At 33.1% G+C, this 57,671-nt stretch carries 52 protein-coding genes (1 of these 52 running past the window's edge); 27 read left to right on the top strand and 25 right to left on the bottom strand.

Going from position 1 to position 57,671, the window contains the following annotated elements:
• Positions 1–1,156 precede the first annotated feature (1,156 nt).
• On the bottom strand, positions 1,157–1,489 hold the full coding sequence (locus ASF10_RS14420; RefSeq protein WP_241774959.1) for a hypothetical protein: 333 nt from the start codon (positions 1,487–1,489) through the stop codon (positions 1,157–1,159).
• Positions 1,490–1,691: 202 nt separating this feature from the next.
• Here ASF10_RS14420 and ASF10_RS14425 point away from each other — a divergent pair, with 202 nt between their 5' ends.
• The 3 genes from ASF10_RS14425 (at position 1,692) to ASF10_RS14435 (ending at position 4,942) form a co-directional block, all read left to right on the top strand.
• Positions 1,692–2,099 (top strand): helix-turn-helix domain-containing protein, encoded by a 408-nt coding sequence (locus tag ASF10_RS14425; protein ID WP_056250427.1) that lies wholly within the window; start codon positions 1,692–1,694, stop codon positions 2,097–2,099.
• Between the two features lie 224 nt (positions 2,100–2,323).
• A complete protein-coding gene (locus tag ASF10_RS14430) occupies positions 2,324–3,154 on the top strand; it encodes a Bro-N domain-containing protein (protein ID WP_056250429.1) in 831 nt (276 codons plus the stop codon).
• 180 nt (positions 3,155–3,334) lie between these two features.
• On the top strand, positions 3,335–4,942 hold the full coding sequence (locus ASF10_RS14435) for a T9SS type A sorting domain-containing protein (protein WP_056250432.1): 1,608 nt from the start codon (positions 3,335–3,337) through the stop codon (positions 4,940–4,942).
• Positions 4,943–5,153: 211 nt separating this feature from the next.
• Here ASF10_RS14435 and ASF10_RS14440 read toward each other — a convergent pair whose 3' ends face one another.
• From ASF10_RS14440 to ASF10_RS14450, 3 genes are all read right to left on the bottom strand, one after another.
• The gene (locus ASF10_RS14440; RefSeq protein WP_056250433.1) at positions 5,154–5,540 is read right to left on the bottom strand and encodes a hypothetical protein; all 387 of its coding nucleotides are present in this window, start codon (positions 5,538–5,540) and stop codon (positions 5,154–5,156) included.
• 374 nt (positions 5,541–5,914) lie between these two features.
• Positions 5,915–6,322, bottom strand: a complete 408-nt coding sequence (locus ASF10_RS14445; protein ID WP_056250435.1) for a secretion protein — start codon at positions 6,320–6,322, stop codon at positions 5,915–5,917.
• 540 nt (positions 6,323–6,862) lie between these two features.
• Positions 6,863–7,276 (bottom strand): T9SS type A sorting domain-containing protein, encoded by a 414-nt coding sequence (locus tag ASF10_RS14450; RefSeq protein ID WP_056250437.1) that lies wholly within the window; start codon positions 7,274–7,276, stop codon positions 6,863–6,865.
• 450 nt (positions 7,277–7,726) lie between these two features.
• Between ASF10_RS14450 and ASF10_RS14455 the strand changes: the two genes are divergently transcribed.
• The 4 genes from ASF10_RS14455 (at position 7,727) to ASF10_RS14470 (ending at position 12,616) form a co-directional block, all read left to right on the top strand.
• Entirely contained in the window at positions 7,727–8,599 is an 873-nt protein-coding gene (locus tag ASF10_RS14455; protein ID WP_056250439.1) for an AraC family transcriptional regulator, read from the top strand.
• A gap of 264 nt (positions 8,600–8,863) precedes the next feature.
• Positions 8,864–10,900: a M13 family metallopeptidase gene (locus tag ASF10_RS14460; RefSeq protein ID WP_056250440.1), complete on the top strand. Its 2,037-nt coding sequence runs from the start codon at positions 8,864–8,866 to the stop codon at positions 10,898–10,900.
• 235 nt (positions 10,901–11,135) lie between these two features.
• Complete coding sequence (locus ASF10_RS14465) at positions 11,136–12,005, top strand: alpha/beta hydrolase (protein ID WP_056252139.1); 870 nt, start codon at positions 11,136–11,138, stop codon at positions 12,003–12,005.
• An 86-nt stretch (positions 12,006–12,091) separates the two neighbouring features.
• Positions 12,092–12,616, top strand: coding sequence for a hypothetical protein (locus tag ASF10_RS14470; protein WP_056250442.1), 525 nt, complete (start codon positions 12,092–12,094; stop codon positions 12,614–12,616).
• A 285-nt stretch (positions 12,617–12,901) separates the two neighbouring features.
• Here the strand turns inward: ASF10_RS14470 and ASF10_RS14475 are convergent, their stop codons facing one another.
• On the bottom strand, positions 12,902–13,870 hold the full coding sequence (locus tag ASF10_RS14475; protein ID WP_056250444.1) for a TerC family protein: 969 nt from the start codon (positions 13,868–13,870) through the stop codon (positions 12,902–12,904).
• A 591-nt stretch (positions 13,871–14,461) separates the two neighbouring features.
• Positions 14,462–15,478, bottom strand: a complete 1,017-nt coding sequence (locus ASF10_RS14480; RefSeq protein WP_056252143.1) for a glutamine synthetase beta-grasp domain-containing protein — start codon at positions 15,476–15,478, stop codon at positions 14,462–14,464.
• Positions 15,479–15,906: 428 nt separating this feature from the next.
• Between ASF10_RS14480 and ASF10_RS14485 the strand changes: the two genes are divergently transcribed.
• From ASF10_RS14485 to ASF10_RS14535, 11 genes are all read left to right on the top strand, one after another.
• Positions 15,907–18,096, top strand: coding sequence for a glutamine synthetase III (locus ASF10_RS14485; protein WP_056250447.1), 2,190 nt, complete (start codon positions 15,907–15,909; stop codon positions 18,094–18,096).
• Between the two features lie 397 nt (positions 18,097–18,493).
• Positions 18,494–19,405, top strand: coding sequence for a hypothetical protein (locus ASF10_RS14490; protein ID WP_056250449.1), 912 nt, complete (start codon positions 18,494–18,496; stop codon positions 19,403–19,405).
• 68 nt (positions 19,406–19,473) lie between these two features.
• Positions 19,474–19,995 carry a hypothetical protein gene (locus ASF10_RS14495; protein WP_056250450.1) on the top strand — a complete coding sequence of 174 codons (522 nt, stop codon included), beginning with the start codon at positions 19,474–19,476 and terminating at the stop codon, positions 19,993–19,995.
• Between the two features lie 9 nt (positions 19,996–20,004).
• Positions 20,005–20,409 (top strand): hypothetical protein, encoded by a 405-nt coding sequence (locus tag ASF10_RS14500; protein WP_056250452.1) that lies wholly within the window; start codon positions 20,005–20,007, stop codon positions 20,407–20,409.
• Positions 20,410–20,432: 23 nt separating this feature from the next.
• Entirely contained in the window at positions 20,433–20,735 is a 303-nt protein-coding gene (locus tag ASF10_RS14505) for a CsgE family curli-type amyloid fiber assembly protein (protein WP_055098609.1), read from the top strand.
• A gap of 16 nt (positions 20,736–20,751) precedes the next feature.
• Complete coding sequence (locus tag ASF10_RS14510) at positions 20,752–21,156, top strand: curli production assembly/transport component CsgF (RefSeq protein WP_056250453.1); 405 nt, start codon at positions 20,752–20,754, stop codon at positions 21,154–21,156.
• Position 21,157: 1 nt separating this feature from the next.
• Positions 21,158–22,519, top strand: a complete 1,362-nt coding sequence (locus tag ASF10_RS14515; RefSeq protein WP_056250454.1) for a CsgG/HfaB family protein — start codon at positions 21,158–21,160, stop codon at positions 22,517–22,519.
• Positions 22,520–22,585: 66 nt separating this feature from the next.
• On the top strand, positions 22,586–24,070 hold the full coding sequence (locus ASF10_RS14520; protein WP_056250455.1) for a carboxypeptidase regulatory-like domain-containing protein: 1,485 nt from the start codon (positions 22,586–22,588) through the stop codon (positions 24,068–24,070).
• A 167-nt stretch (positions 24,071–24,237) separates the two neighbouring features.
• A complete protein-coding gene (locus ASF10_RS14525; RefSeq protein WP_056250456.1) occupies positions 24,238–25,416 on the top strand; it encodes an AIR synthase related protein in 1,179 nt (392 codons plus the stop codon).
• A gap of 192 nt (positions 25,417–25,608) precedes the next feature.
• Positions 25,609–25,965, top strand: coding sequence for a hypothetical protein (locus tag ASF10_RS14530; protein WP_056252146.1), 357 nt, complete (start codon positions 25,609–25,611; stop codon positions 25,963–25,965).
• Between the two features lie 317 nt (positions 25,966–26,282).
• Positions 26,283–26,885: a GNAT family N-acetyltransferase gene (locus ASF10_RS14535; RefSeq protein WP_056250457.1), complete on the top strand. Its 603-nt coding sequence runs from the start codon at positions 26,283–26,285 to the stop codon at positions 26,883–26,885.
• Between the two features lie 227 nt (positions 26,886–27,112).
• Here the strand turns inward: ASF10_RS14535 and ASF10_RS14540 are convergent, their stop codons facing one another.
• Positions 27,113–27,736, bottom strand: coding sequence for a M949_RS01915 family surface polysaccharide biosynthesis protein (locus ASF10_RS14540; protein WP_056250459.1), 624 nt, complete (start codon positions 27,734–27,736; stop codon positions 27,113–27,115).
• Between the two features lie 229 nt (positions 27,737–27,965).
• Here ASF10_RS14540 and ASF10_RS14545 point away from each other — a divergent pair, with 229 nt between their 5' ends.
• A complete protein-coding gene (locus tag ASF10_RS14545) occupies positions 27,966–30,245 on the top strand; it encodes a GH92 family glycosyl hydrolase (RefSeq protein ID WP_117611390.1) in 2,280 nt (759 codons plus the stop codon).
• Positions 30,246–30,489: 244 nt separating this feature from the next.
• Positions 30,490–30,933 (top strand): hypothetical protein, encoded by a 444-nt coding sequence (locus tag ASF10_RS14550; protein ID WP_056250463.1) that lies wholly within the window; start codon positions 30,490–30,492, stop codon positions 30,931–30,933.
• Between the two features lie 162 nt (positions 30,934–31,095).
• Here ASF10_RS14550 and ASF10_RS14555 read toward each other — a convergent pair whose 3' ends face one another.
• From ASF10_RS14555 to ASF10_RS14620, 14 genes are all read right to left on the bottom strand, one after another.
• Positions 31,096–32,955 (bottom strand): peptidase M61, encoded by a 1,860-nt coding sequence (locus ASF10_RS14555; protein WP_056250464.1) that lies wholly within the window; start codon positions 32,953–32,955, stop codon positions 31,096–31,098.
• Positions 32,956–33,054: 99 nt separating this feature from the next.
• A complete protein-coding gene (locus ASF10_RS14560; protein ID WP_055098339.1) occupies positions 33,055–33,333 on the bottom strand; it encodes a DUF2805 domain-containing protein in 279 nt (92 codons plus the stop codon).
• 120 nt (positions 33,334–33,453) lie between these two features.
• Positions 33,454–34,281, bottom strand: coding sequence for a sterol desaturase family protein (locus ASF10_RS14565; RefSeq protein ID WP_056250465.1), 828 nt, complete (start codon positions 34,279–34,281; stop codon positions 33,454–33,456).
• Positions 34,282–34,493: 212 nt separating this feature from the next.
• Complete coding sequence (gene aqpZ, locus ASF10_RS14570) at positions 34,494–35,216, bottom strand: aquaporin Z (RefSeq protein WP_056250467.1); 723 nt, start codon at positions 35,214–35,216, stop codon at positions 34,494–34,496.
• Positions 35,217–35,245: 29 nt separating this feature from the next.
• A complete protein-coding gene (locus tag ASF10_RS14575; RefSeq protein WP_056250468.1) occupies positions 35,246–35,602 on the bottom strand; it encodes a DoxX family membrane protein in 357 nt (118 codons plus the stop codon).
• Between the two features lie 90 nt (positions 35,603–35,692).
• Complete coding sequence (locus ASF10_RS14580; protein WP_056250470.1) at positions 35,693–36,589, bottom strand: EamA family transporter; 897 nt, start codon at positions 36,587–36,589, stop codon at positions 35,693–35,695.
• 213 nt (positions 36,590–36,802) lie between these two features.
• Positions 36,803–37,936, bottom strand: coding sequence for a peptidylprolyl isomerase (locus ASF10_RS14585; protein WP_056250471.1), 1,134 nt, complete (start codon positions 37,934–37,936; stop codon positions 36,803–36,805).
• Positions 37,937–37,976: 40 nt separating this feature from the next.
• The gene (locus ASF10_RS14590) at positions 37,977–39,053 is read right to left on the bottom strand and encodes a peptidylprolyl isomerase (RefSeq protein ID WP_056250473.1); all 1,077 of its coding nucleotides are present in this window, start codon (positions 39,051–39,053) and stop codon (positions 37,977–37,979) included.
• Positions 39,054–39,069: 16 nt separating this feature from the next.
• Entirely contained in the window at positions 39,070–39,726 is a 657-nt protein-coding gene (gene gldI, locus ASF10_RS14595; RefSeq protein WP_056250475.1) for a gliding motility-associated peptidyl-prolyl isomerase GldI, read from the bottom strand.
• A 6-nt stretch (positions 39,727–39,732) separates the two neighbouring features.
• A complete protein-coding gene (locus ASF10_RS14600) occupies positions 39,733–40,737 on the bottom strand; it encodes a DHH family phosphoesterase (protein WP_056250478.1) in 1,005 nt (334 codons plus the stop codon).
• A gap of 131 nt (positions 40,738–40,868) precedes the next feature.
• On the bottom strand, positions 40,869–42,104 hold the full coding sequence (locus ASF10_RS14605) for a chloride channel protein (protein ID WP_056250479.1): 1,236 nt from the start codon (positions 42,102–42,104) through the stop codon (positions 40,869–40,871).
• Positions 42,105–42,292: 188 nt separating this feature from the next.
• Complete coding sequence (locus ASF10_RS14610) at positions 42,293–42,676, bottom strand: RidA family protein (protein ID WP_056250481.1); 384 nt, start codon at positions 42,674–42,676, stop codon at positions 42,293–42,295.
• Between the two features lie 327 nt (positions 42,677–43,003).
• Complete coding sequence (locus ASF10_RS14615) at positions 43,004–43,309, bottom strand: chaperone modulator CbpM (protein WP_056250483.1); 306 nt, start codon at positions 43,307–43,309, stop codon at positions 43,004–43,006.
• Positions 43,302–44,219, bottom strand: a complete 918-nt coding sequence (locus tag ASF10_RS14620; RefSeq protein ID WP_056252149.1) for a DnaJ C-terminal domain-containing protein — start codon at positions 44,217–44,219, stop codon at positions 43,302–43,304. Before ASF10_RS14620 ends, ASF10_RS14615 begins: the two co-directional genes overlap by 8 nt.
• A 234-nt stretch (positions 44,220–44,453) precedes the next feature.
• Between ASF10_RS14620 and ASF10_RS14625 the strand changes: the two genes are divergently transcribed.
• A complete protein-coding gene (locus tag ASF10_RS14625) occupies positions 44,454–44,870 on the top strand; it encodes a hypothetical protein (protein ID WP_056250485.1) in 417 nt (138 codons plus the stop codon).
• A 280-nt stretch (positions 44,871–45,150) separates the two neighbouring features.
• Positions 45,151–45,867, top strand: coding sequence for a hypothetical protein (locus ASF10_RS14630; protein ID WP_056252152.1), 717 nt, complete (start codon positions 45,151–45,153; stop codon positions 45,865–45,867).
• A 157-nt stretch (positions 45,868–46,024) separates the two neighbouring features.
• Here ASF10_RS14630 and ASF10_RS14635 read toward each other — a convergent pair whose 3' ends face one another.
• The 4 genes from ASF10_RS14635 to ASF10_RS14650 all read right to left on the bottom strand — a co-directional run bounded on the left by ASF10_RS14635 (position 46,025) and on the right by ASF10_RS14650 (position 50,469).
• Positions 46,025–47,290 (bottom strand): MFS transporter, encoded by a 1,266-nt coding sequence (locus tag ASF10_RS14635; protein WP_056250487.1) that lies wholly within the window; start codon positions 47,288–47,290, stop codon positions 46,025–46,027.
• 29 nt (positions 47,291–47,319) lie between these two features.
• Positions 47,320–49,056, bottom strand: a complete 1,737-nt coding sequence (locus tag ASF10_RS14640; protein WP_056250488.1) for a thiamine pyrophosphate-dependent enzyme — start codon at positions 49,054–49,056, stop codon at positions 47,320–47,322.
• 287 nt (positions 49,057–49,343) lie between these two features.
• Positions 49,344–49,796 carry a hypothetical protein gene (locus tag ASF10_RS14645; protein ID WP_056250489.1) on the bottom strand — a complete coding sequence of 151 codons (453 nt, stop codon included), beginning with the start codon at positions 49,794–49,796 and terminating at the stop codon, positions 49,344–49,346.
• Between the two features lie 145 nt (positions 49,797–49,941).
• The gene (locus tag ASF10_RS14650) at positions 49,942–50,469 is read right to left on the bottom strand and encodes a hypothetical protein (protein ID WP_056250491.1); all 528 of its coding nucleotides are present in this window, start codon (positions 50,467–50,469) and stop codon (positions 49,942–49,944) included.
• A 209-nt stretch (positions 50,470–50,678) separates the two neighbouring features.
• On the opposite strand from ASF10_RS14650, the gene guaA reads away from it, so the two are divergent.
• From guaA to nagB, 5 genes are all read left to right on the top strand, one after another.
• On the top strand, positions 50,679–52,208 hold the full coding sequence (gene guaA, locus ASF10_RS14655; RefSeq protein ID WP_056250493.1) for a glutamine-hydrolyzing GMP synthase: 1,530 nt from the start codon (positions 50,679–50,681) through the stop codon (positions 52,206–52,208).
• 61 nt (positions 52,209–52,269) lie between these two features.
• Entirely contained in the window at positions 52,270–54,183 is a 1,914-nt protein-coding gene (locus ASF10_RS14660) for a LysM peptidoglycan-binding domain-containing protein (protein ID WP_056250494.1), read from the top strand.
• Between the two features lie 93 nt (positions 54,184–54,276).
• Positions 54,277–56,379, top strand: a complete 2,103-nt coding sequence (locus tag ASF10_RS14665) for a LysM peptidoglycan-binding domain-containing protein (RefSeq protein ID WP_056250496.1) — start codon at positions 54,277–54,279, stop codon at positions 56,377–56,379.
• A complete protein-coding gene (locus ASF10_RS14670; RefSeq protein WP_056250498.1) occupies positions 56,379–56,780 on the top strand; it encodes an OsmC family protein in 402 nt (133 codons plus the stop codon). Before ASF10_RS14665 ends, ASF10_RS14670 begins: the two co-directional genes overlap by 1 nt.
• Before the next feature lie 431 nt (positions 56,781–57,211).
• Positions 57,212–57,671, top strand: partial view of a glucosamine-6-phosphate deaminase gene (gene nagB / locus ASF10_RS14675; protein ID WP_056250500.1) — the 5' end (the start) only. The gene runs 1,469 nt beyond the window's last position; the window shows 460 of its 1,929 coding nt (coding positions 1–460); it begins with the start codon at positions 57,212–57,214; its stop codon lies off the right edge, out of view.

Below are 57,671 nucleotides of genomic sequence, written 5' to 3' on the forward strand. Positions count from 1 at the left end.
AAAACGGAGGTGCTCACTTTGCACCGGAATTAGGTGGTCATTTTGAACTGGAATCAGGTGCTCACTTTAAAACGGAATGGGGTGATCAATATAACCGGAATTTGCACTAGCGCGAGCGTCCCGCTCGTGAACACAAAGATTATATAACAAAAATGAAATTCAGTTGACGTGCACGAGCGAGACGCTCGCGCCTGCAGAAATGTAAAATTCCTTATAGTTTGTCATTTCGACTTAAGGAGAAATCTTCGTAAGTGACTCCGCAACGAAAGTTCAATCTTTGTCGAGCTTCTCGTGGAGATTTCTCCTTACGTCGAAATGACAATATTGTGGTTATATTTATGAAATTCTATAAAAGTTCCGAAGGAACGAATCATATTGTAGGGATAGATTTTAATCCGTGCAAGACAAAGAAATTTCGTAATTAAAATACAATTGTTTGTATAGACAAATCAACAGAAAAATTATTCACCTACAATCCCCCGCTAGCGCTAGCGTCCCGCTCGTGAACACAAAGATTATATAACAAAAATGAAATTCAATTGACGTACACGAGCAGACGCTCGCGCCTGCAGAAATGTAAAATTCTATATAGTTTGTCATTTCGACGTAAGGAGAAATCTTCACAAGTGACTCCACAACGAGAGTTTCAATCTTTGTCGAGCTTCTCGCGAAGATTTCTCCTTACGTCGAAATGACAATATTGTGGTTATATTTATGAAGTTCTATAAAAGTTCCGAAGGAACGAATCATATTGTAGGGATGGATTTTAATCCGTCCATGTCGAAGAAATTCCGTAATCCCCGCTAGCGCAAGCGTCTCGCTCGTGAACAAAAAGATTTTATAACAAAAATGAAATTCGTAGATGTGCACGAGCGAGACGCTCGCGCCAGCAGAAATGTAGAATTCCAAATAGTTTGTCATTTCGACGTAAGGAGAAATCTTCGTAAGTGACTCCGCAACGAGAGTTCAATCTTTGTCGAGCTTTTAGCGAGGATTTCTCCTTGCGTCGAAATGACAATATTGTGGTTATTTTTATGAAGTTCTATAAAAGTTCCGAAGGAACGAATCATATTGTAGGGATGGATTTTAATCCGTCCATGACAAAGAAATTCGCAATCAAAATCCAATTGTTTGTATCGACAAAATCTGCATAAAATTATTCACCAACAATCTCACCAACACAACTCAAAAACTCAAATTCATCCAAAGGAAACATTTGTACAACAGTTTCCAGAATCAAACCTACATTTATAGATTGGTTTTTCTTTTCGGCGACATTATGCATATCGTGATCGAGTGCGAGAATACTTAATTTTAGCATATCGGTGATAATGCAGCCTAATTCAAAATAATTTAAAACCTTAATTTGTGCGATGTACGTTTCTGATTTGTCGTTTGCAGGTTTTAATGTGCGAAAATGTAGTGCCGTTAATTTTTTAAGTCTTGCTAAAGTTTCCATTTCATTTGTTTCCATTTCATTTGTTTCCATAAGGCGTTTATTTTTAGTTGTATTTAATCATTTTACAATTAGACTCTTATTATTTTATAGAAAGAAAAATCGTACTTTTGTTTGACTTGGCGAAGGAAGTTATAGATTGTATCGTACCAAACCTGTTTTGTTGGTATGCGAACAGTCTAAATAAGTTTTTTACCAGTTGAGGTTTATAACACTTAATTATTATCTTTGAATTATGAGTACACTAACAAAACCAAATCATATAGGGCGAAAAATAAGCCGTATTCGTGAACTTCGTGACATGAAACAGGAAGCTTTGGCGCAAGCTTTAGGAATAAGTCAGCAAACAATTTCGGCTATAGAAAATAGTGAAACCATAGAAGAAGAAAGACTTGTAGAAGTGGCAAAAGCACTTGGTGTAACTGTAGAAGCAATTAAGAATTTTCCAGACGAAGCTGCAATTAATTATTTTAATACTTTCAATGAAAGTCCTAATAACTATTTTGGACTTAATAATTGCACTTTCAATCCGTTAGATAAATTAATGGAATCTGTAGAAGAAAATAAAAAACTTTACGAACGTTTGCTTCAGGCTGAAAAAGACAAAATCGAATATTTAGAAAAATTACTAAATCAGAAATAGTATTTTTTAATTAGATCAATAATGCAAATACTTTAATACCACAGAAAAAGTAGCGCTAAATATTATTCATAAAAAAAAGCAGCTCTTGTAGAGTTGCTTTTTAATTTAAGAGAAAGCAATACAAGATTATTGATATTTTACACTAATTTTCTAAATCAAAAGAAAGTTAGTGTTTAAACAAATTACAATAGTCATCTGTTATAAATTAAAACTATTTATTGAAAATGAAGGAGCAAGAAACAATACAAATATTTCAAGAGAAAAAAGTAAGAACCGTTTGGGATCAAGAGGAAGAAAAATGGTATTTTTCTATCGTTGATACTGTTCAGGTTTTAACTGATAGTCCAAATCCAAGAAAATACTGGAGCGTACTAAAAATACGTTTAAAGAAAGAAGGAAGTCAGTTGACTACAAATTGTAGTCAACTGAAAATGCAGTCATCTGATGGTAAATATTATAATACAGATGTGGCTGATACTGAGCAGTTATTTCGATTAATACAATCTATTCCTTCCCCAAAAGCCGAACCATTTAAACTGTGGCTTGCTCAAATTGCAGCTGAACGTTTAGATGAAATGCAAGATCCGGAACTTTCTATAGATAGGGCTTTAGATCAATATTTGCAATTGGGATATTCAGAAAGTTGGATAAATCAGCGATTAAAAAGTATTGAAATCCGTAAAGAATTAACTGATGAATGGAAAAACAGAGGAATAAAAGTAGGCAGTCAGTTTGCGACTTTAACAGATATAATCTCTAGTACATGGTCAGGAAAAACTACTAAAGAGTATAAAATGCTCAAAGGATTAAAGAAAGAAAATCTGCGAGATAATATGACAAATACCGAATTGATTTTGAATATGCTGGCAGAAGCCTCTACAAAAGATATTTCGGTTGCAAATGAACCGAAAACTTTTGATGAAAATAAAGAAGTTGCCCAACAAGGGGGTAATGTCGCAAAAGTCGCTTTAAAAGAGTTAGAATCTAAAACAGGAAAAAAGGTTGTGACATCACTGAATGCTACTGATATTTTGAAAAAACAAATAGATAAATAATTTTCTAATATTTATTCATAAAAAAAAGCATCAGCAGAGGTTGATGCTTTTTTTATGGTTTGTTTTTAGATCAGATTTCTTGTGCATTGTTTGACTTTTTTATTTAATATTTTTTATTTCAAGTATTTAATATTAATATTACAAATTAAGAAAACTATTAATAAAACCTAAAACTATTAAATGAAAACAAAACTACTTTTAATTCTTTTTGCTTTATTTATTTCAAAAGTCAATGCACAACAGTTGATCTATGATTTTTCGCCTGGCAATGCTCAATTTTTTAAAAAATTGGATCAGAAGATTTATTTTCAGGGATATGATACAAATAATGGAAGAGCATTATGGCAAAGTGATGGAACTGCTGATAATACTTTTTTATTCAAAGATACAGATAGTCGAAATGATTATGTTGGTACAATAGGAACCGGATCTGCAATTTTAAATAATACCTTTTATTTTATAGCCTCTGATGAAAATTCTGCAGGAGAAATATGGAAGACAGACGGAACTGATGCTGGGACTGTAAAAGTTACAAATTTTATTAACGAACGTGTTACAACACTAACAACAGCAGGAAACGCAATATATTTTTTAATAAAAAAAGAAGACGATAAGCTGGAGGTCTGGAAAACAAATGGAACAGATTCTGGAACTGTGTTGGTTAAAGAAATTTCATCTATATGGAACACGCCTACTTTTGAAGGGCAATGCAACAATATCTTTATATTTTCGATTCAGCCTGCCAACACAAACGATTCAAGAGTTTGGAGGAGTGACGGAACTTCTGCAGGTACCTTTCCAGTAACCGAACAAATGGATGGTAATGGTTCAGGATTTGTAGGTGGTTCAGGAGGTACTAGTATTTTAACTCAGTTTATTGAATATAATAATAAACTTTATTTTGCGAGCAGGCATTTTTTATTTGAAACTGATGGTACACTAGAAAATACAAAAAAAGTTGCAACTGTAAGAAATCCGTCAGTAGGTGGTTTAGTTAATTATGATGATGTTATAGCTGTAGATGGCAATTTGTATTTAATGTTTATTTCTCTTAAAAATTTTACCAATAGTACAGGGAGTATAGAAATCTTGAAGTTTAACACCATAAACAATTCAATTGTTCAGGTTTATAAGCAACAAATTGATAAATATTTTTCGGCATCAAACCTGACCAAAATAGGTAATTCTTTAGTTTTTACGACTTCGAATGCAACTGAAGGTACAGAGTTGGTTTCTTTAAATTTAGCCAATAATGTAGTTTCTAATATAGGAGAATTGGCAGTACTAAATGATTTAGATGAATTTCAAATACCATTCAATACTGAAGTCTCAACCCTAAAATTTAATGAAAATCAATATTTTATTCATGGTGCGATAGATAAGGATGATAATCGAAAAGGATGGATATATGATTCGAATCTCAAAACGATAGAAAATATCCCTAATCTGGATAACGTTCGACTCCCTTTTGAATTTAATAACTATTTATATTATTCTAAAGAAAATAAATTATGGAAATACAGCAAAAACTTAAGTAATCCATTAATTGCAAGTAAACCTTCATTGTTATTTTATCCAAATCCTTCCACAGACTTTGTAAACATACAGTCTGAAAATAATAATGAAGTTGAAAGTGTGCAGATTTTTGATTTGAATGGAAAATTGGTAAGCAATAAAACTGACTTTAATGCTAATAAAATTGATGTCACCAGATTAAATCAAGGAGCATATATTTTGAAAGCTAAAGTTAATGGAACTGAAATTTCAAAAAAAATAATAAAGAATTAAAGTCTATATCAAAAAAAATAATACATAAAAAAAACTCTCAGAAATGAGAGTTTTTTTTATGTATTAAATTACCAGAGCTAAATTTGAAGTTTTAGAATCTCAAAAAATGCTGAGACAATTTAGAAAAGGAAAAACACATTAAATAGATTCATAAAAAAAAGCACCAGCTGTAGCTGATGCTTTAATCTTTTTTGGGCAAAAAAGGTGAAGCTTAACGACGAAATGAAGGACTTTCGTTTACTGTTTCGTCGAGCTTGACGATTTTTGTTTTCTTAGCAGAAACTGTAATTTCATGTTTCGCTACTTTACCATTTTCTGTTACATGTAGGATGTAAGTTCCGGCAGGAAATGCCTCTAAACTTAATGTTTTCGAAATTTCTAATTTGTCTGTCGCAGATTCTCCTGTGTACACTAAATTATTACTTTCGTCATAAATAGAAAAAACTGATTTCTCAACGGTGTTTAAAGTAAAGCTAACTACTTTTCCGTTTCCGGTTTTTATATTCAAGATATAATCCCCTTTTCCATCAATTGCATAAGTAAAGATTGTTGTTAAAAATACGGCAACAACTAAGCCCATTTTGGTAAAATCTGTCATGTTTTTTTTAAATGTTAATTACTATTTGTGGAACGTCCAAAACTACAAATTGAAATTTAATTTAATGCAATAAAACTACTTTTTTTAATGTCTAAATTGCTGAATTAAAGATGTTTCTGTTGTTTATCTGAACTATGTACGTAAACAAAGGGATGTTGGATGTTTTTTTTTTAATATTTTTTAATAGTGTGTAAATCACCCTATTGTATTTATTAGGAATAGTTTTGGAAAAATAATTTACTAAAATATTTTAGTAAATTTTAGGCATAAAAAAACAGCTCAATAACCACAATGAGCTGTCTTAAAAACGACTTTTCGTTTTAAACTTTACTAACTATCTAACCTCACTTTTATACTGTATGAAGTATAATTTTTTAGCGTACTGCTACGCTTGTATTTTTGGCAGAAAAACCTGCTTTGTAACTTGATGAAACTGCTTTTGTAGATAATACAGTAGCATCATCTGTTACGGTAATTTCATGTCTCACTTTTTTTATATTATCTTCAGCTTCTAAGTAATAAGTTCCTGAAGGAAACTCTTCTAAGCTAAAAGTTCTCAAAATTCCTTCTTTGCCTGACGCACTTTCAGAATAGATTAAACTACCATCTTTATCATAAATAGCCAGGTTTGCTTTTTGCACTTTATTAAGGGCAAATGTTATTAGCTTTCCGTTTGCTTTTAATACATGAAGATTAAAATCTTCATTCCCGTCAATTGCATAAGTACTAATTCCTGAAAAAAGTACGGCACATACTAAACTTAATTTTACAATCTTTTTCATGATGTTTGTTTTTTAGATTAATAGTTCTAATTCTCTGATGCTAAATTACTTACATTATGAATGTTTTTTCACAACTCTATTCTCCAATTTCGATGCTATATTCTCATTTACGAAACCGTTATAGGTTAAAATTTGAATTATATTTATCGTTTTTGTTAATTCGATTATTATTTTTCAACGTTTCTGGTAAATTAAGAGAATGTAAATTTATTTCTGCTTCTTACAAAAAAACAGGCAGAAAAAAGTTTTACCGCAATCCGGATAATCATCGAAGCAAAGTTTTTTTGGGCAAGGTTCTACACTAAAGCAAAAGTTCGCAAAGCTTAGTTTGACTTAGCTTTGCGAACTTTGTGTATTTTTAAGTGTTGTAGATAAAACCCTTAGATCTTTGCAGTTAAATTAAACCCTTTGGGATTACCTTAAAATAAGGCACAAAAAAAACAGCTCAATAACCACAAAGAGCTGTTTCAAAACAATCACGTTTTTAACTTTACTAACTATCTAACCTCATTTTTATACTTTATGAGAGTATAAACTTTTCTAGCGTACTGCTACGCTTGCATTTTTTGCAGTTGTATCTGCTTTATATGATGACGAAACTGCTTTTGTAGATAATACAGATGCATCATCAGTAATTGTAATTTCGTGTCTTACTTTTTTTACACTGTCTTCAACTTCTAAGAAGTAGATTCCAGCTGGAAATTCTTCTAAACTAAATGTTCTTAAAATTCCTTCTTTACCTGAAGCATTTTCAGAATAGATTAAACTTCCGTTTTTATCATAAATGCTTAAGCTTGCTTTTTGTACCTGATTAAGAGCAAACGTAATTAGCTTTCCATTAGCTTTTAATACATGAAGGTTAAAATCCTCATTTCCATTTCCGTCAATTGCATAAGTACTTATTCCTGATAAAAGTACTGCACATACTAAACTTAATTTTACGATCTTTTTCATAGCTCTATGATTTAAAGTTTTTTGTTCTAATTTTCTGATGCTAAATTACTCCGGATATCGCTTTTTTTACACAACTCTATTTTCCAATTTATGTGCTATATTCTCATTTACGAAACCGTTATAGGTTAAAATTTGAATTAAATGAGGTGTTTTTGTTAATTAGGCTATTATTTTTCAAATATTTTAATTTGTTAAGTAATTCTGATTTTGTCTATTATTCTTACAATAATGATATATGTCTATAAAAGAGGTCGAATTAATACGATATCTTAAAAAAATCAGCAATAAAAATATTAGTCGTTTAAAAAATGGGTAAAATATCATTATTTGCTTTTTTTTAATTTGCCAAAAACGATGCAAAATTCTCATTTGCGAAACCGATATAGGTTAATTTTTAAATTATATTAGGTAATTTTGTTAAATTTGCTATTATTTTTTAAAGATTTTATCATGAAGACAATCGCCCCCGCTCTTGAAGTGATATCTAACTCATACGGAAGTTCTTTTACCTACACTAAACATGCCCAAAAGACCAATGTTAAATCTCATTTATGGCATTATCATCCGGAAATTGAATTGGTTTATATAAATGGTGGCGCAGGAAAAAGACAAATAGGAAGCCATGTTTCTTATTATACCAATGGAAGTTTGATATTAATAGGTTCTAATTTGCCACATTGTGGTTTTACAAACGAACAAACCGGTAATATAAATGAAACCGTTATTCATATTAAACCTGAATTTTTGGGAAGCGAGTTTTTTGGAGCTCCTGAAATGAGAAAGGTTCAAAATATTCTAAGTCAGTCAAAAGGTGGAATCGCTTTTGGCGGTGAAACAAAAAAAGTTATTGGTAAGAAAATCGAAATGATGGAAAACCAACTTCCGTTTGAGCGTTTGATGACCCTTTTGAGTGTTCTGGACGAATTAGATTCTTCTAAAGATTACACGGTTCTTAATGCCGATGGATTTTCATTAGAATTGCATACACAGGATAATGATCGTATAAATGTTGTCTTTAATTATGTTAAAGATCATTTTCAGGAATCAATCGCAATCGACGAAGTTTCGAGTTTGGTAAGTATGACAACGCCTTCTTTTTGTCGTTATTTTAAAAAGATTTCGAATAAAACCTTTACAGAATTTGTAAACGAATATCGTTTGGCGCACGCGTCAAAACTATTGGCCGAAAAACCTATAAGTATAAATGAAGTATGTTACGAAAGTGGTTTTAATAATTTTAGTCACTTTAGTAAATCCTTTAAACAATATACCGGTAAAAGTGCTTCGCAATACCGTCAGGAACACAAAATTATTATAAGCTAAAGATTTTATTGTCTTATATTTAAAGTCATTAAAATTTTCGCCACGAGCAAAGCGACAGCGAACTAGCAAAGAAATTCTACAAATTAGCACGAATTAATATTTTTCATTTTACTTGGAAAAATTAGTGCTAATTTGTAGAATTTTTTTGTTTTCTCTACTTAAGCGTATTAGAAGCTTTTTTTGGAATTTGGAATTTAAAATTTCGATTTTTTTTATTACTTGGTTATAAAATTTATATTTACAGGAACAAATTTTATATCTTATATGAATTTATTTAGAAAATCTATAACATTCCTACTTATCGGAATGGCCTTTTTTAGCTGTGACAAAAAAGAAACCGTTTTTTCAGATCCTTTAATTACCAACCGAGATACAACTGTAAATCCTGGGGAAGATTTTTTTAGCTATGCCAATAATGGATGGTTCAAAAAAAATCCCATTTTATCTACTGACAGCAGTAACGGAATAATGAGAACGATCAATGATACGATTAATAGTCAAATTAAAAGTATTTGCGAAAATTCGGCAAAAGAGGAGTCTGCAGCAAAGGGAAGTAACAAACAAAAAATAGGTGATTTTTATGCTTCTGGTATGGATACAATCGCGATCGAAAAAGCAGGTTTGTCTCCGCTAAATACCGAAATAAAGAAAATCAACGAAATCAGGGATATTTCGGGATTAGTAAATACAATGGCACACTTGCAAACAGTAGGAGCAGAGTCAGGATTTACATTTTACGTTTCTCAAGATGATAAAATAAGTACAAAATATGCTTTGTTTTTTGGGCAAGGCGGTTTAGGAATGAAACAACGAGATTATTATCTGGATCAGGATAAACGCAATATCGAGATTCGTTCTGCTTATTTATCACATCTTAAAACCATGATGCGAGCTATGGGCGACGAAGAATCTGTTGCTGTAAAAAATGCTGCAACAATTATGAAACTTGAAACTGAACTGGCAAAATCATCCAGAAAATTAGAAGCTCTTCGTGATCCGTTGGCAAATTACAATAAGATGTCTGTAGAAAAGTTCAATACAATTACACCGGATATCGATTGGAAAAAAGTGCTTCCGGTTTTGGGAATTGCAAAAGCAGATTCGGTTATTGTAGGTCAGCCTGAATTTTTTAAAGCATTAAATAAAACCATTAAAACTTACACAATCGAAGAATGGAAAACATATCTAAGATGGAATCTTGTAAGTACTTATGCTCCATATTTGACAAAAGCTATAGAAAAAGAAAATTTTAAATTCTATGCCACAACATTAAATGGTGTTGCAAGTCAAAAACCACGCTGGAAAAGAGTAGTAGAGCAAGCAGATGTGTCTTTGGGAGAATTAATAGGTCAGGTTTACGTTGCTGATTATATGCCAAAAGGCGTAAAGGAGAAATTACTGGAAATAGGTAACAATATTCGTGACGTATTTGCTTCGCATATCAAAAAGCTAGACTGGATGAGCGAAGCAACTAAGCAAAAAGCATTATACAAGCTGAGTAAAATGGTTATGAAATTGGGTTATCCTGATAAATGGAAAGATATGAGCGGGCTGTCTATAAACAGAAATTCGTATTGCAGTAATGTTATGAGCGCTAATATTTGGGATTATAAATTTATGATCAATAAATATGGTAAACCGGTTGACAGAAACGAATGGGTTATGCAGCCACAAACCTATAATGCGTATTATAACCCAAGTAATAACGAGATTGTGATTCCGGCTTGTAATATTATAGTTCCGGGTTATGAAGGTCGTATGCCGGATGATGCTATATTATATGGTATAATTGGTGGTTCTTTCTTTGGACATGAAATCACGCATGGTTTTGACGATCAGGGAAGTCAATATGACGAAAAAGGAAATCTAAACAATTGGTGGACAGCAGAAGATTTGAAAAAATTCAAGGCAAAAACGCAATTTATAGTAAATCAGTATAATAAATTTTCGGTTTTAGGAAAACATGTTAACGGAGATGCTACTCAAGGTGAAAACATTGCCGATTTAGGCGGTGTAATTATGGGTTATGAAGCTTTTGAGAAAACAGCTCAGTTTAAAAATAAAGAAAAAATCAGCGGATTAACTCCAGATCAGCGTTATTTTCTGGCGTATGCTTATTCCTGGATGATTAACAGAAGAGATGAATCTAAAATCAATCAGATAATGACTGATGTTCATTCGCCGGAACAATTTAGAATAAACGGACCGTTGAGTAATGTTCCGGAATTTCATAAAGCGTTCAATGTCAAAAAAGGAGATAAAATGTATCAGCCGGATAGTTTAAGAGTAGTAATCTGGTAAGAAATAAAATCTAATTCAATTAAAACCATTCGTTGCGGCGAATGGTTTTTTTTTGCCACAGATTGCACAGATTAAAATGATTCTTTTTAAAAAATAATCTCTAAAATCATGTTAATCTGTGGCATAAAAATATATCACAAATCCATAATCCAATTACTAAAAAACTAGTCGGATTTTTCATATGATTTATTTAGAAAAAGGTATATTTACACTCCCTAATCAGAAAAATAATAATATGAAAAACTTTAGAATTCTAGTATTGACGGTTCTTTTATGCGCTTGTTCAGCAAGTTATGCTGCAAAAGTAGATACTTTGCAAGTTGCCAGTGCAGCTATGAGCAAAACCTATAAAGCGGCGGTTGTTTTACCTAATTCATACTCAAAAAGTAAATCGGCATTTCCGGTTCTGTATTTATTGCATGGTGCGTATGGACATTTTGGCGATTGGCTAAAAAATACTCCAAACAAAAAATTAGTTCAAAGCCTTTCTGACCAATACAATATTATTATTGTAATGCCCGAAGGAGAGACATTTAGTTTTTATTTGGATAGTCCGGTAAATAAAGGAAGCCAGTTTGAAACTTTTATTACACAAGAAGTGATTCAGAAAGTTGATAAAACCTATAGAACGATAAGCAATAGAAACGGAAGAGTTATTACAGGGCTTTCTATGGGAGGTCATGGCGCTTTGTATTTATCTGCTAAACATCCGGATTTATTTTGTGCTGCCGGCAGTATGAGCGGTGCAGTAGATATGAGTACAATGCTTAATCGCGAATCATCTGCACAAGTAGTAAAACTAATGCAACCCGTTTTTGGTGATAAAAGCGACAGTTCAGCAATGTATGAGCAATATGCCGTGATGGGAATGCTGGACAAACTAAAAGCAAATAAATTACCATTGATTATAGATTGCGGAGTTGATGATTTTCTAATAGAACCCAACAGAGAATTACACCGAAGATTGGTTTATAATAAAGTAGAACATGATTATACAGAACGTCCAGGAGCGCATACTTGGGATTACTGGGAAAATTCACTACCTTACCATTTGTTATTTTTTAATAAAATACTGCTTAAAAACCAGCAAGTTGCAAAAAAATAATAACATTTTTAATACTAAACCAACCAAAACAGTTTTTTTGGTTTGGTTTTTGGAATACCTTTATAAACCTTAAAAAAATAAATATTATGAAAAAGATACTTACCTTATTCGCAATTGTTGGATTAATCGTGTTCTCAAGTTGTGAAGGACCAGAAGGGCCGCAAGGACCAGAGGGGCCATCAGGAGAAATTAGTTATGTTTTTGAAGTGAACAATGTTACTTTTGACGCAAATGGAAATGGTGTTTTACGAAATTTTGGTTCTACACTTTTTTCTGGTGATGTAGTTCTAATATATAGATTGACAGGTACCTCAAATGGTCGTGATGTTTGGGCTCCAATTCCGGAGTCTCATTATTATGATGACGGGACATTATTTTTTACATATAAATATAATTTTAGTCAACTTGATTTTGAAATATATTTAGAAGGATTTGAATTGAATACTATTCCAGCTAATTTAAGAGCGAATCAAACATTTCGTATTGTAATAGTTCCTGGTGACGATGGAGTTAATACTAAAAAATCAGTTAGTAAACCTGATTACTCAGATTACAATGCAGTTATCAAAAAATATAATATTGATGACAGTAACGTTAAGAAATTAAACTAATATCTAGAAATAGATAGTTATAAGGAGATCGAAAGATCTCCTTTTTTTGTTTATATAATCAGCAGTTTGTCATTTCGATCGAAGAGAGAAATCACACTCGGGATTCGATAAAGAATCATGCTTTTAGCAAATGAATCTCTTTTGTGATGTACTTCTTCTGTTCGCTATTCCCGAGTCTCTCGTCAATCAAAATGACAAAATTGTGTTTACTGTTTTTGTATAATCCAAAAAATAAAAGGCTGTCCTTTTTAGGACAGCCTTTTTATAAATATATGTTTCAAAAGATTATTCTTCTAACTTCGGAGCTTGTTCTGCATCTTTTCCGTATTTTAAAGAAACCAGAATCCCTACTAAAAGCGAAAGTGCAATAAATGCTAATGAAGCCCATTCAGGAACGTGAATAAAATCGTGAAGAATCATTTTTAATCCTACGAAAGCTAATATCGCTACTAAACTATATTCAAGGAAACTGAATTTTGCCAGCATATTTGCCAAGAAAAAGTACATAGAACGTAATCCTAAAATAGCGAAGATATTAGAACTAAATACTAAAAACGGATCTGATGTTATGGCTAAGATTGCAGGAACGCTATCTACGGCAAACAAAACGTCCATAACCTCGATAACAATTAAGGCTACAAATAATGGAGTAGCAGCTTTTTTTGCGCTTTTTGTGGTGATGAAAAATTTCTCACCTTCCATTTCAGAGGTAATCGGAATAATTTTTCCAAGTGTTTTATATACAAAAGAATCTTTTGGCTGAAAGTCTTCATCATCTCCCGAGAACAGCATTTTTAAAGCGGTAAAAATCAAGAAAGCACCAAACAAATAGGTTGTCCACGTAAATTTATTGATCAGCATTACACCAAAGAAAATCATTAATCCACGGAATATTACTGCGCCAAGGATTCCCCAGAATAAAACACGGTGTTGGTATTTTTGTGGTATTTTGAACGAGGCAAAAATAATCGCGATTACAAAAATATTGTCTACACTTAAAGACAACTCAATCAGGTAACCCGTGATAAACTTCATTGAAGCTACAGCAGGTTTCAGATTGTCAGGATTTGCAATATAATCAGTAGTATAAAGCCAGTAGATTACTCCTGAAAACAGGAATGATAAAGTAACCCAGATAAGGGTCCATTTACTTGCTTCTTTAGTACTAATAATATGTGGGTTTTTATTAAAAACTCCTAAGTCTAAAGCAAGAATAAAAACAACGGCTAATAAAAACAAAATCCAGACTATCATGATACTTTTTTTAAATGATTTACAAAGATAGTTTTTGAAGTTTAACTTAAAAATTAATTATCGAAAAGTTGTGTTGAAATTCTGAATAAACCTGAAGATTTGCGAACTCTTAGCTATGCTTGTTTTGTTATCATTAGAAGATTGTGGTAAATGGCACGCGGATGACACGGATTCGCTTTGCGAAAACACAGATTTGCACGGATTTTTTTCTTTTTTGCTATCACTTTTGTCATTTCGACGGAGGAGAAATCACACCAGAAACTCTACAAAGAAACTCACCAATCTTTGTCAATCATCGCGTGTGATTTCTCCTCCGTCGAAATGACAAACTAAACGAAAAGATTCTTATGAAAATGTTTGCCCTAGCCCCGATAGTAGTGGAAATCCTTTTGTGTCCGCTGCGGCGGAAACAAAAGATTGGAACGGATAGCGGGATTAGCTCCCGAAAAAAATTATAGAAACCGAAATGACAAGCTTGGGTTATTTACGTAAAGCTAAACCCGACAGGTTTTTAAAACCTGTCGGGTTTTCTGGTCATAAAAAAAGTGCCATCAATTTGATGGCACTTTTAAGTATATTCTAAACTAAGAATTACAACGCTGATTTTACAGTTTTGATAATTCTTGCAGCAATTTTGTATGGGTCTCCGTTTGAAGCTGGTCTTCTGTCTTCAAGATATCCTTTCCATCCTTTTTGAACAGTATATAAAGGAATTCTGATTGAAGCTCCTCTATCAGATACTCCATAAGAGAAATCGTGGATAGATGCAGTTTCGTGTTTACCAGTTAAACGTTGGTCGTTGTAAGCTCCGTAAACCGCGATATGCTCAGCAGTAACAGGACGGAAAGCCTCACATATTTTTTCGTAAGTTTCTTTAGAACCACATGTTCTTAGTACTTCGTTAGAGAAGTTAGCATGCATTCCAGAACCATTCCAGTCAGTATCACCTAGTGGTTTTGGGTGATATTCGATATAGTAACCATATTTTTCAGTCAAACGATCTAGTAAGTAACGCGCAACCCAAATTTCGTCTCCGGCTTTTTTAGCACCTTTAGCGAATAATTGAAATTCCCATTGTCCGCAAGCAACCTCTTGGTTGATTCCTTCAAAGTTAAGTCCGGCAGCGATACATAAGTCAGCATGTTCTTCTACTAATTTTCTTCCGTGAGTGTTTTTTCCACCTACAGAGCAGTAGTACATACCTTGTGGAGCAGGATATCCTCCAACAGGGAAACCTAATGGCAATAAAGTTTTAGTATCCATGATGAAATACTCTTGTTCGAAACCAAACCAAAAATCATCATTATCATCATCAATTGTAGCTCTACCGTTAGAAGGGTGTGGAGTTCCGTCAGCATACATAACTTCTGACATTACAAGGTATCCGTTTATACGAGTTGGATCAGGGTAGATTGCAACAGGCACTAATAAACAGTCTGAAGATCCACCTTCGGCTTGTTTTGTTGACGAACCATCAAATGACCAGTTTCCAAGTTCTTCTAATGTTCCTTTGAAATTTTCATGCTCTTCAACTTTAGTTTTACTTCTAAGATTTTGAGTTGGTTCATATCCATCTAACCAAATGTACTCTAACTTAATTTTAGCCATAATAATATAAATTAATTTTTTTTGTTTTTTTCGTTGGGTCAAATATAGATTTATTTTTTTAGCCGTAAAAATTAGGGGGCTGTTTTGTTTAGCGGAGTATTATTTTTTAGATAAGCGCAATTTTCAGAGGGGTATATTTTTAAAAAAGCAATTTTTAACACCATTAAAAAATAAATTCGTAAAAATTACTACTGTTTTTTGAATTTTAGGGTTAAGGAATTATCAAAAAATGTTTATTTAATGAATAATACTGTGTTATTTTGTTATATTTCTTAGAATCAAATTCATTATTCTTTGAAAAAAGCGACGAACGTTGAAAAATCATCGAATAAAAATCTGGATTTTATCTTTAAAACAGGCTGTTTAATTGTTTATATTTGTTCTTCTTTTTTTAGTAAAAACGAATACAAATTTTAAACTTAATATACATGTCAACATTACGTTTCCAAGCTTTAAAAGAAGCTTCTACAAGAAAGCCGGTACATTTTGAAGAAATAGACAGAAAGTCTAACCTTTTTGGTGCAAATGTGTTTAATGAAAAAGCAATGAAGCAGTTTTTGACTTCTGATGCTTTAAAGGGAGTTAGAGATGCAATTCAGCACGGAACTAAAATAGACAGAAAACTGGCAGATTATATCGCCATGGGTATGAAGGAGTGGGCATTATCAAAAGGTGTTACTCATTATACACACTGGTTTCAGCCTCTTACCGGTACAACGGCAGAAAAACATGATGCTTTTTTCGAAACATCATATGACGGAAGTGATCCTGTAGAAAAATTTGGCGGAGCACAATTAGTACAGCAAGAACCGGATGCATCCAGTTTCCCAAACGGCGGAATCAGAAATACATTCGAAGCCAGAGGATATACAGCATGGGATCCAACATCTCCTGCATTTATATATGGAACAACTTTATGTATTCCAACCGTTTTTATCGCTTATACAGGAGAAGCTTTAGATAATAAAATTCCGTTATTAAGAGCATTGTCCGCAATGGATGAAGCTGCGACGGAAGTATGTAAATATTTCGATAAAAATGTCAAAAAAGTAACTGCAACTTTAGGTTGGGAGCAAGAGTATTTCTTAATAGATAAAGCATTAGCAAATTCACGTCCGGATTTAATGATGACCGGAAGAACATTATTAGGACATACATCTGCAAAAGGACAACAATTAGACGATCATTATTTTGGGTCAATCCCAACGCGTGCTTTAACGTATATGAGAGACCTGGAGCAAGAATGTATGTTGTTAGGAATTCCGGTAAAAACGCGTCATAACGAGGTGGCACCAAATCAATTTGAATTGGCACCAATTTTTGAAGAAACAAATCTTGCCGTAGATCATAACTCTTTATTGATGGATGTAATGCAAAGAGTTGCTGAGCGTCATGACTTTAAGGTTTTATTTCACGAAAAACCGTTTAAAGGTGTAAACGGTTCTGGAAAACACAATAACTGGTCGTTAGCCACAGATACAGGAGTTAATTTATTAAGTCCAAGTAAAACTCCAATGAGTAATTTACAGTTTCTGACTTTCTTTATCAATACCATAAAAGCAGTAAATGATAATGAAACTTTATTAAGAGCTTCTATTGCAACGGCAAGTAACGATCACAGATTAGGAGCAAATGAAGCACCGCCGGCAATTATCTCTGTTTTTATTGGAGCACAATTAACTAAAGTTTTATCAGAATTAGAAAGTGTTACAACAGGAAAATTATCTCCTGAAGAAAAAACAGATTTAAAACTGAATGTAGTTGGTAAAATTCCGGATGTTCTTTTAGATAATACAGATCGAAACAGAACTTCGCCTTTTGCCTTTACAGGAAATAAATTTGAGTTTAGAGCCGTAGGTTCAAATGCCAACTGCTCGAACGCAATGACTACTTTGAACGCTATTGTAGCAAAACAATTAAAGGATTTTAAAACAGAAGTTGATACTTTGATTGACTCAAAAGACATGAAAAAAGATGATGCGATCTTTAATGTTTTAAGAGAATACATCAAACAATCTAAAAAAATACTTTTTGAAGGTGACGGTTATAGTGAAGCCTGGGAAAAAGAAGCAGCAAAAAGAGGTTTAAGTAATTTTAAAACTACGCCTGAAGCAATTAAAGCCAAAGTATCTAAGCAAGCATTAGATTTATTCTCTGAATTAGGAATTCTAAACCATGTTGAAGCAGAAGCGCGTTACGAAATAGAATTAGAAGAATACACGAAGAAAATTCAGATCGAAGGAAGAGTTTTAGGCGATATTGCGAGAAACCATGTTATTCCAACAGCGATTCGTTATCAGAATACTTTAATAGAAAATGTAAAAGGGTTAAAAGAAATCTTCGGAAAAGAATTTGAAACTATTGCAAAAGAACAAATTGTTCTTATAAAAGAGATTTCCGGTCATATAGAAGGAATCAATTCTAAAGTATTAGCAATGACTAATGAAAGAAGAACAGCAAATCATTTGACAGATGCACAAAAAATGGCAGAAGATTACTGTAATAAAGTAAAACCATATTTTGAGGATATTCGTAATCATTGTGATAAACTCGAACTATTAGTAGATGACGAAAGTTGGACTTTAACTAAATACAGAGAATTATTATTTACAAAGTAATACAGTAATACAAAAGAAATTTTAAGGAAAGCTCACCAATTTGGTGGGCTTTTTTTGCTTTAATGCTAAAATAATGCATATTACACGCCTTTTTTAATAGATCTGATGCCTTAAATGTAAAGAAATTTTAATAATTAGGTAATTTCCTACTTATGTTTTTAATCATTTCAGTAGTTCATCGACATAGTTTTACATTTCATCGAAAAGTCATTAAGCTATTGAAAAATAGCTGTTTATAGTTGATTTGATTTTCGATAAGTTTTCTAATTTTGGTCATGAAGAAAGAAAATAAGCGATCTGATTTTATTTTCGAATGGCAATTTTGACAGCACGATTTCCCCAAATCATCCTTACCTACATAATAAGTTGTATTAATAACCAATTAAATATATCTATTATGAAAAAAGTAATTTTAAGCATCTCAGCGATGCTGTTTATGGGAGTCGCAGCCTTTGCGCAGGTTTTACCGGGAACTTACACCCCTAATAACAGTTATGTTAATCAAACAGGGTCAACTCAGGATGCGTATGTTAACCAGATTGGAACAAGCCAGAAATCAAGCGTGATTCAGAAAAATTTCAAAAATGAAGCAGATGTTTACCAAGGAGTAAATCCGGGACAAATTACATTACCAATAGTAGGGAATATTTCTCATGACAACTTAGCTATGGTATCTCAGGATGGTAAATTGAATAAAGCTTATGTTTCTCAAAACAACTGGAGAAACAAAGCATATCAAACTCAGGTAGGTAATGAAAATGAGGCTACTATCTGGCAAGACGAAACTAATATCGCTTATGGATTAGGTTTTTCTGGTAACTTAATAGGCGAAGATGTAGCAACTCAAACGCAAACCGGTAACCATAATAAAGCAACTGTTGATCAGGGAACTTCAGGAAATCCTGTTGCAAGTGCTTCTGTTTTTACAGGAATGCTGCCATTAACAACTTCGATTCCGGCAAAACCTCACGGAAGCAATGAAGCTACACAAACCCAAACAGGTAATTATAATGAAGCTTACACTAGCCAGGGAGGTTATAACAACAGTTCAAGCCAGGTTCAGAATGCATCAGTACTGGCTTCATCTGCAAACAAAAATGTGTCAAACCATTATCAATATGGAGATAACAATATTGCTAATGTTACCCAAACAGGGATTAAAAATCTTGAAAATGTATTGCAGGAAGGAACTGGAAACAAATCTTATGCAACACAAAACTCTACATTCCCATCTAGTTTTGCAGGCAACGCAAGTGTCGTAATTCAACAAGGTACATTGAACTTATCTACTGTAGCACAAAGCAATTAATACTTGAAAATATAAATGAGATAGTCATAGAACGTGACTATCTCATTTTTTAATCTAAAGAGATCAAGATGAAGGATTTTATTTTAAATATTGTATTTGTTTTTCTCTTTTCATCCGTGTTTTATGCACAGGAAAAAGATGATAATTCAGATTTTAAAAATTATAGTTCCTCACTGTTTAATTCAAAACAAGTGGCTTTGAGTATCGTTTCTTTAATGGATAAAAAAGAACAAAAGGATTTGAATCTTAAAATTCCATCCGGTATTCAGATACAGCAAATAGGAGATTTAAACAAAGTAACAGCAATTTTAAAATCAAATGAAACTAAAATTGCCGTAGATCAAAAAGGAGATTACAATCAATTGTTTTTAGATAAAAATGCTAAAACAATTACACAAAATATTGTTCAGAAAGGCAATAACAACAAAATTTCTGATTTGACATTATATACAAATTATAGTGTAAATATGGAAATGATTCAAAAAGGAGACAATCAAAATATTCAGAGTATTGGGACCAATTCACTGTCAAAAAATATGAGAATTACACAAACCGGTAATGGAGCTTCGATAATTCTTATCAACAATTAAATCTGAACCATGCGTTTTACAAATCGACATATTACTTTGATAGTATTAATTTTTACTGCCACAATATATGGTCAGGTGCCTCAGGATAAAATAAAGGCAAAACTTGAAATTGAAAAAATTGAAGGCAACGTAAAAATTACTGGTACAGCAGAGAATCTTACAGATGTCATTAGGAGTGCGGGCTACAGAATGTCTGTCATAAAAAATAACAATAAAAGTAATAATCAGTCTAATAATGATCAGGTTGGCGTTTTTACCCTACAGCCAAATGAACTACAAAAGTTATCGACTTCTCAAATCAATCTTTCAGAAGATGATGAGGTAATCGTTTTATTATTGTTTTATGATGAAGACAAACAAATAATAGCAAAAGACCGTGTGGTTTTGGGCGAGGAAAAAAAAAAGACAATGTAATAGTGCTTCCTGTTGACGGTTTTATGTTAAGAGGAATTATTACTGATGATACCAAAACCAAAATTGGTAAAGATTTTTATGATCGATATTATTACAAATACAATGATATTGGAATAAATGCTGAAAAAATAGTAACAATAGGTGAAGAATATAGTTTCGCAAGAAATACAGCCATAACAATAACCATAGATAATGAGGTTATCTATGAGTTTTTAGCCAGACCGGATGACGAATTTCTGGATGCAGTTGCAGAGGAATCTGTAAATGCCACCTTTACTTATTTTAAAGAAAAAGAAAAGCAGCGAAAATATTTCACTCAGTATTAATTTTATTATAAGCGACATGAAATTTATTGTAATCCTGGTAGTATTTCTACTTGTGTCTCCGTTTATAAAGGCTCAGGCTTTAGTTTATAAGCCTGTAAATCCAGCTTTTGGAGGAGATACCTTTAATTATCAATGGCTTTTGAGCAGTGCCGAAGCTCAGAATAAGCAGAAGGATAAAACAACCGAAACAAAACAGCAAACAGATCTGGAACGCTTTAAAGCAAATTTAAATGCGCAATTGTTAAGTCAGATTTCAAGCTCACTCTACAAACAACAATTTGGTACTGATGGTATTAAAGAAGGTTCTTACACCTTTGGGAGTTATTCTGTCGATGTTTACCCATCTTCTGACGGACTCACACTAAATATTCTGGATACCAATACCGGAGAACAAACACAAGTAATCATCCCAAATCAATAATATGAGATTACATCACTACTTACTTATTTTATTTGGATTTCTTTTTTCGGGTTGCGGTGCTTATTTCAATCAGCCAACCGGAGTACAAAAAGCAGTTTTGGGAGAAGGTACTCCCGCGACTTCCTTATTAAAAGATTTACCAAAACCAAAGGAACCCGTTGTGGTTGGAGTCTATAAATTCAGAGACCAGACCGGACAATATAAACCACAGGAAAACGGAAGCAGTTTTAGTACAGCCGTAACTCAGGGAGCAACTTCTATCTTGATAAAAGCCCTCGAAGATTCTAAATGGTTTGTACCAATTGAGCGCGAAAATATTGGAAATTTACTGCAGGAGCGAAATCTAATTAGAGCAACACGTCAGGAATATGTAAAAAATGCCAATCCAAACGAACCTCAGTTAACGCCTTTATTATATGCAGGAGTTTTATTAGAAGGCGGAATAGTTTCATACGATTCTAATATAATTACGGGAGGTTTTGGCGCAAGGTATTTTGGTGCCGGAGCGTCTGTAAAATACCGTCAGGATCGGGTTACGATTTATCTGAGAATGATTTCAACATCAAACGGAAAAATTCTAAAATCAGTTTATATTTCTAAAACTATTTTATCACAGGCAATTGATGAAAGTTTATTCAGGTATGTAAATTTTAAAAGACTGTTAGAAGTTGAAACCGGATATACCACAAATGAACCGGTGCATATGGCCGTAACCGAAGCAATAGAAAAAGCCGTTGAATCATTAGTCTTAGAAGGAATAAAAGATAATATCTGGGAAGCAGATGCGCCAAAATCTGAAGTTGATACTTTATTAAAAAAATACGACGAAGAAACAAAAACCGCAGATGTAACAGCACTTTACGGAAGAGAATTAGAAAACAGAAGAAGCAAGTTTGCCATCGAAATTTCAGGAGGAGCAACGTTAATGGACGGAGATTATCAAGATCCGCTTTTAAGACCTTTTGGACGTGGTGCGTTGAAATTTTTTATAACGCCCGGTTTTAATATCAGTGCCTCTACAAATGTTGTAAACCTTGCTAATAAAAATTTACTCGATGTAGGGTATGTCACTTACGATCTTAATCTCGAATGGGTTCTGTTACCCAAAGATCGGTTTACGCCTTATTTATATGGAGGAGGAGGATATGCCACAAACAAAAAATTCGAAAATACATACAGTAAAGTTCAATACGGTTTAGGTCTTGAATATCTTGCTTCTGACAGAATTGGAATAAAATTATTTGCAGAACAAAATATTAATTTCAGCGACAATGTCGATTATATAAAAGCTGGAACGCGGGATGATTATTATTACAAATTTGGATTAGGGCTTACTTATTATTTCGCAAAAAAGAAAAAATAGTACAATCGTAAAAAACGCAATACCGAAGATATAACGATGAAGTTTAAATTTAAAAACAAATTAATAATGAAGTATTTATACAAAATAGCAAGCGTACTTTTTTTATTGTTTTTGGTTTCCTGCAGCGAAGAAAAAATAGGCGAATACGAATTTGGTACCGTTACCGGAAGAGTCGTCAATGCAGATACTTTTGAACCTATGGAGAACGTTAAAATACTTTCCAGCCCAACTACAAGTACCGTTTTTACAGATGCCGAAGGTAAATTTACCGTTTCGAACGTCAAATCAGGTGAATATTCTTTTCAGGCTCAGAAAGATGGTTTCGTAGCAAAATTTGAAGCCGTTACACTAACCGGAAATAACACCTCTGAAGTTGTTTTTGAGCTCAAAAAAGCCACAGCCAATAATAAACCCCCAACAGTTCCGGTATTAGTAAGTCCGATAGATAATAGTACAGCTCAGGCAATATCTCTGGACTTAACCTGGACAGATACAGATCCGGATAAAGATGAATTGATTTTTAAAATCACGCTCAGAAATAGTAATAATAGCGAAGTAAAAGTTTATGAACCCATAAAAGAAAATAAACTAACATTGACAGACTTAATATATGGTACAAAATATTATTGGCAGGTTGAAGTAACAGATGGTGTAAATACACCTGTTTTAAGCACAGTAAGTACATTTACAACACTTGCTTTTCCTGCCACAAGATATTTATTTGTAAAAAACATAAATGATAACAATGTGATTTTTACTGCCGATGATACCGGAAAACAATATCAATTGACCAGTTCAGATAAAAATTACTGGCGTCCGCGAAGAAATAATCAGGCTAAGAAAATTGCTTTTATAGGAACAAATGGTTCTCAAAATGATCTTTATACCATGAATTTTGACGGAACAGGTATTAAAAAAGTCACAAGTTCAGTACCAATTGCCGGTTTTAATTCAGATTATATTGGGTATTCCTGGAATGCTTCAGGGAGTGAGCTTATTTATCCTAATTTTGATAAATTGTACAAAATCAACAGCGACGGAAGTGGTTTAACCAAAATATTTCAAACCCCAAACGGCAAATTCATATCAGAATGTGATTGGAGTGCCGATGGATCTAAAATTGCTTTAAAAGTAAACGATTCAAATGGTTATAATGTCGAGATGTATGTTATTGATCCTTCCGGAGTAGTAACAGCTACTATTCTTTCTGGTTTAAACGGAGCAGTTGGCGGATTAAACTTTTCTATCACAGGGCAAAAAATAGTGTATACCAGAGATGTTACAGGATATGAAAGTTCAAATTACCGGCAGTTAGATTCCAGAATTTTCGAGTATAATTTTGCAACCGGAACTTCTTTACAAATAATAACCGATAAAATTTCAGGAACAAACGATTTGGATGTCCGGTATTCACCAAACGAATCAGAACTGATTTTTATCAATACTTCAAATGATGGTATTTCGATAAAAAATACAGTAAAAGCAACTACAGGCGTTGTGAACTCAAGAAGCGTATTATTTTCAGGAACCTTAATGCCAGATTGGGAATAATTTTCAAAAACCAAAATTTTTTAAAACCAATTAATTCGAAAAATTCGGCAGAGACATAAAACCTGCCGAATTTTTTTGTGAATCAAATATTCTAATTTTAAATCGTATATCCCCAAGAATTAAAAAAAGGGATTATCTTTGCACCACATCAACACAAACTAAGTTTCATGAGTTCAGATTCAAGCAAAAGGTACGCACAAAGAGGTGTTTCGGCATCAAAAGAAGACGTACACAACGCCATAAAAAATATTGATAAAGGTTTATTTCCTCAGGCATTTTGTAAAATCGTTCCTGATTATTTAACACAGGACGAAGAATATTGCCTAATAATGCACGCTGACGGCGCAGGTACAAAATCGTCATTGGCGTATATGTATTGGAAAGAAACCGGAGATATTTCGGTTTGGAAAGGAATCGCTCAGGATGCTTTAATTATGAATATTGATGATTTATTATGTGTTGGAGCAACAGATAATATTTTACTTTCATCAACAATTGGAAGAAACAAAAACTTAATTCCTGCTGAGGTAATTTCGGCAATCATAAACGGAACCGAAGAATTAATCAACGAATTAAAAACTTTTGGCGTAACCATTCATTCAACAGGCGGAGAAACTGCAGATGTTGGCGATGTAGTGCGTACTATAATTGTAGATTCTACCGTAACAGCTCGTATGAAACGTAGCGATGTTGTCGATAATGCCAATATAAAAGCAGGCGACGTAATCGTTGGTCTGACCTCTTTTGGACAGGCAACTTACGAAAAAAGTTATAACGGCGGAATGGGTAGCAACGGATTAACATCTGCCCGTCACGACGTTTTCGAGAAATATTTGGCTAAAAAATATCCAGAAAGTTACGACGCGCTTGTTCCGGAAGAATTGATTTATTCAGGACAAGTAAATCTTACCGATGAAGTAGAGAATAGCCCAATAAATGCAGGTCAGTTAGTACTTTCTCCAACAAGAACTTACGCCCCAATTATCAAGAAAATTTTAGACACTTACACACCAAACGAAATTCACGGAATGGTACATTGTAGTGGAGGAGCACAAACTAAAATTTTACATTTCGTTCAAAACTTACACATTATAAAAGACAATTTATTTCCGGTTCCGCCATTGTTCAAGTTAATTCAGGAACAATCAAAAACCGATTGGAAAGAAATGTATCAGGTTTTCAATTGCGGTCACCGTATGGAAATCTATGTTCCGGAGAATATTGCTCAGGATATTATCGCAATTTCAAAATCGTTTAATGTCGATGCACAAATTGTAGGGAGAGTAGAAGCCGCTGATGCTAAGAAATTAACCATCACAAGCGAATACGGAACATTCGAATATTAATTTTTTTTGAGTTACAAAGTTACAAAGGTTCTGAGTTGCAAAGGTTTTATATACTGGAGTTTACAACAGAACCTTTTTTATTAATAATCAGCTTTTTTAGGAGCTAATCCCGCTATCCGTTACAATCTTTTGTTTTTTAAAGAAAAAAACAAAAGGATTTTTACTACTATCGGGGCTAAAAAACACCAGGCTATGTACGAATTACTTTTTTGGAAATATTTAGAAGAAGTTTACCTAAACCATCACGAAGTTTATGAAGCTCTTGTCGAAAAAGAAACAGTCGAAGGTCTTGAAATACTTCCGGTTCAGGTAATTATGAACAGAATCGCTTCGGTATTTTCACAATGGGAAAAAGTAGATGAAAACAGCTGGCAAAACAATTCTGGAAAAGGCGCTTTTCAGGTAATTTCGACCCCACAAAGCATCAAAATTGACTGCTACGGAACCGAAGGTAAAACGATGAATAAGCTGGTTGAAATAATGGAAGAATTCAAACTTCCGTTGTATGATCCGCAAGTTCCGGAGCGTTATGATGAAATGAGTGAGTAATAATCATTTTGAATTTTCTTGATATCTATAATAATCGCATAAAGCCCCAATGTTTAAACACAGGTTTGTTATTTCGACGAAGGAGAAATCTCCGCAAGTAACTCCGCAACGAGATTTCAATCTTTGTCGAGCTTCTCGCGAAGATTTCTCCTTCGTCGAAATGACAATAGTGCAGGAATTTTGAGGTTTTTGCTTAGTATATATTCACCAAAATAATATCTCGTAGAGATTCCATATCGCTAGAAATACATTCATAAACCCAAACATTTTATCCCGTAGGGATTACACATTCGATAAGGTTAAAAAATCAAAAAGCTATGAATACAAACTTCAGTTTCTCAGAAAATATTATTTTAGAAGACGATTTGGTTTTATTGCGTTCTTTACAAGAATCAGACGTCGATAATTTATTAGAAATCTCGATCAACGAACCTGAAACATGGAAATATTCTCTTGTAGGTGCTGACGGAAAAGAAAATTTAATTAAATACATTCAATCGGCAATAAAGGCACGAGAAGATCAAAGAGAATTTCCATTTATAGTTTTTGATAAAAAAGCTCAAAAATATGCAGGTTCAACCCGTTTCTACGACATGAATCTTGAATTCAAAACACTTCAGTTAGGATATACGTGGTATGGTTCTGCTTTTCGAGGAACCGGACTCAACAAACATTGTAAATTTTTATTACTTCAATTTGCCTTCGAAACCCTTGAAATGGAACGTGTAGAATTTCGTGCAGATAATAGTAACGAGCGAAGCATTGCTGCCATGAAAAGCATTGGCTGCAAAGTCGAAGGTGTTTTGCGCAGTCATATGCCAACAGCAAATAGCGAAGTTCGTCGTGATTCAATTGTTTTGAGTATTCTTAAAAATGAATGGTTCGATGAAGTAAAAGAAAATTTAAAGCGTAAACTTTAAAAAGAACCAAAGGTCCGAGCAAGTTAAGAGCCAAAGGCTCAACTAATATTGTAGGGCTGGATTTTAATCCAGTTTAGACAAAGCAAGAAAAAAAGCCAAATGCTCCAACCATATTGTAGAGCTGTCCCAAAGCTTGGGGATTAATCCAGTCTTGGCAAGTAATTAGTTTTACCCCACATTTAATCAAGTTCTGAATTTGGAATTTAAAAAAAATGAAATTTTATCTTCTATCCATTTTTCAAAAGAAGATCTTGTTCCTTTCTTATTTTTACCACTAAATTATCTACGTACGTTTTTACTTTTTGAGGTAAAGAATTCCAATCTTTATCTTTTTTAAAACTTCTGCAATCATCAAGATCACATTCTATGGCACGAATTGCATATTTTTTATTTTTATAAACCGTAATAATTTTTACACGTCTTATTTCATCATTTTCATTTCTCGTTCCATAAACAATTACAGGATCAATATAACCATCGCCGTCGAGATCTTTTGTGCTGCAGTATTTTGTCCAGAACCAAATATTAGTTTCCTTAGGTTCTGTGCTTTCAAGTAAATCATTTATTCGCCATTTTTCAAGAAATCCACCATGATCATTCATAGTACAAATAGCCTGGATTTTAGTATTTAAAGTGTCTTTTTTAGAGATGTTTTTTTGATTTTCGCATAGAAGCAATTCATATACACCACCTTTATCTGAACATTCGAATGCTTTATAAATAGGAAAATCTGAAACCTGATCAAGTTCTCTTTCTGTTATTTCTTGTTTTGTTAATTTATAACTTTCTACTTTTTGGGAAAAACCGAATGTTGAGAAAGCAAGCAATAACAATAAAATAAAATTCTTCATGACTAAAAGTTACATTTTTATACAATCAAAGATATTTAAAAGCTTTTTAGTTAAATAAATTTTATATTTTTTAAAAATCATTTTTTATCGTATTTTTCTAACCTAAAAACATTGGTAAATCGTTTTAGTAAATGCGAAATCCTGTTTTAGAGAAAAAATAATACTTTAAAAAAATTACCTGATGAATAGAATAAAGGGAAAAAATCTTGTTTTTGGATTATCATTTTTAATGCTTGCTTATACAATCAATGCACAGAAAAAAGCAATCGAAAAACGTAATCTAATTCAGTATGTCGATCCTATGATTGGTACAGCTAAAATGGGACATACTTATCCTGGCGCAACAGTTCCGTTTGGGAGCGTACAATTAAGTCCGGAAACAGATACGATTGCCTACGGTTTAAACGGAAAATACAATGGTGAAGTTTATAAATATTGTGCAGGATATCAATATCAAGATAAAACGATTGTAGGTTTTAGCCATACTCATTTTAGCGGGACAGGACATTCTGATTTAGGCGATTTTTTAATCATGCCTACAACGGGGAAATTACAATTGAATCCGGGAATAGCATCGAAGCCATTATCAGGTTACAGATCTGCGTTTTCTCATTCGACCGAAAAAGCAGAACCTGCTTATTATAGCGTATTTCTTGAAGATCATAAAATCAAGGCAGAGCTTACCGCAACAACCCGCGTTGGAATGCATCAATATACATTTCCAAAATCTGACGAATCGCATATAATTCTTGATCTGACATCAGGAATTTACAACTACGATAAAAAGAATGTATGGACATTTGTTCGTGTTGAAAACGATACATTAATTACAGGATATCGCCAGACAAATGGCTGGGCAAGAACCAGAACCGTTTATTTTGCGATGTCTTTTAGTAAACCTATTAAAAGTTACGGACAAGCTGCACTCGAAAAAAGTGTTTACAGAGGATTTTGGGGAAGATTTGATCAAACGAAAAACTTTCCGGAAATGGCTGGTCAGAACTTAAAATTGTTTTTTGATTTTAATACTGAAGAAGGAGAGAAGATCAAAATAAAAATGGCGTTATCACCGGTAAGTTCTGCCGGAGCACTTGAAAATATGAAAAAAGAAGTTCCGGGTTGGGATTTCGAAAAAGTAAAAAAACAAAGTCAGGAAATCTGGAATAATGAATTGAATAAAATTCAGGTAGAAACAATTCAAAAAGAAGATCTCGTAAACTTTTACACTTCAATGTATCATGCCTTTTTAGGGCCAACAGAATACATGGATTTAGACGGTAACTATAAGGGTTTGGACATGAACGTTCATAAAGCCGAAAACTTTAAAAACTACACCAGTTATTCGTTATGGGATACTTATAGAGCTTTACATCCTTTATTCAATTTGGTTCAGCCAGAGCGAAATTCTGACATGATTAGTTCTATGCTGGCACATTCAGATCAAAGCGTGCATAAAATGTTGCCAATCTGGTCGCATTATGCAAATGAAAACTGGTGCATGATTGGGTATCATTCTGTTTCTGTAATTGCAGATGCAATTGTAAAAGGCAATGGTAATTTTGATGCTGAAAAAGCACTTCAGGCTTGTGTAAATACAGCAAAAGTACCATATTATGACGGATTGGAATATTATATGACTAAAGATTATGTTCCTGAGGATAAAAACGGATCTTCGGTATCTAAAACTTTAGAATATGCCTACGATGACTGGGCAATTGCTCAGGCGGCAAAGAAATTAGGCAAAACAGATATTTATAATGAATTTATCGAAAGATCTAAAAATTATAAAAACGTGTATGATGCAAAAACAGGTTTCATGCGTCCGAAATTAAATGATGGAACTTTCAAAAAAGAATTTGATCCGTTAGATACACATGGACAAGGTTTTATTGAAGGCAATTCTTGGAATTATAGTTTATATGTTCCGCAAGATCCTGCCGAAATGATTAAAATGATGGGCGGAAACGATAAGTTTAATGTGAGATTAGATTCATTATTCAGCATGCATTTACCGGACAAATATTTTGAAAATACAGAAGATATAACCAGAGACGGAATCATAGGGAATTATGTCCATGGTAACGAACCTTCACATCATGTGGTTTATTTATACAACTGGACCAATTCGCCTTGGAAAGCTCAGGACAAAATTAGAATGATCCTGAAAAAAATGTATCGAAATGGAGCTGACGGTTTAGGCGGAAATGACGATTTTGGGCAAATGAGCGCCTGGTATATTTTTAGCAGTTTAGGATTTTATCCCGTAGCTCCGGGTTCTGATGAATATGCATTAGGAAGTCCGTTAGTTAAAAAAGCAACTTTTAATTTAGAAAACGGAAAGAATTTCGAAGTTGAAACCGTAAATCAATCTGATAAAAATGTTTTTGTGAATAAAGTAATTTTAAACGGGAAACAGTTAGATAAACCTTTTCTAAAACATGCAGATATCATCAATGGCGGAAAAATCACTTTTTATATGAGTGCAAAACCAAATAAGAAGAATTATTAGGTTTCAAAAGTCCAAACCTAACAAGTTTTAAAACTTGTTAGGTTTCTTTATTTTGATGTCACCCTGAGCGAAGTCGAAGGCTTTTATAACGAAAAGGGCTTCGACTTCGCTCTGCCTGACAAATCACTAATGTCAATTCGTGAAAATTAGTGAAATTCGTGGCGAAAAAATTAATAATACTCAAACATGAATAGATTTTATAAAAACTTCACGAAATTTGCATTTCAAATAAAGACAATTAAATATGAAAATAAATCTAAAATCAGGAATTGATAAATTGCTTTTCGGAATGAAGCAAAACGATGTAACGGCTGCTTTAGGAAAACCTGATAAAAATTATGTAGACGAAGATGATAATGTGATTTTTGTATACAATGCACAAAAAATCAGATTGACATTTTATCAGGAAGAAGAAATGAAATTGGGTTATGCAGTGGCTTCAAGTAATGATTTAGAAGTTTTTGGGTTCAAATTAATCGGAAGAAAAATTGCTGACGTAAAGAAAGATTTAGCAACAAAAGGAATCACAAAATATACTCAGGAAACTTTTGACACTTTCGAGAACTATTTTAACGAAGACAATTGGTTTATTCTACAAACAGAATTTGATGAAGTTGTGAAGTTTGAAGTTGGTGCAATTATCAATGATAAAGACGAATTTGACTGGAAATTTCCAGCTAAGAAATAAAGATACACACGCAAAGTCATTGCGAGGAACGAAGCAACCACACTAACAACAGTTAAAATTGATATGTAAAATGAGATTGCTTCGTTCCTCGCAATGACATAACACAAAAAAAAACCGACAAGTGATTGTCGGTTTTTTTTATGATGATTAATTAAAAGAAAATTATCCTTTTAACCATGCGTTTTTAAGTTTCTCTTTTGAAGCATCTGTAGCTTTAAAAGTTTCTTTTTCTTCAAATGGTACTTTTACAGTTCCTTTTATAGTTTGCTCTGCACCGGCACGTTTGATTTTAATTGTAATAGGATCGTTTTCTTTCCAGTTTTCACTTTCTGTAATTAAATCATAGATATTGTCTAAGTTGTATGTTTTATTGTTTACAGAAATGATTTGATCACCAGCCTTAAGATTTAAATTGTCAAAAAACACATTTAATGCTATTTCAGGACGAACACTTATTATTTTAGTTGCTTTATCGATACCAATATAAGGAGCTTGCCCTTTAATGAAAATTGATCCTGGAGTTTTTTCAGATGCTTTTGTAACACCAACTTTAGCCAGATAAAAATCGTAAGGAATTGGCGTAGTTCCCGCTACATATTTGTTCAAAAATTCACCAACTTCAGGATAAGTCAATTGTGTGATTTTAGCAAAAAGCTCGTCATCATTAAATGGTTTTTCAACTCCATATTCACTAGCTAATTTATGCATCAGATCCAGAATTCCTCTTTCGCCATTGCTTTTTTCTCTAATGATAATATCGATACACATACCAATTAAGGCTCCTTTTTGATAGACATTTAAGTATTGGTCTTTATAAGGCTGCTCTAATACATTTTTACTCATCAAAGTAAAAGACATCGTATCGTTTAAATCTTTTGCCTGTTCGATTTTATCAGCAATACGCGTATAAAATTCAGCTTCACCAATTAATCCCTGATTGATTTGAAACAGGTTGGCAAAATACTCCGTTACACCTTCGTACATCCATAAATGCTCAGACATTTTTGGGGCATTATAATCAAAATATTGAATTTCTTTTGAGTGAATTGTTAATGGTGTTACGATATGAAAAAATTCATGCGAAACTACATCTTTCATAGATTCTACCAGTTTTTCTTTTGGCATAGATTCCGGTAAAACAACTGTAGTTGCCGTAGGATGTTCTAAAGCCCCAAAACCGTGAGCATCATCTTTAGCCATGCTTGATAAATACAATAAAACAGTATATTTTTTAGTCGCATTTACTTTTCCCAGGAAGTTTTTTTGCGCTGTCATCATGGTTTTCATTTCCGGAGTAATACTTTCTGCCGTAAATTTTCCGGTAGGAGAGTAAACAGCGATCAGGATATCCATTCCGTTTACGTTAAAAGTCGTATAATCAGGTTTAGAATACATGATAGGATTTTCGACTAAAACTGCGTAACGAGGCGTTGTAAATACATCGCTTGTTTTGCTTGCATCTTCATCTGTCATTGAAGTTGCTCCCCAAAGCGTTTCAGGATGCGTGATAGTAACTTTGTAAGGAACATTTAGTTTATCCTGAAAATAACCTACAAAACCATGGGTATTAACCATGAAGTTGATTCCTGCATTGATATTAGTTCCTGCCGGTGAAAAAACATCGTCATTACCAAATCCTGTTCCTTTTTCAGTATCAAAAGTGTCACCTACAAGATAAGTCACTTTTTTTAATGTTTTGGCGTTAGAAATTGACCATGAATTATCGTCAATTCTTTTTACGGTTAATTCATTACCCTTAGCGTCAAAGGCTTTAAATCCATCAGAATATTTACCATAATTATCTGTAGAATAAGTTCCCGGAACTGTTTTTGGAATGCTGTAAATAATTTCGTCAGTTTTGATTTGTGGTGGCGTAACGGTTACTAAAACTTTATCGTCTTTTACGTCAATTAAATTTATAGTTACATCTACTACATTGCTTTTTGCGGCACCTGATGAGCTTCCTGTTTTACAGCTCCAAAGAGTTACTGCAAGAGCCAAGGTGTAAAGTATTTTTTTCATTTCTTATTGTTTAGTTATTTGTATTTGACTTATAAAAAGCAAAAAAGTTACAATTACATTAAAAATATAAAAAAACTCCTGAATTTCAGGAGTTTTGTTTTAGTCTAGCTTGTTTTTTATATAATATTTACCATCCAGATCTTCATCAAAATCATCTATTTTAACGGGTTTTGGTTTTGGTTTATTTGCAATTGCCTTCTTTTTCCACATCTCGAATTTTTCAAGTGGCATCTTCTTTTTCATGATTTCCAGAACTTCTTTTTCTGCCAATCCAAATTCTTTTTTTATGATCTCAAATGGATTTTTTTCTTCTAAGGCTAGCGAAACAAGTTTTTCGGTTTGTTCCCAATTCAATTCTTTGCGGTTACTCTTTTTCATCACGTGAAAATTAATTCAAAATAGGGGTTAATGATTAATAGATTGATTTTCAATTTAAGTATCAATATTAATAAAAAAAATAATTAGTTGGTTCGTTCTGTGAAATTTTTTTTAATGATTTTAACTGTTTTTTGCAGATCTTGATTTTTGAAACGGAATTTGCAATAAATTTTTTAATCTGTTGTTTTCTTCCTTACTCATATGTGTGTCTACTCCATAAATTAATTCTTCTTTTGGAAGACTTGTAAAAGTGCCAAAAATGCGGTCCCAAACAGAGAAAATGTTGCCATAATTACTATCTGTATAAGGTAAAACATAATGATGATGCACTTTATGCATATTAGGAGAAATGATAAAATAACTCAGTATGACATCTAGTTTATTGGGTAAAGAAATATTTGCATGATTAAACTGTGAAAAAATAACAGAGAGACTCTGATATAAGAAAACCATCCACATGGGAGCTCCTATAATTAAAACCCCAAGAGTTGTAAATATAAACCTAATGATACTTTCTCCGGGATGATGTCTGTTGGCAGTTGTGGTATCGATCCAGGTATCTGTATGATGAACGATATGAAAACGCCATAAGAATTTTATTTTATGCTGAATATAATGAGCGAGATAAGCCCCGATCAAGTCTAATAAAAGTAACCCGATGATGGTATAAAGCCAAATTGGTATTGCAGGCATCCATTGCAGAATTCCAAAATGATTTTCTATTGTCCAGTTTGCTGTTCTAATTAAAATAAAAGCTAAAACAAAATTGACAATGATTGTAGTAAACGTCAAAAAGAAATTGATTCCTGCATGTTGCCATTTTCGGTATTGCATCCTGAATAATGGAAATGTGTTTTCGATGAGCCAAAAAAGTGTAATACCACCCACGAGTATCAAGCTTCTGTGTGAGGACGGAATCGTACTGAAATATGCTATAATATCATTCATAAAAGTAAAATTAGATTGATACAAGTTATAATCTGTTTGCTATAAAGAGATTATCTAAAGTATTGGCATATAAAAAAAAGAGAAAACCGAATATAAATATATCTGATTTTCTCTTTAAAAGTAAGTTATAAGGTAAATATTTTTATGATTTTTTAGTCTGATATTGCTCAATAAGTAAGCAATATAAAAATCTATAGCTTATATGTTAATGATTATTGAGCTGAATGCTCCGTTTCGTCATTCTTTTGTAATAATGTTTTGTATATAAATCCGGCAAGAATAGCGCCTAAAATTGGTGCGACCCAAAATAACCAAACCTGAGATAATGGTTCTCCACCTGTAAAAATAGCTTGTGATAATGATCTTGCAGGGTTTACAGAAGTATTGGTAATTGGAATACTTATTAAGTGAATTAAAGTAAGTGCTAATCCAATTGCTATACCGCAAAAATTAGTATTGGCACATTTATCCGTCGCTCCCAGAATTATTATCAGGAAAAAGAATGTTAGTATAAATTCTGCTATAAAGGCAGATTGCAAAGAATAACCATCAGGCGAGAATGCTCCGTAACCATTTGATGCAAAAGCTCCGGCTTGCAAATTGTTTATTGCATTTCCTGCTTTACCAGTCCAAATGATGAATAATGTTCCTGCAGCAGCAATTGCTCCAACACATTGGGAAATAATATAAGGTAAAAGATCTTTTGCAGGAAATCTTCCGCCTGCCCATAAACCAAGAGAAACCGCAGGATTAAAATGTCCTCCTGAAATGTGACCTACAGCATATGCCATTGTTAATACTGTTAAACCAAACGCAAGTGCAACACCCGCAAATCCAATTCCCAAAGTAGGAAATCCAGCTGCAAAAAGTGCGCTTCCACAACCTCCAAAAACTAGCCAATAAGTTCCGAAGAACTCTGCAAATAATTTTTTCATAATAAAATAATTTAATTAATAGTTGATTGTTAAAGGGTATATTGGTATGCCCAAAAAATCAAAACAAATTGTAAGGGTAAACGTACAAATAAAATCCAGTTTGGTAAGCCAAAACTTGCTTTTTTATTTTGATACATGAAAAGATTTGCCGGGAATACAGCAATTAGTAATGCTATGATTCCCCACGCAGCAAAATTTGTTGTGTAATTAACCATTAGGAGGATGCCTAAAACAATTTCGGCACCTCCGCTTAAAAAATTTATTAATTTGGGGTTTGTGAAAAAAGGTGGAATGATTCTAACATACATTCCGGGATTTCTAAAATGATTTAATCCGGCAATAATATAGAGAGCAGCCATTAAATATAAATGCCAAGGTAAATTCATGATGATATGTAATTGTTTGTCACGAATTTATAAAAAAATTAACAATTATTACATTACAAACGGCTTTTTTTTAATGGTTTGCAAAATAAGTTAATTTTTACGCTTAAAATTTACATTCATGATAATTATGGCAAAAATGATTAAAACGATTCCTATCCATTGTGATAAGATCACTTTTTCATCTAATAATATGTAAGCCATCATTACAGAAACAGGAAGTTCAAGTGCAGATACGATACTTCCCAGTCCAATTCCGGTTAGCGGGAAACCTGCAGTCATTAACATTGGAGGGATAATTGTGCCAAAAAGCGCCAGAATAATTCCCCATTTCATGAAAATTTCAAAGTTAAAAGGAGTTACCTGAGTCGCAATTGCAAATGAAAATACAATTACAGATCCTCCTAAAAGCATGTATAAACTACGTTGTGCAGATGAAATTTCGGTTGCAACGCTGTTTGCGGTAAACATTGTTGTAGTAAACGACGCTGCTGCCAGGATTCCCCACGCGAGACCACGCCAATCCAGTGCTACATCATTATGAATAATATTTGTTGCTAAAACAGTCCCTGCAAGAACTATAAATACGGCAATCACTTTTTGTTTTGAAGGCAGTTTTTTTTCTAAAATCATTTCAAGTAAAACACCCATCCAAACGGTTTGCATTAATAAAACGATGCCAATAGAAACCGGTATGTATTTTACCGCCAGATAATAGAATAAACTTGTCATACCTAATGAAGTACCGGCAAGCATTAAACTGAAAATATTTTTTTTGGTTGCTTTTACAACATTGTCCCTATGTTTTGCTTTTTGAAATGCATTTATCAATAAAATTCCAATAATTCCTAACACAAATTGAGATGTGGTTACTTCAGCAGTTGTATATCCTTCTGAATAGGCCATTTTTACAAAAGTAGCTAACATTCCGTAAGTTGTGGCGCCTATTGCAACTAAAAATACTCCCTTTAATACATTGTTTTGTGACATCGTAATTTGTTTAAATTAAAAAAATAAAGCCGGCAAAGGTAAGCTATTTTGTTTAGGATTTAATAGAAATCGGACTTAAATGCTAGAATGAGTTTATTTTGAGAGTCAATTTTGGTCTTAAAATTATGAATTTGATAGTATTACATAAAATAAATAACCCATCAAAAAACAATATTTTGATGGGTTACATTATATCTGATAAAAATAAATATTTTATTTTACAGGTTGATTTTGATACGTTTCAATTTCAAAAATCAAAGTTGAGTTTGGCGGAATCACTCCTCCGGCACCTTTTTCTCCATACGCTAAATTTGAAGGAAGAAAGAAAATTGCTTTTTCACCGTCAGTCATTAAATCTAGTGCTTCGATAAAACCCGGAATCATTCCGTCTTTTTTACCTACAGTAAAAGGAAAAGCCTGATATCCTTTTTGTGCATCGCGGTTTGCATCATATTTGCCATACGCTTTTGCAACGCTTGCCATACTGCTGTCGAATAGATTTCCGTCTTCAAAATATCCTGCATAGTGAAAATAGATTGCAGAACCTTCAGCTCCTTTAACTCCAGTTCCTTTTTTCGTAATAACGTATTTTAAACCTGACGCCGTTGTAGTTGCTTTTGCTTTATTAGCTGCAAAATAAGCCGCTTTTTCTTTTACTACTTTTTGAGATTCTGCCTTCTTAGCTTCTTGTTTTTTAACATCGTCTGCTAAAACTTTTACAGCGTTAAACTTCTTTGCAGCATCACCTTTACGGGTAATTGTAATTTTTGTCATAATATCATCCTGAACAATTTTATTTACATTGTCCATTCCTGAAACTACATGACCAAAAATAGTATGTTTTCCGTTTAACCAAGGCGTTTCTTTATGTGTGATAAAAAATTGGCTTCCGTTTGTAGCAGGACCTGAATTTGCCATTGCAAGAACACCGCCTTTTTCAAACTTCAGTTCTTCTACAAATTCGTCTTTAAAAGCATATCCGGGACCTCCTGATCCGTTTCCGTCAGGATCTCCTCCCTGAATCATGAAATCGTTGATAACCCTGTGAAATTTCAATCCGTCATAGAAAGGTTTTCCTTTTAGTCTTTCCACTTTTACATTCGGATTATTTCCTTCTGCCAATGAAATAAAGTTTGCTACAGTTACCGGTGTTTTTACGTATTCTAATGATAATACGATATCACCTTTTGTAGTTGATATAGTAGCAAAAATACCATCATTAGGATTTGTAGCTGTTTTTGCAATAACTTTTGTAGCCGGAGCTTTTGGTTTTGCTGCCGGTTTTTTTGTCTGAGCCTGCATGTTTACAACTGCAAGGCAAAATAAAACTAGAAATTTAAATTTCATGATTTTCTCAATTTAAGTCTAAGTTAATCTTTATGTATAATTATTGTGGCTTTTCTAATAATTGAATTTCGAAAATGATATTCGCATTTGGCGGAATCACTCCTCCGGCACCAGTTGCTCCGTAAGCTAAATGAGACGGAATAAAAAGAATAGCTTTGTCTCCAAATGAAAGTTGTTCGATTCCTTCTATAAATCCTGGGATCATACCATCTTTACGACCTGCCTGAAACGGAATTGGCTGATATCCGTGTTGTTCAGCTCTTGAAACATCAAATTTTCCAAAAGCTTTATTAACTTCTTCTACGCTGGAGTCAAATAAAGTTCCGTCTTCTAAAAATCCTGAATAGTGAATGTATAATTGTGTTCCCGAAGTTGGCTTTTTACCCGTTCCTTTTTCAGTAATTAAATATTCTAAACCTGAATTTGTTTTAGTAGTTTTAGATTTTACAGAAGCAAAATATTCTACTTTTTCTTTTTGAACGTCTGCATATTTACCTTTTTCTTTGGCAATTTCAGAGAAATAGTCTGTAAATACTTTTACAGCATCAAACTTTTTAGCTGCTTCTCCATTTCTAATAATGGTTACGGCTACAATAGTATCACCTTGTTTTACCTGATTTACAACTTCCTGACCTTTTTCTACAACATGACCAAAAATTGTATGTTTCCCGTCTAACCATGGAGTTTCAACATGTGTAATAAAAAATTGACTGCTGTTTGTTCCCGGACCGTTATTCGCCATTGCTAAAACACCTGCTTTATCGAACTTTAGATCAGTGATTTCGTCTTTAAATTTATATCCTGTATCTCCAGAACCAGTTCCTTCAGGATCTCCGGTCTGAATCATGAAATCTTCTATAACTCTGTGGAATTTCAAGCCATCAAAAAAAGGTTTCTTTTTTAAGTAATCTTTTGTTACAAACTCGTTTTTACCTTCGGCTAAGGTTACAAAATTAGCAACAGTAACAGGAGCTTTTTTATAATCTAATTCAACAATAATATGTCCTTTATTGGTTTCAATATCAGCATACAAACCATCAGGCAAGTTACTGTGCTCGTCCTTGCAAGAATATAATGAGCTAACGGCTATTAGTAATAGTAAAATACTCTTTTTCATTTTTAAAATGTTGTTTTTATGGGTTTATTGTATCTTTTTTAATTGCAGCTGCAGGTTTTGGCGTCACAGGTTTTGGAGCAGTTACAGTTGGGGTCTGACCTGCTACAGGTGCTGGTTTAGCCGCTGGATCCGGTACAAAATTGCGAAGCGTAACGGTACAAATTAAAGACTGGTTTGTGCCTATTTTTTTGTTGTCTCCGTGATATCCATATGCCATATGAGAAGGAAATAAGAAAGTCACAGTTTCATTTTTATGCATCATTTTGATACCATCACGTAATCCCATCATGATATCTTGTTTGTCTACATAATAAGTTTGCGGGCCAAGATCAGCTTCAGAGTAAATAATTGTACCTTTTATATCTTTTACTTCTAAATTAAAATAAGCAATATCTCCTTTTTTGGGAGTTGCAGGATCTGCCGAGTTTTGCTCGTCATAATACAGCCAATATCCTTTTCTGGTAGCGTAATATTTTATTTTTGGATTACTTTTAATTATTTTTTTTATGGTTTCTTCTTCGTTTGCTATCAGTTTTTTATTTCTGTCAACAGATTTTTTCATAAAGGTACCTGAAGCCTGAGAGATAGGTCTTCTCGCTTCTTCGTGCTGTTTGCAGCTCACCAATAAAACAGCAAAAAGTAGGGTGTAAATGCTTAGTTTTAAGTAGTTCATGTGGGGTTATATTTTTAGTTTGTTTACTAAATCTTCAAATTTATTCAAGGTTTCTTCCATCGAAACATCTGATCTTCCACCGGCTGCATTACTATGTCCGCCACCATTAAAATGATCTCTTGCAAACTGGTTTACATCAAAACCTCCTTGCGATCGGAAAGAAATCTTAATGATTTTCTCGTCTTTATTTTCGATAAAAATAGCAGTAAAAATAATACCTTTTATACTTAACCCGTAATTAACAATTCCTTCAGTATCGCCTTTTACGTAATCAAACGAATCAAGTTCATTCTGAGTAAGTGAAGTATAAGATGTTTTATGTTCTGCAAAAACTTTCATGTTCTGCAAAGCGCGACCTAGTAGTTGTAGTCGACCGTAAGAGCTGTTGTCAAATAATAAAATAGGTATCTGAGTATTCTCTACTCCTAAATCTATTAAATCTGCAATGATACGATGTGTGTTCCCGGTAGTTCTAGGAAAACGAAACGAACCTGAATCAGTCAGGATTCCAGTATAAATACAAGTCGCAATGGTTTTATCAATATCTTCTTTTTTTCCTAAGAAAGAAATGAAGTTATAAAGCATTTCGCAAGTTGATCCTAATGAAGTATCAGAGTAGGTGTAAGCTGCATAATCATCCGGTTTTTGATGATGATCAATCATAATAAACGGAGCTGTTAACTTTGCTAAAGTATGTTCCATTTCGCCGGTACGATGAAAAGCGTTAAAATCCAGTGTGAATATTAACTCAGCTTCTTCTAATATTTTGGTACAGTTTATAGTATCTTTTTCAAAGATTTTTACCGTTTCAGAACTTGGTAACCAGGCTAAAAAATCAGGAAAATCGTTTGGAGCAATCACGGTCGGATGGTGATTGTTCTTTAATAAAAAATGGTATAAACCTAAGGTTGAACCCATAGCATCACCGTCAGGACCTCTATGCGGAATTATGGCGATTTTCTTTGGGGTTGCGAGTAACAATTGTATCGCTTGAATATCTTGTATTTTCATAGTGTGCGAATTTACATTTTTTTAATGTAATGTTGAAATCATTTTACAGATTAACACACTTTTATTAGTTGACAGTTTTCGGTTGCAGTTTTTAGTGCAGACTGTGCCTGAAAACTTTGACTGTGACTAAATTAAAGCCACTTTTGATACAACTTATACTTAGCGCCTTTTACAATTTGCGATTTATAAATTCCTACAGGACCGGACGAAAAGTAAGCAGTTATACAGGCAATAGCGATAAAAATTCCAGGCTGAATCCCAAAAAGTTCCATTCCCATAACCGTGCACGCAATAGGAGTGTGGGTTGCGCCGGAAAATACAGCTACAAATCCTAAACCTGCCAGAAAAGCTATTGGCAACGGAATTATTAAGGATAATGCACTTCCTAAAGTGGCACCTACAAAAAATAATGGAGTAACTTCACCACCTTTAAAACCTGCTCCTAAAGTAAATCCTGTAAATAGAATTTTAAGTAAAAAGTCGTACCACGGGATTGCATTCGAAAATGAATCTAGAATCACGGGAACACCTAATCCGGAAAACTTTGTAAATCCAAAACCTGCAATGGCAATTGCCAGAATGATTCCGCCAATAAAAGGTCGTAGCGGCGGATATTTTATATTTTTTGAAAAAAGAGAACGCCAAAAATGAGTACTTCTGGAAAATAATAATGCAGCAAAACCGGATAAAATACCGATGATGATAACGTAAAATAAAGTCGAAATGCTAATTTCAGGAACAATAGGAATACTATAATGGGTATGTTTAACCTGCCAGAATTCTACAATAAAATAAGCAGTATATGCGACTAAAAAAGATAGAAGGATACTTTTAAAATTAATTTTGCTGAAGTACACAACCTCTAATGCAAAAATAGCACCCGCCAAAGGAGTTCCAAAAACGGAAGCAAATCCGGCGCTTATTCCCAGAATGATTAAAATTTTACGTTCCGAATTATCTAAATTAAAAAGCTTAGTAAATTGATCTGCAATTGCACCTCCCATTTGTACAGCCGTTCCTTCACGACCTGCAGAACCTCCAAATAAATGGGTAATTAAAGTTCCTAAAAGTACCAAAGGAGCCATTTTAAGCGGAATAATTTTTCTGGGATTTTCGTATTCTTCCAACAATAAATTATTGCCTTTTGCGATAGATTCTCCCCAGTAATAATAACTATAACCTATGAGTAATCCGCCAAGAGGTAAAAGCCAGATAATCCAGTCATGATGAATTCTATATTGTGTCACCCATTCGAGTGCAACTAAGAAAAATGCAGATGCAGATCCGGACAAAATACCTATTAAAACACAAATGAAAATCCATTTGAAAATTGCCAGAAGTATTTGTTTTGGGGTTTGAGAAGTCATTAATTATTTAAGAGAAGTTTTTTCTGCCACGAATTTCACTAATTTTCGCGAATTTCTTCGTGTTTTTGCGGAATTTTTTGCCAAAGATTGAAAGGATTAAAAAGGATTTTTTTAGTAAATACTTAAAGCCATTTTTTGAAGACAAAAATAATTCGAGCTAATTCGTGAAATTCGTGGCAAAAAAATATTTACTGTACAACAGCTGTAAATTCAATTTCAACTAAATATTCAGGTGCAACAAGTTTACTTATTTCATAAAAACCGGTAGTTGGTTTTACATCTTTAAAAAAAGCTGAGTGCGCTCTTGCTACATCTTCAAAAGTAGTAATGTTGGTTGTAAAAATACGGGTTCTGATTACGTCTTTCATTCCAACATTCAGATCTTCCAAAACTTTTTCGACACGTTCCAGAATGTTGTAGGTTTGAGCATAAGCATCATCAGCTTTTACTTTTTCTCCATCAACAATAGCCACGGTGCCAGAAACTTCAATGATATTGCCAATTCTTACGGCACGGCAATATCCCATTTTGTCTTCCCAAGGTGATCCTGTTAAGATGTTTTCTCTTTTCATTTTTAGTATTTTATTGAATTTGGTTTCTTTGCTTTAAACCAAATTTAGGTTCGTTAATATCGTTGCAATTTATAAAATATACAACTGAAAAAGAGTCAAATTAAGTTGAAATCATTTTAGAAATTATTCTTTTTTGTGATATTTTAAGGGATAGTTTTTTTGCCACAGATTAATACCATTTTAAAGATTATCTATTTTGGGCAAAATTTGCACCATGAATTTCACGAATTTACACCAATTTTAATTCGCTTAATTCGTGTAATTCGTGGCAAAAAAGCTCACATTATAAATCATTTAATCTGTGGAATCTGTGACAAAAAAAAATCTTTATTCAATTTGATGTTGTTCGTAAACACGGAGTTTATTTTGTGTAGCAATAAGGTTTTGTTGCAGCGATTCGATTTTATCCAATAGATTTGCGATAACATCAATACCTTCTAAATTAATTTTAAGATCATAATGCAGGCGTATCATTTTTTCTACAGTTGGTAATTGTTCCGGTTCTAAATATTCATCTTCTTCCAGGAAAATAATTTTCACCAAACCATAATTATGAAGCTCAGTTATAAACGTATTTTCAATTTCGTGATAGACGCAAAATTGCTTTATTTGAATTAAGTTTTTGTTATTCATGATTTTTTAATTTAGCTAATTCCTGAAATAATTCTTTTTCTTTTTCGGATAATTTGGTAGGAAGTTTTAAAGTATATGTAATGTATAAATCACCAAATTGATTCTCTTTTTTGTACACAGGAAAACCTTTTCCTTTCAGTTTTACCTTCGTTCCCGGTTGAGTTTCCGGAGCAACTTTTATTTTTACTTTTCCGTCAAAAGTGTTTACATTAGTTTCTCCACCTAATATTGCGGTGTATAAATCGAGATCAACATCTGCATATAGATTATTGCCTTCTCGTTTAAAATCTGAATTATTATCTATGAGAAAAGTAAGATATAAATCCCCATTTGGCCCACCATTAGCTCCGGGTGCACCATGATTTGGGATTTTAATAATTTGTCCGTTTTCGACTCCCGCGGGAATTGTAATTCGGATATTTTTACCATTTACCGTAAGGTTTTGTTTGTGAGTTGTATAGGCTGATGCTAAATCTAATTGCAATTCTGCATTAAGATCCTGTCCTCTGTATTTTGCCTGACTTCTGGAACTTCTTCCGGCAGAACCGTACATAGAATTGAAGAAATCAGAAAAATCACTTCCTGAAAAATCTCCTCCAAAATCAGAGTAACTTTGATTTCCGCCTTGCTGTTGTCTGGATTGTTGTTGATTAGGATTATAACCTGCTTTTTCAAATTCATCAGCATGTTTCCAGTCTTTTCCGTATTTGTCATATTTTTTACGATTTTCAGGATTGCTTAAAACTTCATTTGCTTCATTTATTTCCTTGAATTTTTTCTCTGCTTCTTTATCATTCGGATTCAAATCCGGATGATATTTTCGGGCTAATTTTCGATATGCTTTTTTAATTTCAGCTTCAGTGGCAGCTTTGGTAATTTCTAATGCTTTATAATAGTCAATGTAGTCCATTTGCTTGTATTTTAATAAGTAAATTAAAATATTGAAGTTAATCATAAGTTATTAAATGTCAAAGTAAAAACATCATTTTCAACTTAATATTGATGTTTTAAGAAATACAGGAGAAGAAAACTATTTTTTAAGTTAAATCTTACTTTTTTGTAGTTTTTCAGGATTATTACTTATAATATTGCAGAAATAAACCTACAAAATAATTATGTAATCTAACCTTTTATATATTTAATTATGAAAAATTTATCTTCCTTAAAATCAGTTATTAGTTTTATTTTAATAACTACAATGTCAATCTTGCTGGCAAGCTGTAGCTCCAGCCACGATGATGATAATTCACCTTCAGCCGGCAATACTTTTAATCAGGCAGATTTTAATTTAACTGTTACATCAACAAAGTTTGTTGCTGATTGGCTTGAAATTAACTATTCTGTAAAAAACACTTCTAAAATATCATATTCCAAATATGATCAAGGAAATTTCACCGTGAAGTTTACGGCTAGAACTACTGATGGTGAAATTTTTCAAAGAACTACATATGTAGAGTATGTCGAAGCGGGAGTGACGTACACAGATGATGTGCATCTTAATTATACTGCGGGAAAAACATTAGACCTTTCTACCTTAACAGCTGTTATTGTAACGGATTAATTCTATCATAATTTCTACTTTTAGTTAAAAATAATTTTACTTTATTAGCAATAAATCCGATTTGTTTAGTCAAGTCGGATTTTTGTTTTTTGTATATATTATGAGCAATAAATACAAATAAAGATTTTGTTTGGCAGGTTTTTTGCTTTCCAAAAATTAGCCTAATATATTGTTATAATAGTCTTAAAGTTGTAGCGCCTAATTAAATTATGCTATTTTTGTGATGCTACACTCTGATTTTATAAAAATTATAAAAGCCGATTCGATAAATACTTTTTCAATGAAGCACATTTTATTTTTCATATTATTTTTTACAGCTGTAACTGTTTCAGCTCAGACTGAATTTGGTACAAAATTCAGACCTATTGCAGCACCAAAATTTGGCGCAAAACCTAAAAAAACTCCATTACCGGAAGTAAAAGATCCTCAGGCTGATAATATGGATATGCCAAGTATAAAAACGCCAAACGTTTTTGATAATACCAGTATTACGCCAAAATCGCAATTGCAGGTAGGAGCAGAGAAAAGCAAATTTACCATGTCTACAGAAACTGATTTTGCGAATCCCGGCGATCGTTATGTTCCTAAAATGGAAAAAGAATTAGACAAAGCATTGAAAGATGCAGGACTAAAAGAAGGACGCGGAACATTGGTAAAGCATAATATTTCGTTAGGAGATTTTAGAACAAAATCTAAATATTTTATTGTAAAATTTAGAGATTTTGGTGCAATAGACGGCGATTTAATAAAAGTTTCGTCTAATGATAAAGTTATAAGAGATCAATTACTTTTAGATTCCAATTTTAAAGATGTCAAAATTGACCTTGCAAACGGCTTTAATAAACTGGATTTTGAAGCCTTAAACATAGGAACACTGGGAGGAAATACTGCCGAAATTCAGGTCTTTGATGACAAAGGACAATTAGTAACCAATGATTATTGGGATAATCTTGCTGCTGGATTTAAAGCTTCGATTATTGTAACAAAAGAAGAATAAGTTACCCTTGGAATCTTTGCTTTTTGACGGATATATTTTACCGCTTTTATAATCTTCAAAAAAAATAAGCACATAGAAACATAGCGCTTTTAGAAAATTATTTCTGAAAGAATAGCTATGTTTTTATGTGCTAAATAAATTATACACAACAGTTTATTTACTCTTTGATGAGTTCATTATTATTAGTTGTTTTTCCTTCTCCGGTTTCCTTCAATAGAAAACTTACTACGATTGCTATAGAGATTCCGATAATCCAAAATAAACCTGCTTGCTGAAAATGCACTGTTTTATCAGTAGCATCCTGAATAGTTTTGCCAAATAAATGACTAAATAAAGGACTTAAAAGTGTTGTTACGCCAAAAGTTATAAAATTAATGGCTCCTGTTGCACTTCCTTTTACATGATCTGGATTGGCTTCTTTAATTATCGAATACGGAATCATTGCGGCTCCGGAACCCAGACCCAGTAAGAACATACTGAATTTTGTAGAAAGCAAATCCGGGAAGTACAATAACTGAACTAAACTAAGAATCATAAATAAAGCACCAAATATTAAAACTGGTTTTCGTTTGTTTATTTTATCGGTAATATATCCCAATAGCGGACATCCAAATACCCAGCCAAACGCAACCATAGCACTTGAGATTGTTGCTGTATGAAAATCGAAACCACGATCTTTCTGGAAAAAATCAACAGCCCATGTCATTGCAAATATGGTTGTTGGCGCAAATAATAATCCTGAAACAATGCCACATAACCACGATTGTGGATTACTGAAAACTATTTTATAAGGACTTAATAATCCTTGTTTCTTTTGAGGGATTACTGGTTCTTCTTCGGTTTTATTTGCCGGAGTTATATACCAAAGCCCGAAAGCAACAATAATGATAAAAATCCCAACCGACAGCCAGAAGGTATTGATATTCATTCCTTTTTCGATTAAAGGTCCTACAACAAATTGCCCTGCTGAACCTCCCAGCATTCCCAAACATTGAGTAAAACCTATTGCGGTGGCAAGTGATTTTGCCGAGAATCCTTTACTGGCAAGATACACACAACCCGGAAAAGCAAAGGCACATCCGGCACCTTGAAATAAACGTCCGGTGACGCCGCTAAACTGGTTTGAAATCAGGAATAATAGACAGCCAATTCCTAAAATAAGTGCTCCGGCAAAAAGAGAATATTTAGCCCCAAAGCGATCTAAAGCAATTCCTGCAATCAAACTGCAAGTAGAATAAGTGTAATAATAGGTTCCAACAATTTCTACTAATCTAATATCATTTACAGAAAAACTTTGCGAAAGTTCCGGAAACATTACTGCGGGAGCAGAACGTATAACATAATCTAAAAAATAGAAAACCAAACCAAATACCCATGCAATGACATAGTATTTGGTATAGGATTTATTGGTGTCTACATTCATAAAATAATTGTTTTAAAGTTACGTACCATTTATAAGCCTTCTTTTAAGTGTTTGTAATTCGACTTAATGGTATCCAGAACTTCTTCCATTTTACCGCCAAGCATCAGCCTGGTCATAGATTTTGCCATACCTACAACTTGTTCCCATTCTACTTTTGGTGGCATCGCCAATGCATTTGGATTAGTAAAAATATTTAATAAAACAGGACCATTATGACGGAATGCATTTTCTATAGCGCCCTGAACTTCTTCGGGTTTGTGAACATTTACGCCCTGAAATCCCATTGCCTGAGCAATCAGACCAAAGTCCGGATTCACCATATCGGTTTCATTGTCCGGTAAACCGCCAACTTCCATTTCGAGTTTTACCATTCCCAAAGCACGATTATTAAAAACTATAATTTTTATGGGAATATTATATTGATGAATAGTTGCCAAATCTCCCAATAACATTGATAAACCACCATCGCCACACATAGCAATAACTTGCCTTTCCGGATGTGCAAGAGCAGCTCCAATCGCCATAGGCATTGCATTTGCCATCGATCCGTGATTAAAAGAACCCAGCATTTTTCGTTCTCCGGTTCCTTTAATAAAACGCGCTCCCCAAACACAAGTCATTCCGGTATCTACCGTAAAAATGGCATCATTACTGGCTAATTTATCAATGATATGCGCTACATATTCAGGCTGAATTGTGTCTTCTCCGCCATTATCATTAATATAAGTGTTCATATTTTCTTTTACACTGGCATACAATTTAAGTTGCGCGTCTAAAAAACTATCATCTGTTTTAGTTTCCAGCAATGGTAATAAAGCTTCTATAGTATCAGCAACATCACCGCATAAACCCATATAAAGATTGGCTCTTCGGCCTAAACGTTCTGTGCTTGTGTCGATTTGAATGATTTTATTATCTGAAGGCATAAATTTATCATAAGGAAAATCAGTTCCTAATAATAAAACCAAATGAGATTCATGCATACTATGATAAGCAGAAGGCTGCCCGAGTAATCCTGTCATTCCTATTTCGTTAGGATTATTAGGCTGAATACTCATTTTTCCTCGAAACGAATATCCAACGGGAGCTTTGATATGTTGGGATAATTGTACCACCTGATCGTGTGCTTTTTCAGCTCCAATTCCGCAAAACAAAGTTATTTTAGAACTTTCATTGATCGCTTTTGCTAATTGCTGTAATTCAAAATCAGAAGGTCTGATAACAGGATTACAATGAAAATATTGGGTAGATATATTGCTTTCAACCGCTTTTAACTCAGAAACATCTCCGGGTAAACCAATAACTGCGACACCTTTTTTGCCTAATGCATGTTGAATTGCGGTTTGTATAATTCTTGGTGCTTGTTCAGCAGTCATAATCATCTGATTGTAGCAGCTGCAATCATCAAAGAGCTTAATGGTATTGGTTTCCTGAAAATAATCCATTCCCATTTCGCTCGTATTTATTGTAGATGCAATGGCTAATAAAGGTACATGCGAGCGATGCGCATCATACAAACCATTGATTAAATGTACATGTCCTGGACCGCAACTTCCGGCACAAACAGCAAAACCGTCTAATTCTGCTTCGGCAGCTGCTGCATAAGCGCCAACTTCTTCATGTCGCACATGAATCCATTTTATTTTTCCGTTTCTGCGAATTGCATCATTAAAATGATTTAAACTATCACCGGTAACCGCATATACACGTTTTACTCCGGCCTCTACCAACATGTCGACTAATTGTTCTGCAACTATTTTACTCATGGATTATATTTTTAAAATTAATATTTAGACAGTATCAACATTGGTTATGGTTTACTTTCTTAAATGATTAGATTTTAAGATACATCTGGTTATGATGTAAAAATAATTTGGTATGGTTTTATAAATTTAAGGAAAAGATTTGGTTTGAGGAAGGTTCCTTTCTTAAAGGTTCTGAGTTTTTGAACAAGCAAGAAATTAAGATTTTCTTTAAAATTCAAAACCACAAAGATTTAGGGAAATATTTATGATACTGTTAAAGGACAAAATTCTATCAATAAAAAAATATTTTAATAGTGATTAGATGGCATTCCGCTTAAGCCCATAGCAAGAAACCAAAGAAAAGAAAAAAGAATCGACAGGATTAGGGTAATTACAAAACGAATTAAATACGAGTTTCCTACTGTCTGATTTATATATCGGGGATTTTTAATTAATAAAAAAGCCTGAAAAATTAAGTTGATTATTATTGCAATGATAACTATGAATTCATTAATTGTGCTAAATGTTAATCCAATACACAATGCTAATAAGGATTGTAATATTCCTAAAAGAATGCTTTTTAACCGTTGTTTTTTAATTTTAAAAACAAGATAAAAAGCATAAATGAAATAAGATATTCCGCCAATGAATGCAAAATCATTATAACCATGATTTGACATGAATTCATATACAATAACAGGAAAGAGGATAACAATAAAAATAATTAAAAGATGTAATATTATTTTTTGAATTATTTTCATGTTGATTTCTTTAAAGTATAATTTTTTTTGAAGGTACTAAGTTTTTTTATTTTTTGAACAAAACAAAAAAGGTTCAAAAGAAACAAAGTTTGTTACGCTTCGTTTACTTCTGAACCTTTCTCACTTTACAATTTTAAACCTTTGGCTAAAATGGATCTGCAGTTACTCTAAATTTCATATCTGCTTTTACCGTTACATCTTTCGTAAGGGTTTCTTTTAAGGTAATCTTAGTTCTGATTTTATATTTATCAGCTTTTATGTATTGATCTAATCTGGCATCGGTACAAATTAAATCAATGGTATTATTTGTTGAGTTAATATTATCCTGATAGGCCAATTCTATTTCGTCAGAATCTGTTGTTGAAATGTACAAATGAATCGATTTCAAAAATGTAAATGTTTTATCAGCAGGATCTGCAATCGATAATTTAAGCGATCTTATTTTTACATCCTTTACCAGACTTGCTTTGGTTTTGTTGTTTTCAAATTCAGCCGAAGAATTTGTTGTTACATCAGGCGTGATAATTTCTGAAGGTAAATTAATAGGTGAAGTACTTTTTATTTTAATCGAAGTTTCATTCGAAATAGTAAAAGACAGTAAATCATCAACTGCATCACATGAAGTTAAAAATACAGCTAGGAAAAGAGAAAGGGCAACTAGTTTTGATTTCATAAATATGGTTTTTTTCTAAATACGATATTTTTTGAAAGTTGGATTTTTTTTGAGAAGGTACTAAGTTGCTAAGTTTCTGAGTAACTAAGATTTTTTGTTTTAGCTGCTTAAAAAACTCAGAACCTTAGTGACTTAGAGTCTTAGAACCTTTTTTAGAAAAAAAATAAAATTCCATTTTTAAGATTGAAATATAAAAAGTATTTTTGCGCATGCAACACAACGTACTTATTTTAGATTTCGGATCGCAATATACACAGCTTATTGCGCGTAGAGTTCGCGAATTAAATATATTCTGCGAAATTTTTCCTTACAATCACTTTCCTAGTGATTTATCACCTTATAAAGCCGTAATTTTAGGAGGAAGCCCATTTTCTGTTCGTGCAGAAGATGCTCCACATCCTGATTTATCTCAAATTCGAGGCAAGCTTCCTATGTTGGCAGTTTGTTACGGAGCACAATACTTAGCTCACTTTAGCGGAGGCGAAGTTGCTGCTTCGAACACCAGAGAATACGGTAGAGCAAACTTATCTTATATTAAAGAAGGAGAAACTTTCTTTAACGGAGTTTCAGAAAACAGCCAGGTTTGGATGAGTCACAGCGATAGTATCAAAGCGCTTCCAACAAATGCAGTAAAATTAGCAAGCACGCATGATGTAGAATATGCTGCTTACAAAATTGAAGGCGAAACAACGTATGCTATTCAGTATCACCCGGAAGTTTTCCATTCTACAGATGGATCAAAAATGCTGAAAAACTTTTTAGTAGACATTGCCGAAGTTCCTCAAAACTTTACACCAAATGCTTTCGTAGAAGAAATGGTGGGAGAATTAAAAGAGAAATTAGGAAACGATAAAGTAGTTTTAGGATTGTCAGGCGGAGTAGATTCTACTGTAGCGGCAGTTTTATTACACCAGGCAATTGGTAAAAACTTATATTGTATTTTCGTAAATAACGGTTTACTTCGTAAAAACGAATTCCAAAATGTATTAGATCAATACAAAGGAATGGGATTAAACGTAAAAGGAGTAGATGCAGGAGATCGTTTCTTAGGCGAATTAGCCGGAATAAGTGATCCTGAAACCAAGCGTAAAACTATTGGTCGTGTATTTATCGAAGTTTTTGATGATGAATCACACTTAATCGAAGACGTAAAATGGTTGGCGCAAGGAACTATTTATCCTGACGTAATCGAATCTGTATCTGTAAAAGGACCATCAGCAACCATAAAATCTCACCATAATGTGGGTGGATTGCCGGATTATATGAAATTAAAAATTGTAGAACCACTTAGAATGTTGTTTAAAGACGAGGTTCGCAGAGTTGGAGCTACTTTAGGAATAGATCCTGAATTATTAGGAAGACACCCTTTCCCGGGACCAGGATTATCAATCAGAATTTTAGGAGATATTACTCCGGAGAAAGTTCAGATTTTACAAGATGTTGATGCTGTTTTTATCGACGGATTAAAATCTTGGGGATTATATGACAAAGTTTGGCAGGCTGGAGCAATTTTGCTTCCGGTAAACAGTGTTGGTGTGATGGGCGATGAGCGTACATACGAAAAAGTTGTAGCACTTAGAGCTGTAGAATCAACAGACGGTATGACTGCTGACTGGGTTCATTTACCATATGAATTCCTGATGAAAGTATCTAATGACATTATAAACAAGGTAAAGGGCGTGAATCGTGTTGTTTACGATATCAGTTCAAAACCACCTGCAACAATTGAGTGGGAATAGTACCATTTTTAAAATTAAGGCGTTACATTTGTAATGCCTTAATTTTTTAAACCTACTATTTATGAGAGAACTTTTAACGATTTCTCTTGTCATTATTTTGTCTTTTAACAAAATAACTGCGCAAGATTTAATTATTGAACACAAAATTCAAAAAGGAGAAACTGCTTATTATATTGCCCAAAAATATAAGGTTTCTGTTGAAGAAATTTACAAACTCAACCCTGAATCGCAGAACGGAATAAAAGACAATCAAATTATTAAAATTCCAGTTCACTCTACAGAAAAGCAAATTTTAAATCAGCAAATTATACATGTTGTTGGTGCAAAAGAAACCCTTTTTGGTTTATCAAAACAATATAATGTTTCTGTTGAAGCTCTTCAGAATGCAAACCCAATTCTTGCTAACGGACTTCAGATTGGTCAGGAATTAACGATTCCTCAAAATTCAAACCTTTCAAAAACTGAAATTGCAAGTTCATCAAAAGCAACCCATCAGGTTATTGCAAAAGAATCTTTGTTTAGTATTGCGAGACAATATAATGTTTCGGTTAATGATTTAGAAAATTTAAATAAAGATTTGCTTTTAAACGGATTGCAAATTGGACAGACAATTTTAATTCCAAACAAAAGAAAAACGCTCGACGGAAAAGTTCGTGTAATCAATCAGGAAACTATTTTTCATGTCGTTGAACCAAAAGAAACGAAATTCTCTATTGCTAAAAAATATGGTATTTCAATCGATCAGTTAGAATCTCAAAATCCTGAAATTGTAAACGGATTAATTGTTGGTAATAAATTGGCCATTAATACTAAGGAAGTTAAACCAACCAATGAAAGCGAAGAATTGATGCTGGCTCTTGCCGAAAAACAAGTTGTAGTTGAAAAAGGAAAAGCAAAAACAGTTGAATTAGAAGATTTAAAGGACAGATTGGTTGTTCAGAAAGAAATGAATCAGAAAATTATAAAGATCAATGATTTAAAAGTCAATCTGAATAATATGAACGGTTCTAAAGAAAATTCAGTCGAGAAATTACGTCTGGTTCTCGAAGCAAATAAAAATGTACAGGATATTTTAATGGCAAAATTAGATTCATTAGTAAATACGATGAACAATGATTTGATCGATTTAAAAAGAATGGATATCCTGAATGTTGACGAATCAAAAAGACTGGAAAAACTATCGTATGAAAGCATTGGTAAAACCAGTGAAATATCATCTCAGTTAAAGAAAGAATTGGCAGAAAACCGAAAAGCATATGCCGGTTTAATGAATAAAGTAGAGAAAATTGCGGTTGAAGAAAATCAGGAATACAAGAAGAAAATCCGCGAAAGCGAAAAAAACAATAACGTAACTTCCTTACAACAACGCCTTTCATTAGAAGAAATAAAAAGATATAAAATAGAGCAGGAGCAAGGAGATGCGCAAAATCAACTTTTAATTGCTAAAATTGATTCACTTGATAATCAGAAAAAAATCGAGGTAAAACGCCATATCAGCAAAGCCATCTATTATAGTATGGAGGCGCGAAAGTTTGATGATAAACTGGCTTTGATAAAATTGAAGAAATATCAGGACGAAGCAATTAAAAATCAAAGCAAAAGTAACCCGGCAGAAACATCAAAAACAATTTCGCTGGAAGAAATGAAGCGTGAACTAAAAGAAAATCCGCTTAGGACAGATAAAACGGTAAAGGTCGAAGTTTATGATAATCTTAAAGAAGTTTCAAACGGCTATTACTTAGTTTTAGGTATATTTACAGACGCAACATTAAGAGATAAGCTCATAATGAAACTCATTGATTCTGGTGATTTTAACGCTAGTTTCTTTTTTAATATAAATAGTCTTTCGTATTACGTTTACTCAGATAAGTACCAAAATATGGAAGAATTGCTTTATAAATGCAAGAAAAAAGAAGAAGATGAGTTATATAAAGAGATTGTTATTGCTAAGGTGGAAATTGATCTTAGAGAATAATTTGCGCTAAAGTAACAAGTGGCAAGAATCTTGCTTTGAAGAAAAATTAGTAGCTTGTTTTAAATTAAAAATTAAATAGTTTTAAGCCTTATTATGAAATATTATTCAACATTATTGTTTCTTGTTTTTTTTGTAACGTTTTCTGCTTTTTCACAAGAAAAAGTAATTAAATATACAGTTGCAAACGGAGAAACTGTTAACCAGATTGCTGTAAAATTTAAGGTTACACCTTATGATATTTATGCGTTAAACCCGGATGCCAGAAGTGGTGTTAAAGCGAATACAGTTTTATTGATCCCAACCAATAATGCAAAATCTACGGTTAAATCTGAAGCTGTTGCTGCAAAATCAAATGGTAACACAAAAGAAGTGATTCATGAAGTACAGCCTAAAGAGACTTTTTATAGTATTGAAAAAAAATACGGTATCTCTGATGAAGATTTGAAAGCAGCGAATCCTGTTTTGGAAAAAACCGGAGTTCAAATTGGACAAAAATTGGTGATTCCTGCAAAAGGATCAACAAAAAAAGCTGCATCAAATACAGAAAAACCAGCTAAAGAAAAAGCACAGGATAAATATGTTTATCATGATGTTGTAGCAAAAGAAACAAAGTTTTCGATTGCGAAACAATACGGAATTACAATAGAAGAATTAGAAAAACGCAATCCTGAAATTGTTTCGAGTTTGCCTATTGGTTACCGATTAACAATAAAAGGAAAAGCTCCTAAGACAGAAGCTTCGACTGCGGTTGCTGCAACTAATGCAAAACCTGCTGAAACTAAAAAACCTGCTGAAACATCTAAAAAAGTAACGACTTATATGGATTATCAGGTAAAACCAAAAGAGACATTCTATAGTTTGTCAAGAACTTTTCATTTGACTCAGGAAGAATTAACAGAGTTGAATCCGTCTCTTTCTGAAGGTGTAAAAGAAGGTATGGTTTTAAAAGTTCCGACAGGATATTTAGCACCGGCTCCAATTATTGCGCAACAACAACCTGTAGAAAAAGCAGTAGAGAAATCTGTTGACAATTCGACTGAGAATACTGCCGGAATTAAAATTGTAGATAAAGTAAAATCTGAAACCGTTTCTGTTAATCCTGAAGTAGTTGAACTGACTAAAAAGAGAGGACAAAACGAACGCAAAAAAATAGTTTTGTTATTGCCTTTTAATTTGAATAAAATGCAAAATGATACTATGAGTGCTGCAAATCGTATTAAAAATGATAAATTTCTTAATATGACTCTTGATTTTTATTCAGGAGCAATGATGGCAATCGATTCAGCTAAAACTTTGAAATTACCAATTGATGTTGCCATTTATGATTCGCAGGAAACCAAAACGAATTCGAATGTTTCTACTTTAATTTCTCAGAATAAATTACAGGATGCAAATGCTGTTATTGGGCCATTTTATCAAAATAATGCCGAAGCTACTGCAAATACATTACGCATGTATAATGTTCCTGTAATTTCGCCATTGTCTAAAGATTCTGCGAATCCTATTGATAATTTATACCAGACAATTCCATCAAATGATGTTGTGAGAAATGCGGTTTTTGATTACATGCGTTCTAAAAATGGAAATATCGTTGCTGTGGTAGATAAAAAGAAAGAATCAGTAATTAGTTATATCAAACAAAATCAAAAAGGAGTTGTTTTTGCATCTTTGACAGAAACAGGAGGATTGGATGTAGCAAACTTAAAAAGCTTGTTATTGCCAAACAGAATGAATTATGTGGTGATGGAAACCGGAAATACTGCGATGGTTAAAAACACAATTAAAGCTTTGCTGGATTCACAAAAAACATGTCAGGTTCAATTGGTTATTTTAGAACCAAACAGTACATTGGATACTGACGAAATTAGTTTTGATAATCTGGTAAGACTAAAATTAATGTATCCGTCTGTGACTCGTGAAAGTGACGAACCGGGAGTTTTAATTTTTGATAAGGAATACAGACTTAAAAATAAAATAAACCCAAATACCTATGCAACACGTGGATTTGATGTAACTTTTGATACGATGATGCGTTTGGTACAAGGAAAAACATATCAGGAAACTGCAGATTTAATGACAACAGAACAAGTTGATAATAAATTTCAGTTTTATAAAAAAGAAGATGGAGGACATGCTAATAAAGGTGTTTACATCTTATATTACGATTCAGACTTAACTTTAAAAGTAGCAAATTAATGACATCAAAAGTAACCTATTTAGGAGATCTAAGAACAAAATCTATTCACGTGCAATCAGGAAGCGAAATCATATCTGATGCACCTCTGGACAATAACGGAAAAGGAGAAGCGTTTTCTCCAACTGATACAGTTGCAAATGCCCTGGCAAGTTGTATGATGACAATTATGGGAATTAAAGCACGTGACTTAAATGTAGATTTCGTAGGTTCGACTGCAGAAGTGACTAAAATAATGAATGCTGAACCAAGAAGAATAGGAGCAATTGAAATTGCTTTTGTAATGCAAAGTGATGCAGACGAAAAAAATAAAATTATACTGGAACGTGCTGCAATGACTTGTCCGGTATTTTTGAGTTTAAGCAGTGAAATCGAAAAGAAAATTACTTTTAGCTGGAAATAATAAATAAGTTCTAAATAAAAAAAAGGATATGAAAATTTCATATCCTTTTTTTTATGTCTGAATTTTAAAACAAGAATGTCTAAAAATTAACAAAATATTCATATCTAATTTTGGTCATTGAAAATATAATGCTGTATCTTTGTTTTGCAAAAAAAATGCAGTTTAATGCAAAAATAATGCAAATATTGAAACTGAAATGAGATTCATTTTTCAATGTTATTTTGGATTCTTTTTTAGAAGAGATAAAAAGAGTTATTCCAGATTCTGCTTCAAATCAATAATTTAAATTTTGTTTGATTACATTTATATAAAGATTTTGTCTTTATAGAATGTTGATTGCTATTGTTTTGGCAATTTATAAATTGGTATTATATCATACAATTAAATTTTTAGTTGAAAATTATAATTAGAAAAGTAAAAAAAACTATATCATGTTAAAAAGTAAAATCGACAAAGCAACTGGATTCGAAAAACGATTCGAAAACATCAATACCGTTGTTTTTGAAAATTCCGGCGATGCATCAAAAGCAGTAGCGCGGGAAATTGCAGCTTTAATTCAGGAAAAACAAAAAGAAAACAAACCATGCATTTTAGGTCTTGCGACAGGTTCTTCGCCAAAAGGATTATATGCTGAATTGGTTCGTTTACACAAAGAAGAAGGTTTGAGTTTTAAAAACGTAATCAGTTTTAACCTGGATGAATATTATCCAATGGAACCAAATTCGATTAACAGTTATGTTCGTTTTATGAAAGAATTGTTATTTGATCACGTTGATATTTTACCTGAGAATGCGCATGTTCCAGACGGACTTTTGACAAAAGAGCAAATTGCAGATTATTGCCATGATTATGAAGCTAAAATTGAAGCTTTGGGCGGGATCGATCTTCAGA

Origin of the sequence: Flavobacterium sp. Leaf82 (genome assembly GCF_001422725.1) — a bacterium.
Taxonomy (GTDB): Bacteria; Bacteroidota; Bacteroidia; order Flavobacteriales; family Flavobacteriaceae; genus Flavobacterium.

Excerpts from the sequence above, each read along its gene's own strand:
- ASF10_RS14445 (WP_056250435.1), bottom strand. The coding sequence starts at position 6,322 with ATGAAAAAGATTGTAAAATTAAGTTTAGTATGTGCCGTACTTTTTTCA.
- ASF10_RS14480 (WP_056252143.1), bottom strand. The coding sequence starts at position 15,478 with ATGGCTAAAATTAAGTTAGAGTACATTTGGTTAGATGGATATGAACCA.
- ASF10_RS14485 (WP_056250447.1), top strand. The coding sequence starts at position 15,907 with ATGTCAACATTACGTTTCCAAGCTTTAAAAGAAGCTTCTACAAGAAAG.
- ASF10_RS14510 (WP_056250453.1), top strand. The coding sequence starts at position 20,752 with ATGAAATTTATTGTAATCCTGGTAGTATTTCTACTTGTGTCTCCGTTT.
- ASF10_RS14550 (WP_056250463.1), top strand. The coding sequence starts at position 30,490 with ATGAAAATAAATCTAAAATCAGGAATTGATAAATTGCTTTTCGGAATG.
- ASF10_RS14505 (WP_055098609.1), top strand. The coding sequence starts at position 20,433 with ATGTTAAGAGGAATTATTACTGATGATACCAAAACCAAAATTGGTAAA.
- ASF10_RS14565 (WP_056250465.1), bottom strand. The coding sequence starts at position 34,281 with ATGAATGATATTATAGCATATTTCAGTACGATTCCGTCCTCACACAGA.
- ASF10_RS14425 (WP_056250427.1), top strand. The coding sequence starts at position 1,692 with ATGAGTACACTAACAAAACCAAATCATATAGGGCGAAAAATAAGCCGT.
- ASF10_RS14615 (WP_056250483.1), bottom strand. The coding sequence starts at position 43,309 with ATGAATAACAAAAACTTAATTCAAATAAAGCAATTTTGCGTCTATCAC.
- ASF10_RS14605 (WP_056250479.1), bottom strand. The coding sequence starts at position 42,104 with ATGACTTCTCAAACCCCAAAACAAATACTTCTGGCAATTTTCAAATGG.
- ASF10_RS14645 (WP_056250489.1), bottom strand. The coding sequence starts at position 49,796 with ATGAAAATAATTCAAAAAATAATATTACATCTTTTAATTATTTTTATT.
- ASF10_RS14620 (WP_056252149.1), bottom strand. The coding sequence starts at position 44,219 with ATGGACTACATTGACTATTATAAAGCATTAGAAATTACCAAAGCTGCC.
- ASF10_RS14520 (WP_056250455.1), top strand. The coding sequence starts at position 22,586 with ATGAAGTATTTATACAAAATAGCAAGCGTACTTTTTTTATTGTTTTTG.
- ASF10_RS14470 (WP_056250442.1), top strand. The coding sequence starts at position 12,092 with ATGAAAAAGATACTTACCTTATTCGCAATTGTTGGATTAATCGTGTTC.
- ASF10_RS14435 (WP_056250432.1), top strand. The coding sequence starts at position 3,335 with ATGAAAACAAAACTACTTTTAATTCTTTTTGCTTTATTTATTTCAAAA.
- ASF10_RS14660 (WP_056250494.1), top strand. The coding sequence starts at position 52,270 with ATGAGAGAACTTTTAACGATTTCTCTTGTCATTATTTTGTCTTTTAAC.
- ASF10_RS14670 (WP_056250498.1), top strand. The coding sequence starts at position 56,379 with ATGACATCAAAAGTAACCTATTTAGGAGATCTAAGAACAAAATCTATT.
- ASF10_RS14610 (WP_056250481.1), bottom strand. The coding sequence starts at position 42,676 with ATGAAAAGAGAAAACATCTTAACAGGATCACCTTGGGAAGACAAAATG.
- ASF10_RS14555 (WP_056250464.1), bottom strand. The coding sequence starts at position 32,955 with ATGAAAAAAATACTTTACACCTTGGCTCTTGCAGTAACTCTTTGGAGC.
- ASF10_RS14585 (WP_056250471.1), bottom strand. The coding sequence starts at position 37,936 with ATGAAATTTAAATTTCTAGTTTTATTTTGCCTTGCAGTTGTAAACATG.
- ASF10_RS14575 (WP_056250468.1), bottom strand. The coding sequence starts at position 35,602 with ATGAATTTACCTTGGCATTTATATTTAATGGCTGCTCTCTATATTATT.
- ASF10_RS14625 (WP_056250485.1), top strand. The coding sequence starts at position 44,454 with ATGAAAAATTTATCTTCCTTAAAATCAGTTATTAGTTTTATTTTAATA.
- ASF10_RS14635 (WP_056250487.1), bottom strand. The coding sequence starts at position 47,290 with ATGAATGTAGACACCAATAAATCCTATACCAAATACTATGTCATTGCA.
- ASF10_RS14465 (WP_056252139.1), top strand. The coding sequence starts at position 11,136 with ATGAAAAACTTTAGAATTCTAGTATTGACGGTTCTTTTATGCGCTTGT.
- ASF10_RS14475 (WP_056250444.1), bottom strand. The coding sequence starts at position 13,870 with ATGATAGTCTGGATTTTGTTTTTATTAGCCGTTGTTTTTATTCTTGCT.
- ASF10_RS14535 (WP_056250457.1), top strand. The coding sequence starts at position 26,283 with ATGAATACAAACTTCAGTTTCTCAGAAAATATTATTTTAGAAGACGAT.
- ASF10_RS14530 (WP_056252146.1), top strand. The coding sequence starts at position 25,609 with ATGTACGAATTACTTTTTTGGAAATATTTAGAAGAAGTTTACCTAAAC.
- ASF10_RS14590 (WP_056250473.1), bottom strand. The coding sequence starts at position 39,053 with ATGAAAAAGAGTATTTTACTATTACTAATAGCCGTTAGCTCATTATAT.
- ASF10_RS14650 (WP_056250491.1), bottom strand. The coding sequence starts at position 50,469 with ATGAAATCAAAACTAGTTGCCCTTTCTCTTTTCCTAGCTGTATTTTTA.
- ASF10_RS14460 (WP_056250440.1), top strand. The coding sequence starts at position 8,864 with ATGAATTTATTTAGAAAATCTATAACATTCCTACTTATCGGAATGGCC.
- ASF10_RS14450 (WP_056250437.1), bottom strand. The coding sequence starts at position 7,276 with ATGAAAAAGATCGTAAAATTAAGTTTAGTATGTGCAGTACTTTTATCA.
- ASF10_RS14640 (WP_056250488.1), bottom strand. The coding sequence starts at position 49,056 with ATGAGTAAAATAGTTGCAGAACAATTAGTCGACATGTTGGTAGAGGCC.
- ASF10_RS14440 (WP_056250433.1), bottom strand. The coding sequence starts at position 5,540 with ATGACAGATTTTACCAAAATGGGCTTAGTTGTTGCCGTATTTTTAACA.
- ASF10_RS14455 (WP_056250439.1), top strand. The coding sequence starts at position 7,727 with ATGAAGACAATCGCCCCCGCTCTTGAAGTGATATCTAACTCATACGGA.
- ASF10_RS14560 (WP_055098339.1), bottom strand. The coding sequence starts at position 33,333 with ATGAAAAAGAGTAACCGCAAAGAATTGAATTGGGAACAAACCGAAAAA.
- gldI (WP_056250475.1), bottom strand. The coding sequence starts at position 39,726 with ATGAACTACTTAAAACTAAGCATTTACACCCTACTTTTTGCTGTTTTA.
- ASF10_RS14420 (WP_241774959.1), bottom strand. The coding sequence starts at position 1,489 with ATGGAAACAAATGAAATGGAAACAAATGAAATGGAAACTTTAGCAAGA.
- ASF10_RS14600 (WP_056250478.1), bottom strand. The coding sequence starts at position 40,737 with ATGAAAATACAAGATATTCAAGCGATACAATTGTTACTCGCAACCCCA.
- ASF10_RS14525 (WP_056250456.1), top strand. The coding sequence starts at position 24,238 with ATGAGTTCAGATTCAAGCAAAAGGTACGCACAAAGAGGTGTTTCGGCA.
- ASF10_RS14500 (WP_056250452.1), top strand. The coding sequence starts at position 20,005 with ATGCGTTTTACAAATCGACATATTACTTTGATAGTATTAATTTTTACT.
- guaA (WP_056250493.1), top strand. The coding sequence starts at position 50,679 with ATGCAACACAACGTACTTATTTTAGATTTCGGATCGCAATATACACAG.
- aqpZ (WP_056250467.1), bottom strand. The coding sequence starts at position 35,216 with ATGAAAAAATTATTTGCAGAGTTCTTCGGAACTTATTGGCTAGTTTTT.
- ASF10_RS14490 (WP_056250449.1), top strand. The coding sequence starts at position 18,494 with ATGAAAAAAGTAATTTTAAGCATCTCAGCGATGCTGTTTATGGGAGTC.
- ASF10_RS14430 (WP_056250429.1), top strand. The coding sequence starts at position 2,324 with ATGAAGGAGCAAGAAACAATACAAATATTTCAAGAGAAAAAAGTAAGA.
- ASF10_RS14540 (WP_056250459.1), bottom strand. The coding sequence starts at position 27,736 with ATGAAGAATTTTATTTTATTGTTATTGCTTGCTTTCTCAACATTCGGT.
- ASF10_RS14630 (WP_056252152.1), top strand. The coding sequence starts at position 45,151 with ATGAAGCACATTTTATTTTTCATATTATTTTTTACAGCTGTAACTGTT.
- ASF10_RS14545 (WP_117611390.1), top strand. The coding sequence starts at position 27,966 with ATGCTTGCTTATACAATCAATGCACAGAAAAAAGCAATCGAAAAACGT.
- ASF10_RS14665 (WP_056250496.1), top strand. The coding sequence starts at position 54,277 with ATGAAATATTATTCAACATTATTGTTTCTTGTTTTTTTTGTAACGTTT.
- ASF10_RS14580 (WP_056250470.1), bottom strand. The coding sequence starts at position 36,589 with ATGTCACAAAACAATGTATTAAAGGGAGTATTTTTAGTTGCAATAGGC.
- ASF10_RS14495 (WP_056250450.1), top strand. The coding sequence starts at position 19,474 with ATGAAGGATTTTATTTTAAATATTGTATTTGTTTTTCTCTTTTCATCC.
- ASF10_RS14515 (WP_056250454.1), top strand. The coding sequence starts at position 21,158 with ATGAGATTACATCACTACTTACTTATTTTATTTGGATTTCTTTTTTCG.